Below are 57,671 nucleotides of genomic sequence, written 5' to 3' on the forward strand. Positions count from 1 at the left end.
ATACTGCGCCTCTTGTCTTGAACACTGAGGTCGCCCATGCCATCCGTTATTTCCACCGACGTTCTGATTGTCGGCGCCGGGGTTGCCGGCCTCTGGCTGAATGCGCGCCTGCGCCGCCAGGGGTTTTCCACGGTGTTGGTGGAAAGCGCCACCCTGGGCGGCGGGCAAAGCGTGAAGTCCCAAGGGATCATTCACGGCGGTGCCAAATACGCCCTGCACGGCGCCCTCACTGGCGCCTCCGAAGCCATTGCCGACATGCCGCGCCGCTGGCGTGAAGCGCTGGCGGGCAACGGTGAGCTGGACCTGACCGGCGTGCGCCTGCTGTCCGAAGCCCATTACCTGTGGTCGCCCGGCACGATTGCCGGCAACCTCACCAGCTTCTTCGCCAGCAAGGCCGTGCGCGGCCGTGTCGATCAGGTCAAGGGCGACGACCTGCCGCCAGCCCTGCAAGACCGTCGCTTCAAGGGCAAGGTCTATCGCCTGGCAGAGCTGGTTATCGACGTACCGAGCCTGATCAAGCGCCTGGCCCAGCTGGCCGGTGATGGTTTGCTCGCTGGGCAGCACATCGAACCCTTGCTGGAAGGCAACACACTCATCGGTTTGAAAGTAGACGGCCGCGAAATCCGCGCCCAGCGCATCGTGTTGAGTGCCGGCGCGGGCACGGCGGATCTGCTGACCGCGCTGGGGCTGAGCCAGCCGGCGATGCAAAAGCGCCCCCTGCACATGATCATCGCCAAAGGGCCTGGCCTGAAGCCGTTGTACGCCCACTGCCTGGGCGGCGGCACCAAGCCGCGCATCACCGTCACCACTCACCCGGCCGCCGATGGCAACTGGGTGTGGTACATGGGCGGCGACATTGCCGAAGCCGACGGCGTAGCGCGCACGCCGGAAGAGCAGATTGCCACCGCGCAGAAAGAACTGGCGCAATTGCTCCCGTGGATCGACATGAGCCAAACCCAGTGGGCTACCCTGCGGGTCGACCGTGCCGAGCCACTGCAATCGGGCCTGACCCGTCCCGACAACGCCTTCATCGCCGAGGAGGGCCGCCTGTTGGTGGGCTGGCCGACCAAACTGGCCCTGGCGCCGGACTTCGCCGATCGGGTGATCACCAGCCTGGAACGTGACGGCATCCGCCCAAGCGCCAGCGAGCCCCTGCCCGACCTGCCAAAACCCGCCATCGGCGTACCTGCCTGGGAGCAACTGTTGCCATGAGCCTGCCCACCCTGCACGACCTGCATCGCCCCCTGGGCAGCACCGGCCTGATGGTCTCGCCACTGGGCCTGGGCACCGTCAAGCTGGGCCGCGACCAAGGGGTGAAGTACCCCAGCGGCTTCCAGATTCCTGGTGACGACGAGGCGCGCATGCTATTGCGACAGGCGCGCGAACTGGGCATCAACCTGATCGACACCGCGCCGGCCTACGGCATGAGCGAGGAACGCCTGGGGCCACTGTTGCGCGGTCAACGCCAGGACTGGGTGATTGTCAGCAAGGTCGGTGAAGAGTTCGAAAATGGCCTGTCCAGTCACGACTTCAGCGCGGCCCACACCCGCCTGTCGATCGAGCGCAGTTTGAAACGACTTGAAACCGATTTTATCGACCTAGTGCTGGTGCACTCCGACGGTAACGACCTGCATATCCTCAACGACTGTGAGGTCTACCAGACCCTGGCCGAGCTGAAAAAGGCAGGCAAGATCCGTGGTTTCGGCTTCTCCGGCAAAACCGTCGAAGGCGGAGTGAAGGCTCTGGAACAGGGCGATTGCGCCATGGTCACCTACAATTTGAACGAACAGGCCGAGAAAGCCGTCATTGATTATGCGGCGACCCACGGCAAAGGCATCCTAGTGAAAAAGGCCTTGGCCAGTGGCCATGTTTGCCTGGAGCCTGGAATGGATCCAATTCGTGCGAGTTTCATGCTGTTGTTTGCGCAAACGGGCATCGCCAGTGCTATTGTCGGGACCATTAATCCGCTGCACCTGGCCCATAACGTGGCGACCGCTGCCCAGGTCATTCGTCAACTCTGATGCCGCCCACGCGGCCGACCCCGTCGCAAGAAGGAGCCGACATGCCGCGAACGCTCATAAGAAAAAACCCCAGCAACTTCAAGACACTGCCGCTGCACGTCGAAGCCACCCCCGAAGGCCTGAGTTACCAGAGCGTCGGCATGCCGCTCAACTTTGCCCAGACCCTGCAACGGCGCAAACCGGTGGAGGTGGCCGACCCAGAACGTTTCGCCCTGGAACTGGCCAACCTCGGCGTATCGGTTCGCCTGACCTTGCATTGGCAGAACCGCGATTACTGGGTGCTGGTGCGCCAACGCCGCCAGGACCGTGGCGATGTGGTGCTCAAGCTGATCTCCGGCTACGTGCCCGCCCATGAACTGAACCTGCCGCTGCACACTGCCATCCAGGAAATCGCCGAAGAGTGCCTGCTGGAGACGCCGGAAGGCTGGCTGGGCGGACGCTTCAACGACACCTGGCTACCGGCGCCCTATTCCGCAGCGCTGCATTACCGTGAAGCCCTGCCCTTTCGCCTCAGTCCGCTGTCCGGTGCCGCCCGGCCGGTACGCTGCGCCACCACCCAATTGATCGAGCGCCCACGCGCTTATGTGCACCTGCCCACCGCCTCCCTGCAACTGATCTATGACCTGCGTCTGGAAGTGCCCAAGGAAGCCAAGTCCCTGAGCCTGTTCCATGTAGACGAGCGCCTGGAAGGCGATCAACTGGTGGCACGCCTGGACCGCCAGCGTCCTGACCTGTACCTGATGCCATTGAAAGACGGCCAGCCCTTGGCCGAGTTGTACACCGTCAAGAAAGACCAGCTGTACCCGGCGAGTACACGGGGTTTGTACCTGGCGGAAAGCTTCGCCCAGCAGGAAGGCTGGCTGGTGCGTGAGGAGCGGATTCGCTGGAAGGATTGGCTACGCCAGCAGGGCTTGGCGGAGCCGGAGAAAGAGTCGAAATTGAAGCGCCTGGCACAGCGGGTACTGCGCAAGATTGTGCCCAAGAAAAAAGCCAAGGCCTGACGCCAACGCGATATGGGAACTGGCTATGGTGGGAGCTGGCCAGCCAGCTCCCACATTTGATTGCGTTCAGCCTTCGAGCAAGCGTTCCAACCCGACCTTCAACGGAGTGGGCTCGGGCAACTTGAAGCTCGCCAGCAAGCGCTGGTTATTCGCCCGCGAGTGGCGAATATCCCCGGAACGCGCCGGCCCGTAAGTCACCGTCGGCAACTTGCCGACAATTTCTTCCAACGCCTGCAGCACCTGCTTGAGGGTAGTCGTGCGGTTCCAGCCCACGTTGATCGCGCCCAACGGTGCGTCCGGCGCTTCGATGGCCTGCACCAACACGTCCACCAGGTCTTCCACGTACATGAAGTCACGGGTTTGCTCGCCATCGCCAAACACGGCAATCGGCACGCCCTGCTGCACGCGTTCGCTGAAGATGCTGATCACGCCGGAATACGGCGATGACGGGTCCTGGCGGGGCCCGAAGATATTGAAGAAGCGGAAGATCACCGGTTCCAGGCCATGCTGGCGACGATAGAAGTCGAAGTAGAACTCACTGGCCAGCTTGTCGGACGCATAGGGCGTCAATGGCGCCTTGGTAGTGTCTTCGTCAATCGAAGCGCCTTCGCCATTGTTGCCATAGACCGCCGCGCTGGAGGCATACACCACGCGTTTTACGCCAGCCTTGCGCATGGCTTCGCAGACATTCAAGGTGCCGACGAAATTGCTCTGGTGCGTGCTGACCGGATCATCCACCGAGGCCTGCACCGAGGCCACTGCCGCCAGGTGCACCACCGCCGTTGCGCCGACAGCGGCACGGGCCACCAGCTCGGCATCGGCCACATCACCTTCCAGCAGTTCGACGCGTGGATTGTCCAGCGGCAAATTGCTGCCCTTGCCGGTGGACAGGTTATCCAGCACTCGCACGCCATAGCCTTTGGCAAGCAGTGCATCGACCAGGTGCGAGCCGATAAAGCCGGCACCGCCGGTGATCAGGACCCACTTATCAGCGTTACTCATTGTTGCGGATCTTCTCGACAATGGCGGTGGTCGAGCTGTTCTCGACCAGGCCCAGCACTTTGACCTTGCCGCCGTAGGCGCTGACGATATCCGCCCCTACGACCTGGTCGACGGAGTAATCGCCACCCTTGACCAGAACGTCCGGCTTGACCTGGGCCAGCAGGTTTTCCGGGGTCGCTTCAGGGAAGCTGATCACCCAGTCCACCGCGCCCAGGCCAGCCAGCACCGCCATGCGACGGTCGACGCTGTTGATCGGACGGCCAGGGCCTTTCAGGCGACTCACCGAGGCGTCATCGTTGACCGCCACGATCAGGCGGTCGCCTTGGGCGCTCGCTTGCTCCAGGTAAGTCACATGACCAGCGTGCAGGATGTCGAAGCAGCCATTGGTGAACACAATGCTTTCGCCATGGGCACGGGCATCGTCAATCGCCAGCAGCAGTTGCTCGATGGTCAGCACACCGCGTTCCGAACCTTCGGAGCGCTGGATCGCACGACGCAATTCAGGCGCGCTGATGGCAGCAGTACCCAATTTGCCCACCACAATGCCCGCCGCCAGGTTGGCCAGGGCCACGGCGTGGGGCAGTTCTTCGCCCGCCGCAATCGAGGCGGCCAGGGTGGAGATCACGGTGTCGCCGGCGCCGGTAACGTCGAACACTTCACGGGCACGTGCCGGCAGGTGCATCGCCGGGTGGCCAGGACGCAGCAAGGTCATGCCGTGCTCGCCACGGGTTACCAGCAAGGCGCCCAGGTCGAGGTCGGCCATCAACGCCGCGCCCTTGGTCACCAAGTCGTGCTCATCGGTGCAACCGCCGACGATGGCTTCAAATTCGCTGAGATTGGGCGTGATCAGGCTGGCTCCGCGATAAATCGAGAAGTCCTTGCCCTTGGGATCGGCCAATACCGGAATGCCCTTGGCCTTGGCGGCCTGGATCAGTTCCTGGTGATTCTTCAAGGCGCCTTTGCCGTAGTCGGACAACACCAGCACCTTGATGCCTTCGAGCAACTGGTCGACCTGGCTACTGAGGGCGAGGGCGTCGGTGCTGAAGGGTTCTTCGAAATCGATACGCAGCAATTGCTGGTGCCGGCTCATGACCCGCAGCTTGACGATGGTCGGCTGGTGGGCAATGCGCTGGAACAGCGCGCGCACGCCAGCACCGCGCAGGCTATTGGCCAGGCTGTCGGCGGCTTCATCGTCGCCGGTCACACCCACCAGGGAGGCCGGGGCGCCGAGGGCGGCAATATTGAGGGCAACGTTGGCAGCGCCGCCTGGACGGTCTTCGATTTGCTCGACCTTGACTACCGGTACCGGCGCCTCAGGGGAAATCCGTGAGGTACCGCCATGCCAGTAACGGTCGAGCATGACATCGCCGACCACCAAGACAGGGGCTTGATCGAATCGCGGCATGGACAACTTCATGGAGCAACCCACATACAAAATGAACAGGGGCGCGATATTAGCACAGGGTTACAGGAGGATTGCGGGAGGGTTTTGCAATGCAGGAACCGGCAAGCCGGCTCCTACAAGGGAGGCTCAGGTGATGTCGGCGGAAACTGGCGCATCCAGCCCCATGGCATGCAGGCGGGCGTAGTAGCCGTTCTGGGCCAACAGTTCGCCGTGAGTGCCACGCTCGACAATCCGACCGTCGTCCATCACCAGGATCAGGTCAGCTTTCTCGATGGTGGACAAACGGTGCGCGATCACCAGCGTGGTGCGACCTTGCATGACCTTGTCCAGCGCCGCCTGAATGTGGCGCTCGGACTCGGTGTCGAGGGCCGAGGTGGCCTCGTCGAGAATCAGCAACGGCGCGTTCTTGAGCAAGGCACGGGCAATCGCCAGGCGCTGGCGTTGGCCGCCGGACAGCAACACGCCGTTTTCGCCGACCTGGGTGTCGAAGCCCTTGGGCAACTGGTCGATGAAGTCCTTGGCATTGGCATCCGCCGCGGCGGCTTCAACGTCCGCCCGAGGTGCACCCGCCAAGTCGCCATAGGCGATGTTGTTGGTCACAGTGTCGCTGAACAGCGTCACGTGCTGGGTCACCTGGGCGATGTGCTTGCGCAGGTTGAGCAGCTTGTAATTTTCGATCTCGACGCCGTCCAGCAGGATCTCGCCGCTTTCATGATGATAGAAACGCGGGATCAGGCTGGCCAGGGTCGATTTGCCACTGCCCGAACGCCCTACCAGGGCGATCATCTGCCCAGGCTCGGCGGTAAAGCTGATGTCCTTGAGCACATGGCGTTCGGTGCCTGGGTAGGTGAAATTGAGGTTGCGTACGTCAAGACGACCGCTGACTTTTTCACGCTCGATCGTGCCGCGGTCAACTTCGACCTCTTCGTCCAGCTGTTCAAAAATGCTTTCGGCGCCCGCCACACCCTTCTGAATCGTCGAGCTGACTTCCGAAAGCTGGCGAATCGGCTTGGGCAACAGGCCGGCCAAGGTGATATAGGCCACCATGTCACCCGCCGAAGCATCACCGCGAAGATAAAGGACCAGGAACATCAGCACCGCCATCGCGGTGTAGATCACCAGTTGCAGCGCCGGCGTGTAGATCGCCCCGGTACGGGTCATGCGCAGTTGCTTGTCGGTGTTGCTCTGGCTGGCCTTGAGGAAACGTTTTTCCTCGTAGACTTCGCCACCAAAGCTGCGCACGACGCGATAGCCCTGGATGGTTTCCGACGCGACGTGGGTCACGTCGCCCATGGCCACCTGGATCTTCTTGCTCTGCTTGCGAAATTTCTTGCTGGCCGTGCTCACCATCACTGCAATCAACGGCAGGATGGCGATCATCACCAGCGTCAGGCGCCAGTTCATGTACAGCAGCGAGGCGAACAGGAAGATCACCGTCATGCCTTCGCGAATCACCACTTTAATAGCATCAGTGGCCGCGCCCGTGACCATGGTCACGTTGAAGGTGATACGGGAAATCAGGTGCCCGGAGTTGTGGTTGTCGAAGTAGCGGTTCGGCAGTGTCAGCAGGTTGTTGAACAACTGCACCCGCAGGTCGTGCACCAGGCCCAGGGAAACCTTGGCCAGCAGGTAGTTGCCAAGGAACGAACCGAGGCCCTGCCAGGCGGCAATCAGGATGATCAGCAGCGGCACGGCCTGCAGCAATTGCAGGTCCCGCAGGAATGGCACGCTGGGGAACAGCACCGCTTCAGGATTGGAAAGGCCGTCGACGAAGTACTTGAGGATGTACCCCAGCATTGGCTGGGTCGACGCGAAAATCAGAAATCCGACGATGCTCAGCGCGAACAAGCCGGCGTAGGGCTTAACGTAACTGAGCAGGCGGAAGTATATTTTCAAGCTCGAAGGGCTTGCGCTCGGACTGGAGTCGGTCATATCACGCGGCGTTTTGAAAAAGGAGGCTGACTTTAGCACAGCTTCTCTGTTGTACTTGCACCCTGCATGACCCACAGCCTGGTCGGACCCGACCAGCGACATTACATAGCCACTACTTTAAGATGGTTGGCTTTCTCAAAATGGAATGGCTTTACTGTATGCACTCCAAGCGCCTGATCTATGGCTCAAATCGCGTTTTCGACTTCCTGGTCCTGTGGATTTTGCCCATTGGCTTGTTGTTATTGCTGAGTTCGCTGTTCTTCGTATCCAACCGCAACGTGCTGCATCGAATCGTCTACATCCTGTTCAGCGTACCGACCCTGTTCATGTTGTGCATGCGCCCGCGGGAGCTGAAAGAGTTACTGCGCGAGCCCCTGGCGCTCGCATTCCTGGTCTTCTCCGCCTGGGCCATGACCAGCCTGCTGTGGAGCCCCGAGCCCACCGCCGACACCGACCTGTTCAAGCGCCCGCTCAATACCTTCATGCTGTTTGGCGGCTGCGGTCTGCTGCTGCACTACCGCAACGAACTGTTCAAGCCGATCTTCTTCAGTGCAGCTGTAATTGCACTGGTGGTGAGCCTGTGCAACCTGGTGGCGTTCGTCAAAGGCTTCGAACCGGGCATGCGCATGATCGGTGGACGTGGCGCCCTCGACAACCCGCTGCTCAGCTCTCATCTATTCGGTTTCTTCTGCGTCTACTGGCTCTATGTCTGCATGACCACCCAGCGCCTGAAAGTGCTGTGGTTCAGCGTCCCGGCCCTGGCAGTCATGCTCGCGGCGGTTCTGGCCACAGGCTCGCGCACACCGCTGGTAGCCCTGACACTGACCATCCTGTGGATGACCTTCGTCAGCCGCAACCGCCGCTCAGCCTGGCTGATCGCAGGCATGATCCTGGGCGCCGCAGGGCTTCTGCTGCTCTACCCCGAGGTGATCACCAATCGCGGCAGCTCATTCCGCTTCGAATTGTGGGGCATGTCCCTGCAGCGCATTGCTGAACATCCATGGATCGGCCACAGCTATGACTCCGAGCTGTACCTGACCCTGGCCGACGGCAACGAGCTGCGCGAGCCGCACAGTTTTGCCCTGGGCGTGCTGTATTACGTCGGGATCATCGGTTTTATCCCATGGATCTTCATGCTCGGCTGGGGCCTGTACAAAGGCCTCAAGGAACGGGCACAACCCCTGTTTATCCTGGCCTCGTCGCTGCTTGCCTATGGCATCGGCGCCGGCTTGACCGAAGGCGGTGGCATTCTGTCACGGCCCAAGGAGCACTGGTTCCTGCTGTGGATCCCACTGGCCATCATCACCGGCCTGAGCATCGCCCAGCGCCGCCGCAGCCTGCTGCGCATACCGGTGCAAAACCTGCAGCCTGAAGACTTCGAGCAACTGTGCGCCGATGCCCACGTGATCGAAGCCGACGGCCTGGGCCCGAAGGTCCTGCGCCTGGCCAACGGTCGCTTCCTCAAAGTGTTCCGCCCGCGCCGATGGTATACCTCAGGCAGCTTCAACCCTTACTCCGAACGGTTTGCCAGCAACGCCGAGCAATTGCGCTCCCTGGGTATCCCCACGCCGCAGATTCTCGGTGTCTATCGACTGCGCGACGCCAGCAGTGCCGTCAGCTACACGCCACTGCCCGGCCTGACCCTGCGCCAGGCCCTGCAAAGCCTGGACAACAGCCTGCGTGAATCGCTGATCGAACGCTTTGGCCAGTTCATGGCCCAACTGCATGAGCGCGGCGTGTACTTCCGCTCGCTGCACTTGGGCAACGTACTGTTGATGGACGACGGTGAGTTCGGCCTGATCGATATCGCCGACCTGCGCATCTACCCGTCGCCGCTGCGCAACGCGTTGCGCCAGCGCAACCTTCGCCATATGCAGCGCTATCCGCAGGACCGCGCCTGGCTGTTCGAAACTCACTTCGAACAGTTGGCCAAAGGTTATGCGTCGGTCGCCAGCCCAGGCGCCACCGCGAAAATCCGCGAGCACGTACTGGCGTTGGCCAGCACCGCCGCCTGATAAAAAAGGCGACTATCACTGCTGATAGTCGCCTTTTTCATTTCGCCTGCCGCCTCACTTCCTCAGAGGCGCCAGATACAACCGCACCAAGCCACGCAAGGTCTTGCGCCCCCAGAACTTCAGCGGGATCTGCTTGAGGATTTCCCGCGCCAATGGCCGGTCACGGTCGGCTGTCTTGAGGAACATCGAGTTCAGGAAGTTGTAGCGCACGGCGTCATAAGCCGGGTGTTCGCTGAACTGGGCATACGTCTTGAGAATATTCTGGATCATGTAGCGGTGGTTCTTGTAGGTGTTGCTCGCGTGCTGCCGATACTGCGCCATTACCACGCCCAGGGCGTCGATCGTGTAGCCGGCAGCAGTGATCTTCAGCTGGATCAGCAGGTCTTCCAGGGGAATCAGCGGGTCGAAGCCGCCGACCTCCTCCAGCACGTCGCGGCGGATCAGCATGGTTGGTGCTGGCGGGAAAGGCTTGCGATCCATGAACATATCGTCGAAGTCGAGACTGCGAAACGGTACGTCGCGGCGCTGTTTTTTCTCCGGGTGCAGGTTGCCATCACCGTCGATCAGCTCGATATTGCCGGCGCACATGCCCACCTTGGGTTTGTCTGCCATATACGCCACCTGGGTGGCGATACGGTCCGGCAGCATGATGTCATCCGAGCCGAACGGAGCGATCAGGCTGCCCTTGGCGCGGGCGATGGCACCGTTGAGCGTGGCGGTCAGCCCCTGGTTCTGCTGCACCTGGAAATCAAAGCCGTGCTCGGCCTGCAAGCGTTGGATGCGCTCGACACTGTCATCCTTGGAGCCGTCATCCACCACCAGCAGTTCGATATTCGGGTACGTCTGGCCGAGCACGCTGAGGATGCTCTCTTCGATATACCGGCCGTGGTTATAGGACGCGATAATCACCGAGACCAGGGGTTGTTGCGCGGTCATGCTCTACCTACTTCTTTCAAACCGGTTTCGATGAGGTTCAGGTACTTCTGCTGGAATTCAGCCAGTGCGTGGTTTTCTTCCAGGTAACGGAACACCTGTTCACCCTTGGCGCGCAATTGCTCATCGCTCATGGCCAGGTAAGTGTCCAGGGCAGTAGTCAGTTGCTCGACATTGCCAGGCTCGTGGGACAAGCCGCCCGCCCCTTCAACCAGCGGCAGCATGGCCGGGCCGTTGGAGGCAATCACCGGCAAGCGTCCGCTCATGCCTTCCAGTAGCGCCAGGCCCAGGCCCTCAAGCAAGGAAGGCATGGTCCAGATATCGAAGGCACGCACATACTTGAGGCCATCCTCGCGAAAGCCCAGCAGGTGCGCACGGCCAGTGAGGCCGAGACGCTCTATGTCCCCACGCAAATCCGCCTCGGCACGGCCGGAACCGATGATGCCGACCTGGGCGTTGGGGTATTTGTCCTTGAGGCGCGCGAACGCCTGCAACAGATGCGTATGGCCCTTGATCGGCACCAGGCGTCCCAATGCGCCGATGATCCGCGCGTCGAGCGGCAGCCCGAGCGCCTGGCGCGCCTGCTCGCGTGGCAACTGCAAAGCTTCGGCCTGCGGAATATCGATGGCGTTGGTGACGAAGGTGGTGTTCTCGTGGGTAAAGCCGCATTTGAGGCCGACCAGGTAATCCCTGACCGCCGCCGACACCCCGACAAAACGCCAGGCCGGGCTGACCAAACGACGCGTCTGGCGCCGGCGATAGGCACGCTCGTACTCGCCGAAACCGTGGGAGATACCAATGCACAATGGAATCTTCAACCAGCGGTTGAGCGACAGCATCATGTTCACCGACTTGAAGCGATTACAGATGACCACGTCGAACTTCTGCTCGCGGCAGTACTTGTAGATCTCCCACATGGCGCCCAGGCGAATGCCCTTGAGCGCTTTTTCGGGAAACTCGAAATATTTGGAGTGATCCGCCACGCTCAACGGCTGTCCCGGCTGCGGTCGCCCACTGAGGAAGGCCGACGTCACCTCAAACCGCTCGGTCGGCAACGCCTTGACGATCTGCTCGCCAAGATCGGCGAAATCATTGAGTTTGACGTTGTAGTCAGGCTGCAATTGCAAAACCTTGAAACGAGGCTTCATATCACTCCATGAGGCAATCGGGCGGCTACACGCGGGCAGCCCGACGAAAAAATTCAATTTCAGTCCTGCTTCAGCACCCAAAGCAGCTCGTGACGGCGCACGGCCTTGCGGAAAAATTCATTCTCGCCGTAAGGCGATGGACCACGACGCGCAAGCCATTGCTGCAACAAGCGACGCACCCGACGCTTGAACGGTGCCCGGGGCTGCAGGTCATGCATCATGCCCAGCGCCATGGCCTTGTCCTGCTGCTGGCTCAGGCTCAGCACGCGGCAATAGGGCTCAAGTACCTGAGCGGCATCGAACTGCGGCGGCAAAGCAATGCCGGCGCCTGAATCACCCATGGGCCAACGGTCGTTATCATGCAGATGATTGGCGTAGCCAAGCAATGTGGTCGGTTGCCACTCAAGGCCCTGCAAGGCTCGCACTACGGCGGTGTGCGCGCAGATATGGTCCGGGTGCGGGTCGAGCACCGGTGTCGGCAACACAATCACCTCGGGGCGCGCCTTGAGCAGCACCGCGCGCAGGTCGGCAATCAGGTTGTTCCAGGTCGGCGCGCCGTCTACATCGCCCGGCAACGCCAAGGCATTGAACTGACGGAACAGCCGCGTATCGTCCAACTGCGCTTCGCGCGATGCCTGGGGCTGATCGGGGGCGTCACGCATGGCCGGCAGTTGCAGACAGAAGTACCCCAGTTGCACGCAGTGCGCCTCGGGCACACCGGCCCAGCGCGGTACGGCAATGCTGTCCCAGGCGCGCAGGCGCCCTTTGATCCGCGCCGCTTCAGCCTTGGCCATGCCCATCTGTTGATAGTGCTCGGCCTCGATTTCACCCGCCGTCAGGGTCACGATCCAGCTTTCATCCGCCTGACCGTACAGGCCGAAGGCAGCTAACTCGGCATCGTCGGCATGGGGCGCGATCACCATCACGCGCTGTCGGGCAGCGTCGGGCTGGCGAAATACCCACAAGACAGGCTGGCCGATCACGCGGCAAAAACGACCGCGCAGGCGCAGTTCACCGCCGGCCAATGCCGCCGCCGAGCCAGTGAGGTTCAGGTAACGCTTGCCGGCCACGCCGCGCTCGAATGCCTGGCGATCGTCCAGAAACTCAACCGCAGGATCAAATAAACGCCCCCACAGGTTGCTCTTGAGCTGTACTTCGACGATCAGCGTTTCATCGCCAGCCAGCTCAAGCGGCCTATCGGCCAGCAACCTGCTGCCTTCCAGACGCAACCCGACCTGTTGGCCACTCGGCGCAAAACGGTACTGGTAGTCATCCTTGGGCGAATAAAACAGGTGGTCAGCAAACCAGGCTTCGTGGGCCACCCACAACACGACCGCCAGGATCAGCGGCAGCCACCAGGCCACCAGCACACCGGCCGCGATCAACAGCAGCAGCCCGATCAGCAGCGCAATGCGTTTATTGCGCCGGTGGCGCTTGAGCAGTTGCTGTTTGCGACTCATACGCTGAACACCGGCACCGGGTTGCACCAGCGCTCCTTGTACTCACGGTCGGCACGCCCGAAGGAAAAGCGCAGCGGTTTATCCACGGCACGCGCCTGTTCCCAGGCGCTTTGCGTGTTGAGGAAGCTCAACACGCTACCGGGGCTGAACGCGCGGGTTTCAGGGTCGACCCCGCCGTTGACGTACTCAATGCTGGTCCACTCGGGCGCCTCGACGCGATACACCAATTGCACAGCAATTGGCGCATCGTTGAGAAACAGCACCGAGCCGATCAGGAACTCCTTGAGCAGCGCCAGCACCTCGGCCAGGCGCTCGGCGCCCGTGGCCGCAAAGCCCCAGCGGCGCTGGAACAGATCGCAATAGATCGCCGCCAGTTCCGTGCTCGAAAACTCGCTCACCGCCCGCACCACGCCGCCCGCCTCTTCCAGCAGACGCAGTTCGCGGCGCTGGTTGTAGCGAAACTTCTTCGACAAGTCTTCGGGGGTACGCGCCATGGCTAATTGCTCGGCCTGGGGCTTGAGGGTGCTGATACGACCCTCGTTCAGCGCTGAGAGGTAGCGCCCGCGATGGCGCACCGGCAACTGCGCATCGGCAGCGATCGGCAGGATGATCTCGGCATTGCCCAGGTCAAACAAACCTTTCTTGCCGCTGCGTTTGAGCACGTCCTTGGACAGGGCCAGGTCGCGCCCCCAGGTGGCAATCGCCCCCTTGAGTTCGCCGTCCTGTTCCCAGCCCAGGTAGCGCACAGGAATCTGCGCCAGGCCCGCCAACCGCTCGACAATCTGCGGATGGGTCGCCACGCTGCCGCCGAACCGCTGCCAGGCCTGGGCGTAAACCTCGGCCTCGACTGGCGCCCAGCCACGCTCACGCCAACCCTGGAAGCGGTTCAGCATTTAGACCACGGCGTCATAAGGGTCCACGCCGTCTTTGACGACCAGGATGTCTTCCATGATCAGGTATTGCAGGTCGGAGCCGAAGAACATGTCCAGCGCGTCTTTCGGCGAGCAGATCATCGCTTCGCCACGACGGTTGAGCGAGGTGTTCAGCGACACACCGTTACCGGTCAGCACTTCCAGCTCTTTCATCATGTCGTAGTAGCGCGGGTTGTACTCGCGCTTGAGCACCTGGGCGCGGGAGGTGCCATCTTCATGGACAACTTCCGGCACTCGGGTCTTCCACTCTTCCGCCACTTCAAAGGTGAAGGTCATGAACGGCGCCGGATGGTCGACCTTGATCATCTGTGGGGCGACAGTGTCGAGCATCGACGGGCAGAAAGGCCTCCAGCGCTCGCGGAACTTGATCTGGTGGTTGATGCGGTCAGCCACGCCGGTGGCGCTCGGGCAACCGATGATCGAACGACCGCCCAAGGCGCGCGGGCCAAACTCCATGCGGCCTTGGAACCAGGCCACCGGGTTGCCGTCGACCATGATCTTGGCGATGCGCTGCGGCATGTTGTCGATCTTGCGCCACACGGGCTTGCTTTCGTGCTTGGCGCACGCCGCAATCACCTCTTCGTTGCTGTAGGACGGGCCGAGGTAGACGTGCTCCATCTTCTCGACCGGTACACCACGGGCGTGGGACACGTAGGCCGCTGCACCGACAGCCGTGCCGGCATCGCCGGACGCTGGCTGCACGAACAGCTCCTTCACGTCGTCGCGGGCAATGATCTTCTGGTTCAGCTTGACGTTCAACGCGCAGCCGCCAGCAAAGGCCAGCTTGCCGGTGTCTTTCAGAATGTCGCCCAGGTAGTGGTCGATCATCTGCAGCGCCAGCTTCTCGAACAGCGCTTGCATGCTGGCGGCGTAGTGGATGTACGGCTCGTCGGCGATATCGCCTTCGCGCTTCGGACCCAGCCACTCGATCAGTTTTGGCGAGAAGTAGAACCCCTTGCCCTTTTCTTTGTAGCGGCGCAGGCCGATGACGTTGGCGTATTCGGTATTGATCACCAACTCGCCGTTTTCAAAGGAGGCCAGGCGCGAGAAGTCGTATTTGCTGGCGTCGCCGTACGGCGCCATGCCCATGACCTTGAACTCGCCGTCGAGCATCTCGAAACCGAGGAACTCAGTGATCGCGCCGTACAGGCCGCCGAGGGAGTCCGGGTCAAAGAATTCCTTGATCTTGTGGATCTTGCCGTTTTCGCCGTAGCCGAAGAACGTGGTGGCGTACTCACCTTTACCGTCGATGCCGAGGATCGCGGTTTTCTCCTGGAAGCCGGAGCAGTGGTAGGCGCTGGAAGCGTGGGCCAGGTGGTGTTCAACCGGCTCGATCTTGATTTTCTTTGGATCGAAGCCCAGTTGCTCCAGGCACCAGACGATCTTGTTGCGATAGCGCTTGTAGCGACGGTTGCCCATCAGGATCGCGTCAAGGGCGCGGTCCGGGGCGTACCAGTAACGCTTGGCGTAGTGCCAGCGCGCCTCGCCGAACAGGCTGATCGGGGCGAACGGAATCGCCACCACGTCAACGTCGGAAGGCTTGATGCCGGCTTGTTCCAGGCAGAACTTCGCCGATTCGTAGGGCATGCGGTTCTTTGCATGTTTGTCGCGTACGAAGCGCTCTTCTTCGGCGGCCGCGATCAGCTTGCCGTCGATGTACAAGGCTGCGGAAGGATCATGGCTAAGGGCGCCGGACAGGCCAAGAATCGTCAATGCCACAGGGGTCTAGCCTCTTTTAGTCTGCATGCAGGCGGGTTGCGCCTGAAAAAAGTGTGCCTCCTGCCCGGGCAGGAAACAGCTAAAGGGCGGGATTATAGCTTAAAAGCGAAGGGAAGCTGTTAGCGGCAAGCGTCAAGAGGGATCAGCGGAAGATCTCGATGCTGCCGTCCTGACTCTGGCGGTAAATGGTGTAGGGCAAGAAAAATGTATCCAGGACAGCAGATACGGGCACATCGAGAAAAGGCCATGGAACATCGTTCAAGGAGACCCCACTTCCAGAGTTCGGTGGCGCATGCAGCACGCACAAGTCATAAGCCACTCCGCTGTAAACGCGCGGAACCGACTGGCAATAGGTTTTTTTCGCTTTGAGCGACTGGACTGTAGCACTGTCTTCACGCAGCACCGTGGTCATGGTGCCGCAACCGGCCACCATCAAAGACACACCCAGCAATGCCAATAACCCTGCAACGTTAGACATCATAAATCTCTCCAATCTGTAGAGGGACCAAAAACCTACCACCGCACCCAGCTATTTACAGTCACCCGACAACGTAACGTTGCGTAGGAAACGTCCCATATGTCTGACGTGTCAGAAATTCGGTAAACGAGGGAGGCAGCCGTTAAACTCGCGTTTTTTTGCGCCTACGCTCCTTACCACGCGTCGCGCCACTGATCCGGCCTCTCCATGAACACAATTGCCTCCACTCGCCTTGCCCTATTACTGCTGGGCCTGAGCACTCCTGCGCTGGCCGATGATGCCGCGTTGATCCTCGACCCCAGCGTGGTCACCGGCTCACGCAGCGCCAGCCCGACCTTCGACCTGCCCTACTCGGTCGACGGCATCAGCCGTGAGCAGATCAGCGACGGCCAATTGGGCATCAATGCCTCCGAGGCGCTGGCCCGCGTGCCGGGTCTGGTGGTGCAGAACCGCCAGAACTACGCCCAAGACCTACAGATTTCTTCCCGCGGCTTCGGCGCCCGCTCCGCCTTCGGTGTGCGCGGCATCAAGCTGATCGCCGATGGCATTCCCGCCAGCACGCCGGATGGCCAGGGCCAGGCAGCCACGTTCAACCTCGACACCGCTGAACGCATCGAAGTGCTGCGCGGCCCTGCGGCCACCTTGTATGGCAGCAATGCTGGCGGCGTGATCCAGATGTTCTCCCGCGACGGCGAAGGCCCGCCGCGCATTGGCGCCGAAACCCTGGTGGGCAGCGACGGTTTGAACAAGAACCACCTGACCGCCGAGGGCGCAGCGAATGGCGCAGGCTTCGTGCTCGACGCCTCGCGCATGGACACCAACGGCTACCGCGACCACAGCAGCGCGCGCCGCGACCAGACCTTCGCCAAGTTGAACTTGCAGCCGGATGACGACAGCAAACTCGCATTGATCTACAGCAGCCTGGAACAAAACGGCACGCAGGATCCGTTGGGGCAGACCTGGGCGGCGTACAAGGCCGATCCGCGCTCGGTGAGTGCCAATGCACTCACCTACAACACGCGAAAAAGTATCGATCATCAGCAATTGGGGATGAATTACGAACGTTACATCGGTGATGCGACGTTGCAGGTGAATGCGTATACAGGGCGGCGGAGTGTGATTCAGTACCTGTCGATTCCTGACAAGTTCGCCAGTGGTGTGACCAACCCTGCCAATGCGCGCGGCGGCGTGGTGGCGTTCGACCGCAAGTTCTACGGCGGTTCCGTCCACTGGTTGCAACCTATCACCAGCGTTCCGGGCGACCTGACCCTGATCGCCGGCGTCGACTACGACCGCAGCCAGGACGATCGCCAAGGCTATTCCAACACCGTCAATGGCGTTCACGGCGTAAAAGGCGCTCTTGGCCGTGACGAAATCGACACCGCCACCAGCCTTGACCCATTCGTGCAAGCCAACTGGTTACTCGGTGACTGGACGCTGCAAGCAGGCCTACGCCACAGCACCATGGAAATGAAAGTAAACGACCACTTCCTCGGCGACGGCAACGACAGCGGCAGCAAGACTTACCAGAAGAACACACCGTCAGTCAGCGTCATGTACGCCTTCACACCTGACTTGCATGGCTACGTCAGCGCTGGCAAAGGCTTTGAAACCCCGACGCAAGCTGAATCGGCATATTCCGGCAACTCAAACGGCTTCAACTTCGCGCTCAAGCCTTCGGTCAGCACGCAGTATGAGGTGGGCCTGAAAGCACGCGTCGGCGAGGACACACGCATCAACGCCGCCGTATTCCAGATCACGACCGAAGACGAGTTGGTGGTGCAGCAATCCAGCGGCGGCCGTACGACTTACCAAAACGCCGGCCGTACCCTGCGCCGCGGCTTCGAACTGGGCATCGAAAGCCAGCTCAGCGAACACTGGAGCACCCACCTCGCCTACACCCGCCTGCAAGCCACCTACGACAGCGACTTCACCAGCGGTGGCAGCACCGCCGTCGACAAGGGCAACTACCTGCCCGGCGTGCCGCAAACCACGCTGTTCGCCGAACTCAACTGGAAGCCCCGCGACTGGGTCAGCACCGCCATCGAAGGCCTGTACCGCAGCAAGGTGTATGTCGAAGACACCAACAGCCAGCGTGCCGCGCCGGCCTACAGCGTCTTCAACTGGCGCGCACGTTTTGAGCAGAAAGTCGAACACTGGACCTTCCACCAGACCCTGCGCCTGGACAACTTGCTCGACCGCCAATACGTCGGCTCGGTGATCGTCGGCGATGGCAACAACCGTTACTACGAAGCCGCTCCTGGCCGCTCGTGGTACGCCGGTGCTGGTGCCGAGTACCAATTCTAAAACCACCACAAGGCTCATGTGGGAGCTGGCTTGCCTGCGAATGCGTTAGGTCAGCAACAAATGTACTAACTGACACACCCTGTTCGCGGGCAAGCCCGCTCCCACATTTTGACCGCGATCAAACCTGAGCTGGCAAGCGCTGATCGATGAGTTTGTACAACGCACTCTCCGATGGCCAGTTACGCATAAACCGCGCACGATCCTTGGCATACGCTGAGGCAAAGCTGGCGTCGGAGGTGTGTTGGCACATGGCATCAAGGTCGATCAGCGACCAGCGATCCGTGTCCCAAAACAGGTTGTGCCCCTTGAAATCACCATGGCTGATGCGCTCGCGGATCAGTTCAGCGAACAGGTAATCCAGCGCCTGCAGCTCGTTTTCCGGCGCATCGCCGTTTTCAACGTACGGCGCAAAGCGTTCGATGATGTCCTGGCCAGGCAGGTATTCGGTGATCAGGTACGCGCGGCTACGCAACCAGAAAAAGCGTTTTTCCAGTACCGCCAGCGGCTTGGGCGTGGCAATACCGAGGAACGCCAGGCGGTTGCCTTCACGCCAGGAATGCCAGGCGCGACTCGGACGCCAGAAGCGCTTGAGCCAATGGGCGAAACCCTTGATGTTGTAGCGTTTGATCACCAACTGACGCCCAGCCACTTCGACCTTGGCCACGCTGGCAGCACCACCGGTTTTATACAGATGGCCCTTATCCAGCAGCGAATCGGCCTGCTCCAGCACCGGCAGCATCGCCGCCTCTTCTTCGCGGCGAATGGCGCGCAAGGCAAAAGCGCCACGCACCACGCTGAACAAGGTGCACTCGCGCCCGACTTTGTTCAAAAAGTCCTTGAGGCGCCAGGCGCTGACCTTGCGCACCTGCTTCTCCAGGGCTTCCAACGGCAGGGCGTGCTCGCCATTGCTCAGCAGGTAGTACACCAGCAGTTCTTCGGTGAACGGTTCGAGATTCTTTGGCAACTGGGCGAAAAACACGCCGAGGTTTTCCAGGACGCGGTTGCGCGACAACGGCTTGCCCGCCTCTTCGACGCGGATCCCGGCGCCATCGATCAGGTACAGCTTGCCGTCTTGGCGCAGCAGGTTGTCCAGGTGCAGGTCTTCCTGCCACAGCCCCCGAGTGTGCATCTGCGCAATTGCGCCCAGCGCTTCGGCCAGCACCGCAGTTTGTTCGTCAGCCAATGGCGGCAACCCTTCGACGGCCTGCCAGGCATCGGCCAGGCTTTCGGCGCCCTCGATGAATTCGAACAGCAGCCAACCGCCCTCGCCTTCCTGCAAGCCATCGGCCAGCAACAACGGCGTGGTCAGGCCTTGCTCGGCCAGCAGGCGCACGCCGCTGAGCTCTCGCTGAAAGTGCCGTGCCGCCTTGCTGCCCACCAGTAACTTGGCCAACACCGGACGGCCACGCCACACGGCGGCGCCTACATAGCGTTCGCCCGGCAGCACGCGCAACAGGCTTAACAGTTGCAACTGACCTGGGCCCGCCGCATCGGCCAGCTCAAGTGTCAGGGGCAAGTCCGGGGAACGGCCGGCGGTTTTCAGCTCGGACAAACGCATCAACGGTTTTCCTTGTGGCTGCGGCGGACGGTCAATTTCTGTAGCCAAGTGGCGACCAGCGCGCCGTCCTCCGGCTGATCGAGGTAGGCAGCCAGCAGTTGACGCACCTGCTCGTGAGACCACTGCGGCGCACGACGCAACAGCGGCTCCAGGTCCTTGACCCGATCACGCCAGCCGAACAGCAGCGGGCGGGTTTTCTCCAGGTCGATCAACTGCGCGGCATAACCGTCGCCGGTGGCCTGTAGGAAAATATGCTTGGGATAGAAACAGCCATGCACCTGGCCGACACTGTGCAATTGACGCGCAAGCTGACCGCAGGCCAGCAGGATCGCGCAGTGCTGCGCATCGCTCAGTTGCGCCCACTGCTCCAGCAGCGAATCCAGGTCATTCCAGCCGTCCAGGGCGCGGGTCAGCAACATGGCGCGGTGTTCGCCGTTAACTTTACGCTCGCCGTAGAACGCCGCTTGCAAGGCGGGAATACCGAGCTTGCGATAACGGCTGATATTGCGGAATTCGCGGGAAAAACTCGGCTCGCCAAAAGGGCGGTGCAAGCTGCGCGTCAGGTAATTACTCTGGCGCTTGAGGTAGTAACCCTGACCGTCGAGTTCAAGGCGGAACACGCTGCTCCAGCCACCGCGACTGGTATTGGGTTCATCCACCGCGTCCAGTTGTTTGGCCCACAAGGCATCGAACGTCGCCAGGCCGTGCCGCTCCAACAGCGCACGGTCTTCAGCCGCCAGGAAATCACTCATTCGCGTCCCTCGAAAAACTTCACCACGTGGCGAATCCGCTCTTTATCCGATGCACTCAAGTGCCGGCACTGACGGTACTGCATGTAGAAGCGCAGGCGCTGGGTGGCGGACAGGTGATATTTGGCCACCTTGTCCAGGCAGGCCAAGTCTTTGGTGATGCGGTACTTGAGCCAAAACCCACGCCAGAAATCGCCATTGGGGCAATCGATCAGGTACAGGGTGGCCTGGTCATCGATCAGCAGGTTGCGCCACTTCAAATCATTATGGGTAAACCGATGGTCGTGCATCGTGCGCGTGTATTCGGCGAGTTGGCGGCTCACCGCATTGACCCACTTGGGGTCGCTCAGGCGCGCGTCGTTGCGCTCGGCCAGCACCGAGAGGTCTTCGGTCCTCGGCAGCTCGCGGGTGATCATCGCCCCACGGTTGTAGGCCAGGCCTTTGCGTTCCAGACCCCAGGCCACCACATCGGCGGTGGGAATGCCCCACTTGGCGAAGCGCTTGAGGTTCTGCCATTCGGACTTGACCCGCGGCTTGCCCAAGTAACGCCGCAGGCCCTTGCCGGCGCCGGTGTAGCGCTTGACGTAGTAATTGACCCCGCCGCGCTCCACGCGGATCACTTCCGACAGTGGGTCACGGGTCAGCCGCTCGCCTTGCAGGGCGAATACCGCTTCGAGGCTTCCAAAATCATCCGCCAGATTGGCGTAAGCAGGCTCCAGGTTCCAACCCGCCATCAGATTGCATCCCCGAGGCGCTGCTTGCGCGCGTAGAGCTTGTCGGCCTTGCGCTGCATCAGGTTCAACGACGCCGATTGCTCGGCCAGAATCTGGCGCAGCGGCTGGCGGAAGTAACCCTTGAGGAAGCGCAGTTTGTCGCGACGGGTCAGGCCAATCTCCAGCGCCGAGTAGTACAGCGCGGAGAGATCCTTGTCGCGCCAGCGCAACGGCAAGTGCGCGCGCAATTGGGCGCGGTGCAGGTCGATCACCGACAGCTTGATGCTCTTCGCATCGATGGGCTTGGCAGTGTCCAGCAGGAAATGGCACAGGTAGCAGTCGCGGTGGTTCACACCGCCACGGTGCATGTCGCCGACCATGCGCGCCAGTTCATGGGTGAGCGCATGACGCAACGCAGGCGCCGGAGGCTCGGCCACCCAGTTGATGGTCAGGTCTTCCAGGCTAAGGGTCGGCGCCAGCTCTTCAGTGATGATGAATGAGTGCTGGTCCGCCGGATTGCTGCCTTTTTCGCCGAAGGCCACGCCAGTCATGGTCGGAACGCCCAGTTCCTGCAAGCGGTGGATGGCATCCCACTCCAAGCCAGCGCCTAGCACCGGCAACTTGGCGGTGATCAGGTTCTTGAAGATTTCCGCCCAGCCAATGCCGCGATGAATTTTCACAAAATACGGACGGCCATCCACCACGGTACGCAGGGTGCGACGCGCCGCCAGCTCACGGAATACTTCGCCTTGCAGTTTCTCGACTTCGGCAAAGGCATCAAGCCCGGCCCATAACGTCTGGAACGGTTCGGCAAGAATCAATTTCATCGTTTTGGCTCCGCCAGGATCACATCCGCAGCGTGCTGCGGCATGCTGTAAAGGTCGGCCGTCTCAGCGAAGGCCAAACCATTGCGGCTCCAGGCCGCGCGCCGTGCAGTGTCAGTGAGCATATTCGTCAGGTACTGATTGAGCTGCGCTTGTTCGAACGGCTCATCCAGCACCAGGCCGCTGTCGGCTTCGCCAATGTAGTGGGCATAACCACACACGGCCGAGACCAGCACCGGCAGCCCGGCCACCAGGGCTTCAAGCAATACGGTGCCGGTGTTTTCGTTGTACGCCGGGTGGATCAACAGGTCGGCGCCCAGCAGGAAGCGCGGGATATCACTGCGGCCCTTGAGGAACTGCACGTTGTCCCCCAGGCCCAGCGTGGCGCTTTGCAGTTGGAATACTTTGGGGTCGTCCTGGCCGATTACAAACAGGCGCGTGCGTTTTTTCAGCTCAGACGGCAACGCGGCCACAGCCTTGAGGCTGCGGTCGACACCCTTGGTCTTGAAGCCCGAGCCGATCTGAACCAGCAGTAAATCGTCGTCGCCCAGGTTGAATTCCTTACGGAAACCCTCGCGAATTTCTGCGGCATTCGGCGGCGCGCGGCGGTCCTGGGCAATCCCCGGCGGCAGCAGATGGAAGCGCTCCAGCGGCGTGTCGTAGTGTTTGATGAACAGCGGCTGCTGCACTTCGGAGATCATCAAGACCTCGGTCTTGGCGTCCTTGGCGAACACCGCGCGCTCGTACTCGGCAAAGTGCTTGTAGCGGCCAAAATAGCGGTACAGCGAGTGGCGCAGGTTTTGCGCCTTGTCTTCAAAGCAGCCGTCGGCGGCGTAATACACATCCAGGCCAGGCATTTTATTGAAGCCGATCAGACGGTCCACCGGGCGCTTGGCCAGGTCGGCGGCCATCCAGGCGCTGAGTTTCTCATTGCGCCGATGGTTGAAGAACGCCTTGACCGGCGCCACCAGCACTTCGAAACCGGGCGGGATATCGCCTTCCCAGATCAGCGTGTAGACACGAATCTGGTGGCCGCGCTGCTGGCACTCCAGGGCGATGCGCATGAAGTCGCGCTGCAGGCCACCGAAGGGGAAATATTTGTACAAAACAAAAGCCAGTTGCATCAGTGCAGCTCCTCAGCCAATAACAACGTGCTCAGTCGGCTTGCCACACGCTCAGGGTTCAGGCGCGTGAAGCACAGGGGCGACTCGCGCTTGAGGTCGAACCGACGCAGGTCGTCGGCCGTCGGTTGATAGGTACAGTGTTTTTGCAGGCACGGCGCGCAAGGGAAGTCGCTGGCCAGGTGAATCTGGCCCTTGCCGTAGGCGCCGGTGAGGCCGGGGTTGGTCGGGCCGAACAGGGAAATGGTCGGCACATCCAGCGCGGCGGCCAAGTGACCGAGACCGGTGTCCACCGCCACACAGGCACGGGCGCCGGCCAGTACCCGGGCGACACCGGCCAGGTTCAACTTGGGCAGCACTTCGGCGTTTTGCAGGCCTTGGGCCAGGCGTTCGGCGCGGGCCTTTTCGGCGGCGTTGCCCCAAGGCAATTTCACATCCACGCCCAGACGCCCCATGCGCTCGGCCAGCTCGCGCCAGTAGGCTTCGGGCCAGTGCTTGGTGTCCCAGGTGGTGCCGTGCAGCAGCAGTACAAACGGCTTTTTCGGCGGCAAGCCCAGGAGCTTTTCAGTGCTCAGGCCGTAGTCGCCCAAGCCCTTGGGCAAGTCATAACCGAGGGCCACGGCGAACAGCTGACGCAAGCGCTCCACCGCGTGCTGCCCACGCGCCACGGCGAGGCGGCGGGAATAGAAACGTGCAGCCATCGGCTCACGGGCGGAATTTTTGTCGAAACCCGCGATGGGCGCACGCACGTAGCGGGTCAGCCAGGCGCTTTTCAGCAGTCCCTGGGCGTCGATCACCAGGTCATATTTGGTCGACTGGACTTGCTGCTTGAAGCGCCGCCATTCGCCACTCTTGATGGTCTGCCAGATGTTCTTGCGCCAGCGGCGGATCGCCACCGGGATCACCTTGTCGACCGCCGGGTGCCAGGTGGGAATCTCGGCGAAGCCTTCCTCCACCACCCAGTCGAATCGGATGCCGGGGATCGCCCGCGCCGCGTCGGTCAGGGCCGGCAAGGCATGAATCACATCGCCCAGGGATGAGGTCTTGATTACCAGTACGCGCAAACTATCGGACCTCGACCGCAGAGCCCTGCAACCGCTGCAAGGCTTCATTCACCGGCTGCGGCAGCAACTGGCGCATGCAGTTGTAGTGACCAAAACGGCAGGTGCGATCAAAACACGGGCTGCACTCCAGGCCCAGGCGCACCACTTCGACCTTGTCGGCCAACGGCGGCGTGAAGCCCGGTGATGTGGAGCCGTACACCGCCACCAACGGGCGGTTCAGCGCGGCGGCGACGTGCATCAGGCCGGAGTCGTTGGACACCACCGAATCGGCGCAGGACAGCAGGTCGATGGCTTCGGCGAGCGACGTGTCACCACTGAGGTTGACCGCCTCTTCACGCAGGCCGGGAATCAGGCGCTGGCGAATGTCTTCGCCTACCGGATGGTCCTTCTTCGACCCGAACAGCCACACCTGCCAGCCTTCACGGATCTTGGCCTCGGCAACCTTGGCGTAGTGCTCCGACGGCCAGCGCTTGGACTCGCCAAACTCGGCCCCCGGGCACAGCGCCAGGACCGGACGGTCGAGCTCCAGGCCGAACTTGGCCAGGGCGGCGTCACGGCTCACCGGGTCAATCTGCAAACTCGGACGCGGATACGGCGTGGGCAACTCGGCGCCCGGCTCGTAGGCCAGGGCCATGAAACGCTCGATCATCAACGGGTAGCGCGCTTTGTCCAGGGTACGCACGTCATTGAGCAGCACGTAACGGAACTCGCCACGCCAGCCGGTGCGTTTGGGGATGCCAGCAAAATAGGGCACCAACGCCGACTTGAGCGAATTGGGCAGCAGGATCGCCTGGTCGTATTCACCCGCCAGGGATTTACCGATACGACGGCGGGTCGCCAGCTCCAGAGCGCCATGGCCGAGCGGAAAGCTCAGGGCCTTGCGCACTTCGGGCATGCGTTCGAGGATCGGCCGGCTCCACTCAGGGGCAAGTACGTCGATCTGGCAGTCCGGGTAGCGCATACGCAGGCACTGGAACAGTGTCTGCGCCATCACCATGTCACCGACCCAACTGGGCCCAACGATCAGAATATTCATGTAGTTTCCACAAACGATGCGGGGAGGCTTATGCCTCCCCGCATCGAAATTTTCTGTAGGAGACGAACAATTGCAGGAGCTGGCTTGCCAGCGATAACGTCCGAAAGATCTCCATGGATTCCAAGGGCCTCATCGCCGGCAAGCCGGCTCCTACAGTTGACTCAACTTAACCCCAGTTCTTTCCAGATTCGCATCACCTGGCGCCGTTCGTCGGCGAACTGATCCCCGGCCACCGTGCCCGCCTCGTTTTGCAAGGCCTGGCGGTGCGCGGCGGAACGGTAGGCCTTATACACCTCGCGCAGCAGGTGGGCATCGGCGGCAGGCATCAAGCCCACCTGCTCCAGGCCTTCCAGAATGCGGATATTGTCGGTGTAGCGCAGCAACGATGGATGTTGCGCAGACCACGCCAAAGCCGCGTATTGCACCATAAATTCAATATCGACGATACCTCCGGCGTCCTGCTTGAGGTCGAACGCCGCCGTGGCCTCGAAGGCATTGGCGCCGGTGCCGGCCGCCGTGGTCTTGGTGCCCAGGTTGTCGCGCATCTTGGCACGCATCTCGCTGACCTCCTGGCGCAGCTTCGCCAGGTCGCGCTCCTGCCCCAACACTTTAGCCCGTACCTGCTCGAATGCCTGCCCCACATCCTGGCTGCCCACCAGCACCCGCGCGCGGATCAGCGCCTGATGCTCCCAGGTCCAGGCTTCATTTTGTTGATAGCGGTCAAACGCCCCCAGCGAACTCACCAGCAAACCGGACGCGCCGGAAGGCCGCAGGCGCATGTCGACTTCGTACAACTGGCCGGAGTTGGTCTGCGTGGTCAGCAAGTGAATGATGCGCTGGCCCAGGCGCGTAAAAAACTGCGCCCCGTCGATCGGCTTGGCGCCATCGGTTTCCGCCTGCGGATCGCCATCGTGGATAAACACCAGGTCCAGGTCCGAACCATGCCCCAGTTCGATCCCGCCGACTTTCCCATAACCGACAATGATGAACCCAGGATCGCACAGGGTGCCGTCCACGCGTTGCGGCGAGCCATGGCGCGCCACGGTCTGGCGCCAGGCCAAGGCCAATACTTGTTCGAGGATGGCCTCGGCAAGCCAGGTGAGGTAGTCGCTGACTTTCATCAGCGGCAGGCTGCCGGCGATTTCCGAAGCGGCCACGCGCAGGCGGTGGGCCAGCTTGAAGTGGCGCAGGGCTTCCATCTGTTGCTCGAGGTCGTCTTCGGGGATGCGCGTCAGGCGCTCGCGCAACTCGGCGGCCAACTCAGGCGCCAACGGAGGCTTGAACAGACGGCCTTCGTTGAGCAATTCGTCGAGCAGCAACGGGAAACGGGTGATCTGCTCGGCGATCCACGGGCTGGCGGCGCACAGGGTCAACAGGCGACGCAGAGCGTCGGGGTTTTCCGTGAGCAGCACCAGATAGGCGGAACGCCGCGCGACGGCTTCGACCAATGGCAGCACGCGCTCCAACACCAGGTCCGGATTGGCGTGCTCCACCGCTTGGGCAAGCAGGCGCGGAATAAATGCATCCAGCCGCTCACGCCCCAAACGCTGCATGGCGCGCAGTTGCGGGCTGTTGCGCAGACCGGACAACGCCTTGAGCGCCTTGGTCGCGTCGGTGAAGCCGCCTTCGGCCAATTGCCGGCAGGCGGCCTCTTCATCTTGGGATTCTTCCCACAGCGGCAACCACTCACCGCCCACCACCAACTCGCTTTCTTCGCCCTCTTCTTCGTCAGGATCGGCGATCACCTGGCGAAAATGCCAGTCCACCCGACCGCGCCAGTACATCAAGCGTTCGTGGAAGGCGGCCCAGTCGGCAAAGCCCAACATAAAGGCTATGCGCGCCTGGTCTTCCGGGCTGTCCGGAAGCATTTGCGTCTGCCGGTCGGCAATCGCCTGGATCGCGTGTTCGGTGTAACGCAGGAATTCGTAGCCATTGCGCAATTCGGCGATCACCGTCGGCGGCAGGTAGCCCTGGCCTTCCAGCGTACCGAGTACCTTGAGCAGCGGGCGCTGTTGCAGGCTCAGGTCACGACCGCCGTGGATCAGCTGGAAGGCCTGGGCGATGAATTCCACTTCGCGGATCCCGCCCGAGCCCAGCTTGATATTGTCGGCCATGCCCTTGCGCCGCACTTCCTGCTGGATCAGCTGCTTCATGGTGCGCAGCGCCTCGATGGCGGAAAAATCCAGATAACGGCGGTAGACGAACGGTCGGAGCATGTCGAGCAGTTGCGCACCGGCCACTTGGTCGCCGGCAACAACCCGCGCCTTGATCATGGCGTAGCGTTCCCAGTCGCGGCCCTGGTCCTGATAGTACTGCTCCAGCGCATTGAAGCTGAGCACCAGCGCGCCGGCCGAACCGTAGGGGCGCAGGCGCATGTCGACACGGAACACAAAGCCATCGACGGTCATTGGATCGAGGGCCTTGATCAGTTTTTGACCAAGACGAATAAAGAACTCCTGGTTGTCCAGAGAGCGTTTGACGCCAACGGTCTCGCCGCCCTCGGGGTAGGCGAAGATCAGGTCGATATCCGACGACAGGTTCAGCTCCACCGCGCCGAGCTTGCCCATGCCGAGGATGACCATGTGCTGCGGCTCCCCGCTGCGCCGGCCAGTGGGCGTGCCGAATTGCACGCAGTGGCGCTGGTACAGCCACTGATACGCCTGGTCGATGCTGGCGTCGGCCATATCGGAGAGGTCGCGACAGGTTTGCACCAGGTCGGCCTGGCGGGTCAGGTCACGCCAGATGATGCGCACTTGCTGACGCGTACGCTGACGACGCAGCACGCGGCCCAACTCATCTTCTGTTTCGGCTTGTTGCACGGCGCCAGCCATTTGCCCGCACAGCTCGCCAGGGGCGAAACCTCGGTCCAACTCGCCCCAGGCCACGAGTTCGAGCAACATCAAAGGGTCACGAACACTCTGTTCAATGACGAAATCACTCGCCGCGCACACGCGGGCGAAGTCGGCCCACCGTTGCGGCGTCCACGCGGAAAGTCCATGATCGTCGTCCAGCGCGGCCACTGCGTCACGAAATGACTGCTCGGCCCGCTGGGCTTTTGGCAAGAGAATGGCCGGGAGTTCGGCGAGTGTTGGAAGGCTCATGGTCTATCCTTGATCGGCGCGTAAATGGCCTGTTGCTGTGAACGCAAGAACCACGCTCTATGAAGGACTGTCGAACAAAGGTTAGAAATAGCTGAAATTAATTTCATTTTGGCAGCCAACATCAAACATTCACCTTTTCTTGTTCGCAAAAGATCAACAATAACGATTATGCTCACCAGCCAGACCGAGCCATACGCTCAGTCTTGTGTAGTTTTACTACTCGTATATACATTCGAAAGGCTGAAATGGCCGACGATTTGTAGTAAAACTACAGGACGCCGAAGCAACCTTCGGCCATCCAAGAATTTATGTCGTCTGCCCACAAGGCCAGTCGCAAACTTCAGGCAACCGATTCTGGTAGCCTTTCCGCCCTGGAGCAAGCCATGCAAGACCTCGATCCCGTCGAAACCCAGGAATGGCTGGACGCCCTGGAATCGGTTCTCGACAAAGAAGGCGAAGACCGTGCTCACTACCTGATGACCCGTATGGGCGAACTCGCGACCCGCAGCGGCTCGCAACTGCCTTACGCCATCACTACGCCATACCGCAACACCATCCCCGTTACCCACGAAGCACGCATGCCTGGCGACCTGTTCATGGAACGCCGCATTCGCTCGCTGGTACGTTGGAACGCCATGGCGATGGTAATGCGCACGAACTTGAAAGATTCGGACCTGGGCGGTCACATCTCCAGCTTCGCTTCCAGCGCAACCCTGTATGACATCGGCTTCAACTACTTCTTCCAGGCCCCGACCGACGAACACGGCGGCGACCTGATCTACTTCCAGGGCCACACTTCTCCAGGCGTTTACGCCCGTGCGTTCATGGAAGGCCGCATCACCGAAGAACACATGAACAACTTCCGCCAGGAAGTGGACGGTAACGGCCTGTCGTCGTACCCGCACCCTTGGCTGATGCCTGACTTCTGGCAGTTCCCGACCGTTTCCATGGGTCTGGGCCCAATCCAGGCGATCTACCAGGCACGCTTCATGAAGTACCTGGAAGCCCGTGGCTTCATCCCTGAAGGCAAGCAGAAAGTCTGGTGCTTCCTGGGCGACGGCGAGTGTGACGAGCCAGAATCCCTGGGCGCCATCTCCCTGGCCGGCCGCGAGAAGCTGGACAACCTGATCTTCGTCATCAACTGCAACCTGCAGCGCCTCGACGGCCCGGTTCGCGGCAACGGCAAGATCATCCAGGAACTCGAGGGCGTGTTCCGCGGTGCTCAGTGGAACGTGACCAAAGTCATCTGGGGCCGCTTCTGGGACCCACTGCTGGCCAAAGACGTCGACGGCATCCTGCAACGTCGCATGGACGAAGTCATCGACGGCGAGTACCAGAACTACAAAGCCAAAGACGGCGCGTTCGTACGTGAACACTTCTTCAACACGCCTGAACTCAAGGCAATGGTTGCAGACCTGTCCGACGACGAGATCTGGAAACTCAACCGTGGCGGCCACGACCCGTACAAGGTCTACGCGGCGTACCACGAAGCGGTCAACCACAAAGAACAACCGACCGTCATCCTGGCCAAGACCATCAAGGGTTATGGCACCGGTGCTGGCGAAGCGAAGAACACTGCGCACAACACCAAGAAAGTCGATGTCGACAGCCTGAAGTTGTTCCGCGACCGCTTCGACATCCCAGTCAAGGACGAAGAGCTGGAGAACCTGCCGTTCTTCAAGCCGGAGCCGAACAGCGCCGAAGCCCGTTACCTGGCCGAGCGCCGCGCCGCACTGGGTGGTTTCGTGCCGCAGCGTCGCGCCAACAGCTTCAGCGTACCGACGCCAGACCTGAGCACCCTCAAGGCTATCCTCGACGGCTCGGGCGACCGTGAAATTTCCACCACCATGGCTTTCGTGCGCATCCTGGCGCAGCTGGTCAAGGACAAGGACATCGGCCCGCGCATCGTCCCGATCATCCCGGACGAAGCCCGTACCTTCGGTATGGAAGGCATGTTCCGTCAGTTGGGCATCTACTCCTCCGTCGGCCAGCTCTACGAGCCAGTCGATAAAGACCAGGTGATGTTCTACAAGGAAGACAAGAAGGGCCAGATCCTCGAAGAAGGCATCAACGAAGCGGGCGCCATGAGCTCCTTCATCGCTGCCGGTACTTCGTACTCCAGCCACAACCAGCCGATGCTGCCGTTCTACATCTTCTACTCGATGTTCGGCTTCCAGCGCATTGGCGACCTGGCGTGGGCAGCAGGCGACAGCCGTACCCGTGGCTTCCTGATCGGCGGCACCGCCGGCCGCACCACGCTGAACGGCGAAGGCCTGCAACACGAAGACGGTCACAGCCACATCCTGGCTGCCACCATCCCGAACTGCCGCACCTTTGATCCAACCTACGGCTACGAGCTGGCGGTGATCATCCAGGACGGCATGAAGAAGATGACCGAAGAGCAGCAGGACGTTTTCTACTACATCACCGTGATGAACGAGTCCTACCAGCAGCCAGCCATGCCGGCCGGCGTCGAGGAAGGCATCATCAAGGGCATGTACCTGCTCGAAGAAGACACCAAGGAAGCGGCGCACCACGTACAGCTGATGGGCTCCGGCACCATCCTGCGCGAAGTGCGTGAAGCGGCGAAGATCCTGCGTGACGAGTTCAATGTTGGTGCTGACGTGTGGAGCGTGACCAGCTTCAACGAACTGCGTCGCGATGGCCTGGCCGTAGAGCGTCACAACCGTCTGCACCCTGGCCAGAAGCCACAGCGCACCTTCGTCGAAGAATGCCTGACTGGCCGTAAAGGCCCGGTGATCGCATCGACCGACTACATGAAACTGTTTGCTGAACAAATTCGCCAGTGGGTCCCGTCCAAGGAATTCAAAGTCCTGGGCACCGACGGTTTCGGTCGCAGTGACAGCCGCAAGAAGCTGCGTCACTTCTTCGAAGTTGACCGTCACTTCGTGGTGTTGGCAGCCCTGGAAGCCTTGGCTGACCGTGGTGAGATCGAACCTAAGGTGGTGGCAGACGCTATCGTCAAGTTCGGGATCAACCCGGAAAAACGCAACCCACTGGACTGCTGAGGAGATTTTTTGTGAGCGAACTCATTCGCGTACCTGACATCGGCAGCGGTGAAGGTGAAGTAATCGAGCTGTTTGTGAAGGTCGGCGACACCGTCGAAGCCGACCAGAGCATCCTGACCCTGGAATCGGACAAGGCGAGCATGGAAATCCCTGCTCCCAAGGCCGGCGTGGTCAAGAGCCTGAAAGTGAAGCTGGGCGACCGCCTGAAAGAAGGCGACGAACTGCTGGAACTGGAAATCGAAGGTGCCGCTGATGCGGCTCCTGCGGCTGCTCCTGCTCCTGCTGCCGCTGCTGCACCTGCCCCTGCTGCTGAAAAGCCTGCTGCTGCCGAGGCCGCTCCGGCCCCGGCTGCCGCACCTGCCGCCGCCAGCGTCCAGGACATTCATGTCCCGGACATCGGTTCGTCGGGCAAGGCCAAGATCATCGAGCTGCTGGTCAAAGTCGGCGACACCGTCGAAGCCGACCAGTCGCTGATCACCCTGGAGTCCGACAAGGCCTCCATGGAAATCCCTTCGCCGGCTGCCGGCGTGGTGGAAAGCATCGCGGTCAAGCTGGAAGACGAAGTCGGCACTGGCGACTTCATCCTCAAGCTGAAAGTACAAGGCGCTGCACCTGCTGCCGCGCCAGCCCCGGCCGCCGCTCCAGCCGCCAAGGCTGAAGCGGCACCGGCTGCCGCTGCGCCTGCACCTGCTGCAAAAGCCGAGGCCGCTGCGGCCCCTGCTGCTGCCGCTCCAGCGCCAAGCGGCGCCAAGGTGCACGCCGGCCCCGCCGTGCGTCAACTGGCCCGTGAGTTCGGCGTTGAGCTGAACGCTGTGTCGGCCACCGGCCCTCACGGTCGCGTGCTGAAGGAAGACGTGCAGGTCTACGTCAAGGCCATGATGCAGAAAGCCAAGGAAGCTCCGGCTGCCGGCGGCGCTACCGGTGGTTCGGGCATTCCGCCGATCCGTACCGTGGACTTCAGCCGCTTCGGTGAAATCGAAGAAGTGCCGATGACCCGCCTGATGCAAATCGGCGCGGCCGGTCTGCACGCCAGTTGGCTGAACATCCCGCACGTGACTCAGTTCGACCAGGCCGACATCACCGACCTGGAAGCTTTCCGCGTTGCGCAGAAAGCCGTGGCCGAAAAGGCCGGCGTGAAACTGACCGTGCTGCCGCTGCTGCTCAAGGCCTGCGCGCACCTGCTCAAGGAGCTGCCGGACTTCAACGCCTCGCTGGCGCCAAGCGGCAAGGCGATCATCCGCAAGAAGTACGTGCATATCGGTTTTGCGGTCGACACCCCGGACGGCCTGCTGGTACCGGTCATCAAGAACGTCGACCAGAAGAGCCTGCTGCAACTCGCTGCCGAAGCCGCCGCACTGGCTGCCAAGGCCCGCGACAAGAAGCTCACCCCGGACGACATGCAGGGCGCGTGCTTCACCATCTCCAGCCTCGGTCACATTGGCGGCACTGGCTTCACGCCAATCGTCAACGCGCCGGAAGTGGCGATCCTGGGCGTGTCCAAGGCAACCATCCAGCCTGTGTGGGACGGTAAAGCGTTCCAGCCGAAGCTGATGCTGCCACTGTCGCTGTCCTACGATCACCGTGTGATCAACGGCGCTGCTGCTGCTCGCTTCACCCAGCGTCTGAGCCAACTGCTGAACGACATCCGTACCATCCTGCTATAAGCAGGAACAGGCCTCCCGTTCACCCGGGAGGCCTGGTTGCACCGATTTTCGAGCGCCACGCTCGTACCTCAACCCCGCCACTTGGCGGGGCTTTTTTTGCCGGTTTGTTGAACAATAAAAACAGGCTTGTACACCTTCCATCACCCCGATTGCAGAAATCCCTTTCACGGCCGATAACCCCCTTATAGCACTTAGCCTTCATCCTCTCTTGTCAGCCCGCGCCGCATGATGCAACCTTGCCGCAGGCAACAGAAAAGAGGGCGTGAGCCCGGCGCCGTGCGCGTAATTTCAAGTGAGTTTCCCCCATGAAAAGCCAGCCCGATGTCGCCCGTATGGCGGCCGAGGTAGTGACGCAGTTACCGGTGCCTTCGCGCCTCGGTATGCTGCGTTTCGAGCGGCTGAATGAGGCAAGCTGGGCCCTCCTTTACCTCGACCCCAATTGCGAACGCCAATTCGGCCTGACGGCGGTCGAGCTGTGTGCCTTGATCGGCACGCCCTACGCCAGCCTGATGGAGCCCCAGGCGCGCTATCAACTGCACGACACCATCCAGCAGCAACTGACCCAGAGCCCGCATTACCTGGTGCGCTACACATTGCACACCAGCGACGGGCCGCTGAGCCTGCTGGAGATGGGCGAAGCCTACAAACAACACAATCGCCACCTGCTGCGCGGTTACTTGATGGTGGTCGACGGCCTGTTCAGCGAAATTCCCACCGCTGCCCCGACGGCAGACCTGGAGAACCAGAACAGCCGCCTGCAGATCGCCCTGGAGCTCAACCAGCGCGCCCAACTTGAACAATTGCAGCATTTGGAGCGGGTGCGCGCCCAGCAGGAACTGATCCTGTTGCTGGCCCGCCAGCGCTACACCACCCACAATTCGCTGCAAGAAGCCGCCGAACTGATCACCCGCAGTGCCTGTGATATCTACCAGATTGACTGCGCCAGCATCTGGAACCTCGAAGGCCAGCGCCTGGTGCCGATCTCCGCCTACCACCGCGCCGACGAGCAACACCACCTGCCCGAATCCATTGATGCAAGCTGCTTCCCGGACTACCTGGAAGCCTTGCACAGCAGCCGGGCGATCGACGCCACCAACGCGCTGCGCGACCCTCGCACCCGGGAAATGGCCGACAGCCTGCGCGATAAAGACATCCACGCCATGCTCGACGCGAGCATTCGCGTCGACGGCCATGTGGTGGGCGTGCTGTGCCTGGAGCAAAGCGGCAGCACCCGCGCCTGGCAGGCCGATGAAATTGCTTTTGCCGGCGAGCTGGCCGATCAGTTCGCGCAGGTCATCAACAACCACAACCGCCGTACGGCGACCAGCGCTCTGCACCTGTTCCAGCGCGCCGTGGAGCAAAGCGCCAATGCCTTTCTGCTGGTCAATTGCGACGGCGTGGTCGAGTACGTCAACCCGAGCTTTACCGCGATCACTCAGTACAGCGCCGAAGAGGTCCACGGCCACCGCCTGGCCCAGTTGCCGGCGCTGGAAAACCTCAGTGAATTGCTGTTCGACGCACCATCAGCCCTGGCCAAGAGCAACAGCTGGCAGGGTGAATTCAAGAGCCGCCGCAAAAATCTCGAACCCTACTGGGGCCAGCTGTCGATTTCCAAGGTGTATGGCGACAACCGCGAGTTGACCCACTACATCGGCATCTACGAAGACATCACCCAGACCAAGCTGGCCCAGCAGCGCATCGAGCGCCTGGCCTACACCGACAACCTGACCAACCTGGGCAACCGCCCGGCGTTCATCCGCAACCTCGACGAACGCTTTGCCCGCGACAGCGACAGCCCGATCAGCCTATTGCTGGTGGACATCGACAACTTCAAGCGCATCAACGACAGCCTCGGCCACCAGACCGGCGACAAGCTGCTGATTAGCCTCGCACGGCGTTTGCGTAACAGCCTGAGTGCCGGCGGCAGCCTGGCACGTTTTGCGAGTAACGAGTTCGCGGTGCTGCTCGACGACACCGACCTGGAGAGCGGCCAGCAGGTTGCCAGCCAGTTGCTGGCAACCCTCGACAAACCGATGTTCGTTGACAACCAGTTGATCAGCGTCACCGGCTCCGTGGGCCTGGCGTGCGCGCCACTGCACGGTCGCGATCCGCAAACACTGATGCGCAACGCCGGCCTGGCCTTGCACAAGGCCAAGGCCAACGGCAAGCATCAGGTCCAAGTGTTTACCGAAGCGCTGAACGCCGAGGCCAGCTACAAGCTGTTCGTCGAGAACAACCTGCGCCGCGCCCTCACCCAGAACGAGCTGGACGTGTTCTACCAGCCCAAGCTGTGCCTGCGCAGCGGCCGCCTGCTGGGCATGGAAGCGTTGCTGCGCTGGAACCACCCGGAAAAGGGCATGATCCGCCCGGATCAATTCATCAGCGTGGCGGAAGAGACCGGCCTGATCATCCCAATCGGTAAATGGATCGCCCGCCAGGCTTGCCGCATGAGCAAGCAACTGAGCGCCGGCGGCATGGGCAACTTGCAAGTGGCAATCAACCTGTCGCCCAAGCAGTTCTCCGACCCGGACCTGGTGGCCTCGATTGCCGCGATCCTCAAGGAAGAACAGTTGCCGGCCAACCTGCTGGAGCTGGAACTGACCGAAGGCCTGCTGCTGGAAGCCACCGAAGACACGCGCCTGCAGCTTGATCAACTGAAAAGCTTTGGCCTGACCCTGGCCATGGACGACTTCGGCACCGGCTACTCGTCGCTGAGTTACCTGAAAAAATTCCCCATCGACATCATCAAAATCGATCGCAGCTTTATCCACGAAATCCCGGACAACCAGGACGACATGGAAATCACCTCCGCGGTGATCGCCATGGCCCACAACCTCAAGCTCAAGGTGGTCGCCGAAGGCATCGAGACCGCCGAGCAACTGGCGTTCCTGCGTCGCCACCGTTGTGATGTGGGCCAGGGTTACCTGTTTGACCGGCCAATCCCCGGTGCAGAGCTGCTGGCGATGCTCAAACGCTACCCGCGCGGGCCAATCGCCTGACAGCGCCGTAACACTCGGGCACACTGGTTGTCTGAATCTTTACTGCTAACTCAACCTGACGAGAGGACTGATCATGGTCTTGCGCTCGGAAATTCTGGTGAACAAAAACGTGCTGCCTACCCAAGAACAAGCTCTACCTGGCCGTGAAACCCCGATGAACCTGCCGGAGACGCATTTCGTCAACGGCAACCCGCTGCTGGGTCCATTCCTGGACGACGTCGGCTTTGCGATCTTCGGTCTGGGCTGCTTCTGGGGGGCCGAGCGCCGGTTCTGGCAGCGCGATGGCGTGGTCAGCACCGTGGTCGGTTACGCCGGCGGCTACACGCCGAACCCGACCTACGAAGAAGTCTGCTCCGGCCTGACCGGCCACAGCGAAGTGGTACTGGTGGTGTATGACCAGGCCAAGGTGAAATACGAAGATTTGCTGAAGATGTTCTGGGAACTGCACAACCCGACCCAGGGCATGCGCCAGGGCAACGACATCGGCAGCCAGTACCGCTCGGTGATCTATGCGACCACGCCGGAGCAATTGGCGGCAGCGCAGGCGAGTGCCGAGGCTTATCAAGCTGAGCTGACCAAAGCCGGACTGGGTGCGATCACCACGGAAATCGAAGAAGCGCCGACGGTGTATTTTGCCGAGGCGTATCACCAGCAATACCTGGCAAAGAATCCGCAGGGCTATTGCGGGATTGGCGGCACGGGCGTGACCTGCCCGATCTGAAGCCATTTTGTGGTTACACCGATTCCCTGTGGTGAGCGAGCTTGCTCGCGCTGGGGCGCGAAGCGGCCCCAACAAGGCCGCTACGGTTTTTCTGATAGACCGTGGTGACTGGTTTTGGGGCTGCTACGCAGCCCAGCGCGAGCAAGCTCGCTCACCACAACAGCCCGCCCCCCCGCAAATTGATCAGCGTTGCTGACTACTCAGCGATGAGCCAATCCATCTGCCACCCACCCTGGGTCTGGCCCAGCTTCTTGGACAGCCACGGCAGCAGCTCACGCAACTCCTCTTCCAAACCCCACGGCGGGTTGGCGATCGCCAGGCCCGAACCGGTCAGGGTGTTGGGTGTGTCCAACGGATGCACCAGCAACTCCACGCGCAGCAACTTCGGCGCACCGGTGCCGGCCAAGTCTTGGTAGAAACGACGCAACATGCGTTGGTCTTTCACCGGGTACCAGATGGCCGCGACGGTCTGGCGCATGCGGCTCACGGCTTCCTTGAGGGAAGCGGCGCAGCGTTGCATCTCGTCGAGTTTCTCGAACGGTGGATCGATAAGCATCAGCGCACGCTTTTCCGGCACCGGCAGCAGGGCACGCGGTACATGCCAGCCTTCGCCCAAATGCACCTTCACGCGGCGATCACCCTTCATATTGTCCTTGAGCAGCACACCGTCTTCCGGGTGTTTTTCATTGAGCAGCACACGGTCCTGGGGACGAGTGAGGCGTCGCGCCAACTCCGGCGAACCTGGGTAGTAACGCAACTCGCCATCCGGGTTCATCTCATGCAGCACGCGCATGTAATCGGCTGTCAACGGCGGCAGGTCGCTTTCGCCCCACAGGCGCGCGATGCCTTCCAGATATTCACCGGTCCGGTTGGCCTGGTCGCCCTGCAGATCGTACAGGCCGATCCCGGCGTGGGTGTCGAGGTAGGCGAACGGCTGCTCCTTGCGCGACATCAGGGCGATGAGGCGGGTCAGGGTCAGGTGTTTGAAGACATCGGCGTGGTTGCCGGCGTGAAAGGCGTGACGATAATTCATGGTTGCTCCTGCGCAGGAGGCGAAGTTTACCTTTTACGTGGGCGTTGGTGCAGTGCGGCGTGCCGGGCGGTGCTTATGTCGAAAAGGCAGGTGTGCACCTGAAAAAAGTCTAAATGTTGGTGAGGGTGCGGATTTATTGTGGCGATCCACACGCCAGGGAGGTCCACCACCATCATGAAAGACGCCACCATCGCATTGCACCACGGCTTCAAGTCGGACCCGACCACCAAGGCCGTCGCCGTGCCGATCTACCAGAACGTCGCGTTCGAGTTCGATAACGCCCAGCACGGCGCCGATCTGTTCAACCTGGACGTGCCCGGCAATATCTACACACGGATCATGAACCCCACCAATGACGCGCTGGAACAGCGCATCGCCGCGCTGGAAGGCGGTATCGCGGCCCTGGCGGTATCGGCCGGCAGCGCAGCGATTCACTATGCGATCCAGACCCTTACGCGAGCGGGCGACAATATCGTCACCACCCCGCAGCTCTACGGCGGCACCTACACCTTGTTCGCGCACTTGCTGCCCAGCTTTGGCGTCGATGTGCGTTTCGCCCGTGACGACTCGGCCGAAGCTATCGCCGAACTGATCGACGGCAACACCAAATTGGTCTACTGCGAAAGTATCGGCAACCCGGCGGGCAATATCGTCGACCTGGAAGCCCTGGCCAAGGTCGCCCACGCGCGTGGCGTGCCGCTGATGGTGGACAACACCGTGGCCACGCCGATCCTGTGCAAGCCGATCCACTTCGGCGCCGATATCGTGGTGCACTCGGTGACCAAATACATCGGCGGCCACGGCAATTCCCTGGGGGGCGTAATCGTCGACAGCGGCACTTTCCCCTGGGCCGACTACCCGGAGAAATTTCCCGGTCTCAACAACCCAGAGCCGGCCTATCACGGTGTGGTCTACACCGAAAAGTTCGGTCCCGCCGCCTTCATCGCCCGCGCGCGTACCGTGCCGTTGCGCAACACGGGCGCGGCGTTGGCACCGATGAATGCCTTCCTGCTGCTACAAGGCTTGGAAACCCTGGCCCTGCGCATGGAACGTCATACTGAAAATGCCTTGAAAGTTGCGCAGTTCCTCCAAGGTCATGCCGAGGTGGAATGGGTCAGCTACGCCGGCTTGCCGGATCATCCACACCACGAACTGGCGCAGAAATACCTGCAGGGCAAACCCTCGGCGATTCTCTCGTTCGGCCTCAAAGGCGGTTATGCCGCCGGTGTGCGCTTCTACGATGCGCTGCAAATCTTCAAGCGCCTGGTGAACATCGGCGACGCCAAGTCCCTGGCGTGTCATCCGGCGTCCACCACCCACCGGCAAATGAACGAGCAGGAACAAGCCAAAGCCGGCGTGAAGCCGGAAATGATTCGCCTGTCAGTAGGCATCGAGGCGATTGAAGACCTGATCGAAGATCTGCGGCAGGCGCTGGGTTCAACTCAACTCTGAAGCCAGGTAGTCCGCCAAACCCTGGTGGCTGACATCCCGGCGGCGCGTGAAATAGGCGACCTTGTGCCGCAAGGTCGTCGGCACGAATGCGGTGTAAAGGTCGGGCCGCTGCTCTTCGAGCCCCTGCAGGAGGTTATCGATCAGGGTTTGGGGCGATTGCTCGGCCAGATGTTGCAGTAAAGGCGCAGGCACTCGCCACCACGGGCTCGCCTTGGCGGCTGTGACTGGGCCAGAAGTGACGGTCAGCGACTGGCCATTGATCACGTAGCGCTGGAACACCGGCAATAGCTCATCGCCCGACTGCTGAAGGATCGGCAGGAATTGAGCACCATCCCAGAACCGTAAGAACACATCCTGACCATCGGGCAGGTAGACCTTGGTCAGTCCTTGCAGATGTGCAATCACGGTTTCCAGCGGGTGGGTCGATATGGCCAGCCACCCCCAATCCGTGGCATCAGTGCAGGCGGCCCATTCCAGGAAAGGACTGCCCGGCTCGACGATGCCTACATAGGGCATAACCTCGTCCCATGTCGCATAGGCCGTGCCGGCCCATACGGGTTGCGGCGGGGCCCCGACGGCGAGCGCCCGCCAAGCGTCAAGGGGTTTGGCGTCGCTGGCAGCGCTCAGCACTGCAAACATTTGTTCGCCAGGCAGCAAAGGTTGATGCATCTTCGTAAATCCCTTTAAAAGTCAGATGGGGCCGCACTGGCCGTTTTTGCAACGCTCGCACTCTTCGCAAAACGGCGCGCTGCGCTTGAGGCTGGCCACCTGCACGCGGCTCAGCGGAGCAGGAATCACCGCCAGCAGTGTTTCCTTCAGTCCAGGCGTTAACGGCGCTGCAGTAACAGCGGGCGCACTGCCAAGCTGGATCGGCACACTGCTGAAAATCCCGCCCGCAGACAGCGTGATCGACTGCCCGCCTGCCTGAATCGTGACAGTTGCGCCACCATCGATCACAACGCTTTGCCCCGCGCCTATCAGAATGGCCTGCCCTGCCCTTACCTGCCGAGAGCCGCCAACCATCAAGTGGTCGTCTCGCTTCAGGTCAGTCAGGCGGTTGCCATGGGTAATGCGCAGCTCCTCGCCCTGCAGTTCGTGATGCGACTCACCGTCCACTTTTACCCGAAGGTCATGCAGCACGTGTTGGGTCCAGTCCCGCTGGGCACGCAGGTAGATTTCCTCGGCCCCCTTGCGGTCCTCGATGCGCAACTCGTTGTAGCCACCACCACCGGGGCTGCTCTGGCTGCGGAAGATGCTGCGGGTCTTGTCCGCAGGCAGATCGAGGGGCACCTGGGCGGCCGCATTGGGTAGGCAGCCCATGACCAGCGGCATATCCATGTCGCCATTAACGAAGCCTACCAACACTTCCATACCGACCCGAGGGATCAATACCGCCCCATATCGATCATGCGCCCAGCCGCTGGCAACCCGCAGCCAGCAGCTGGAATGGTCGTTATGTTCCCCATCGCGATCCCACGCCAACTGCACCTTGACCCGGCCGTATTCGTCGCAATGGATTTCGCTGCCGGCGGGACCGGTCACCACTGCGTTCTGGTAACCCGATATTTGAGGCCGGGACATAATCTGAGGTGTTCGAAACGCTACGTCCCAAGGCGTTACAACAAATTCATTGCTGTAGCCTTGAGGCGACTCATCGCCAACAGACTCCTCAAGCACTTGAGGTTGGTGCCCTACATGGTGCAACTGGGTAATCAGCCACAAATCATTCCATTCCTGACGAGGATGCCCAGTCATCTTCAAGAACTGCCCAGTGACCAACGCCGGCTGGTCGCTAGCGCCGCTGGCCTGACGGTAATCGCTGCGATGACGCTCCAGCAGGCGTTGCGCCAGGTACTTACCACGCTCACGATCCGTGAAGTGCCCAGGGTAGCGCTGGTCGTCCAGGGTGGGCCGCAGCCGACTGGACACTTCGCTTTCCAACGTCAGGCTAGGCTTTTTGAAATCGTAATCCCGCAGGCTCACACCGGTGGTACGAGTCTTCAGCCGCAGAATAAAGCGCTTGATCGCTGTCTCGTCGGCAACCATCCCGGTACCAGGCGAATACGGTGTGGATTGATCAGGCCGCGCAAAAACACTTTGATCGTCGCCAAACACCAACAGGTGACGCTCAGGGTTGTGCTGGAAGTGATAGTGAATGCCCGATTCAGCACATAGACGCTGAATGAACTCCAGATCGGTTTCGCCGAACTGAACACAGTATTCACACTCGGGATACTTGCCGCTCAGTTGAAACGCGAAGGCATCACTTTGGATAGCCTGAGCTTGCAATACCTGCGCAATGATCTCGGGTATGGTTTTTTTCTGGAAAATCCGCTGGTGAGTGCTGTGTTCCAGATAAGCCAGCTGCGGCACCAGGGTGATCTGGTAACGGGTAAGGCGCCTGCCCGAATCGCCTTGCGCCACCCGATACACCAAGCCATGAATACCATGGCCATGAGCGTCAAACCCCAGGAACGCTTGACGATGTAGCAGGCTCTCAAGGTCTTGATCGGACTGTTCGCTGACCAACTCAAGGTCAAAGCGAAAAGGCAGGCTGATGAACTCATCCCCCACGAACCCGTGGACCTGGAATTCACTGGGCTCCCCGTCGAGGGTCAGGGTAAAGGCGCTTTGGTTGGCAGGAGCGAACATCCGGTGTTTCTCTGCGGGGGGTGGGCTGCCGATTTTGCATCACCCTTGCGACCTGCTGAGCACTCGCCAGGAAAATCAGTAAAACCCTACGTGCGCACGTCCGAATTTTCTTAGGACCGACATAAATCACACGTAAAAAAAAGGCCCGCAATCCGTAGGACGCGGGCCTTTCTTTCAACTCACTTGGCGCTAAACACCCAGCGAATTACTTATTGAGGTTGTAGTCTTTTTCCGCAGCATCAAAACGCTCGACCATACCGGCAGTCGGTGCGCCCATCTTGCTCACGAAGTAGATCGCCAGGCTGGCGAAGATAAAGCCTGGGATGATTTCGTACAGGCCCAGCAATTCGAAGTGTTTCCACACAATCACAGTGATCGCGCCGACCAGGATACCGGCCAGTGCGCCGTTGCGGGTCATGCCTTTCCAGATCACCGAGATCAGCACCACAGGGCCGAATGCGGCGCCGAAACCGGCCCAGGCGTAGCTCACTAGGCCCAGTACGCGGTTTTCCGGGTTGGCAGCCATGGCGATAGCGATCAGTGCAACCAGCAGCACCATCAGGCGACCGACCCATACCAACTCAACCTGGGACGCGTTTTTGCGCAAGAAGGTCTTGTAGAAGTCCTCGGTCAAAGCGCTGGAGCACACCAACAGTTGGCAGCTCAAAGTGCTCATCACCGCCGCCAGGATGGCCGACAGCAGCACGCCGGCAATCCATGGGTTGAACAGCAGCTTGGCCAGCTCAATGAATACGCGTTCGTGGTTTTCGGTCACAGGACCTGCCACTTCCGGATGCGCCGAGAAGTAGGCAATACCGAAGAAGCCCACCGCCACGGTGCCGCCCAGGCACAGGATCATCCAGGTCATGGAAATGCGACGAGCCTTGGCAATCGACTTCACCGAATCCGCCGCCATGAAACGCGCCAGGATGTGCGGCTGGCCGAAGTAACCCAGGCCCCAGCCCATCAGCGAGATGATGCCGATGAAGGTTGTGTTTTTCAGCATGTTGAAGTTGTCAGGGTTCTGGGCTTCGATCGCTAGGAACGTGGTGTCGACGCCACCGGTGGCCAGCAGCACGATGATCGGCGTGAGAATCAGCGCAAAAATCATCAGCGTGGCTTGTACGGTATCTGTCCAGCTCACGGCCAGGAAACCACCGACGAAGGTGTAGGCAATGGTCGCTGCAGCACCGGCCCACAAAGCAGTCTCGTAGGACATGCCGAAGGTGCTTTCAAACAGGCGGGCGCCGGCGACGATGCCGGAGGCGCAGTAAATGGTGAAGAACACCAGGATCACCACAGCGGAGATGATCCGCAGCAGGCCGCTTTTATCTTCGAAACGGCTGGAGAAGTAATCCGGCAGGGTCAGGGCGTCACCGTTGTGCTCGGTCTGGACCCGCAGGCGACCGGCGACGAACAGCCAGTTGAGGTAGGCACCGACGATCAGGCCGATGGCGATCCAGCTTTCCGACAGGCCAGACATGTAGATCGCGCCCGGCAGGCCCATCAACAACCAGCCGCTCATGTCGGAAGCGCCGGCCGACAAGGCAGTCACCACGCTACCGAGGCTGCGACCGCCCAGGATGTAGTCGGAAAGGTTGTTGGTGGAGCGATAGGCCATGAAGCCGATCAGCACCATTGCTGCGATGTAGATCACGAACGTGATCAGGGTTGGATTACTAACGCTCATAAGAGTGACGCCCTGGCTTTGTTTTTATGTAGCAACGGTCTGTCAGACGGCCACCCACTGGAAGTAGGTAGACGTAGCTGCGTGCCGCGCATTTATGACTGACGTTTCCCCAGGAAAGCCGTCAGCCGATGAACCGAACTTTCAAAGTGGTTGCACCTTGGGCGCGAATGCTATTCAACAAAGCAAATAAGGTGCAACCAGTTTCGTGAGAATAAGTTGCACCTTGATATGTTTTGTGGAAAACGCCCTGTTTTTGCTCCTTTTCGGAGCAAGAACAGCCGATCTCAGAAGCAAACGCACCAAGGCAGAGCGGAATCCGTCGGCGGTGTCTTTTTTTCCCGATCACGATCGAAAATTTCCTGAATAAAAAGGGTTGCACCCGGTTGCACCTCTGCATGCGCAAAGCTAATCTTGCCGCCAGCTAATGCCACTCGGTAGTGGCACCCATGAGGATAAGAAAATGGCTACGACCACCCTTGGGGTCAAACTCGACGACCCGACCCGCGAGCGCCTGAAGGCTGCCGCGACCTCCATTGATCGCACGCCGCACTGGCTGATCAAGCAGGCGATTTTCAATTACCTGGAGAAACTGGAGGGTGGTGCAACCCTGTCCGAACTCAATGGTTTGAGCAGCAAGGACGCCGACGATGCAGGCGAGGTCCAGACCGACCACGCCCACCAGTGCTTCCTTGAGTTCGCCGAGAGCATCCTGCCGCAATCCGTATTGCGCGCCTCGATCACCGCCGCTTACCGCCGCCCCGAGCCGGAAGTGGTGCCGATGCTGATCGAACAGGCTCGTCTGCCGGCCCCGATGGCCGAAGCCACCAACAAGCTGGCCGCGTCAATCGCCGAAAAACTGCGTAACCAGAAAAGTGCTGGCGGCCGTGCCGGTATTGTTCAGGGCCTGCTGCAGGAGTTTTCCCTGTCGTCCCAGGAAGGCGTGGCACTGATGTGCCTGGCCGAAGCGCTGCTGCGCATCCCGGACAAGGGCACTCGCGACGCACTGATCCGCGACAAGATCAGCACCGGCAACTGGCAGCCGCACTTGGGCAACAGCCCGTCGCTGTTCGTCAACGCTGCTACGTGGGGCCTGCTGCTGACCGGCAAACTGGTCGCCACCCACAACGAAGCAGGCCTGACCTCGTCCCTGAGCCGCATCATCGGCAAGAGCGGCGAGCCGATGATCCGCAAGGGCGTCGACATGGCGATGCGCCTGATGGGCGAGCAGTTCGTCACCGGCGAAACCATCGCCGAAGCCCTGGCCAACGCGAGCAAGTTCGAAGCCAAGGGTTTTCGCTATTCCTACGACATGCTTGGTGAAGCCGCGCTGACTGAACACGACGCGCAGAAGTACCTGGCCTCGTACGAACAAGCCATCCATTCGATCGGCAAAGCCTCCCACGGCCGTGGGATTTATGAAGGTCCGGGTATCTCCATCAAGCTATCGGCCCTGCACCCGCGCTACAGCCGTGCGCAGTACGAGCGCGTGATGGACGAGCTGTACCCGCGCCTGCTGTCCCTGACCTTGCTGGCCAAGCAATACGACATCGGCCTGAACATCGACGCCGAAGAAGCCGACCGTCTGGAGCTGTCCCTGGACCTGCTGGAGCGCCTGTGCTTCGAGCCACAACTGACCGGCTGGAACGGCATCGGTTTCGTGATCCAGGCCTACCAGAAGCGTTGCCCGTATGTGATCGACTACGTCATCGACCTGGCGCGCCGCAGCCGCCATCGCCTGATGATCCGCCTGGTAAAAGGCGCGTACTGGGACAGCGAGATCAAGCGCGCCCAAGTTGAAGGCCTGGAAGGCTACCCGGTCTACACCCGCAAGGTGTACACCGACGTTTCCTACATTGCTTGCGCACGCAAACTGCTGTCGGTGCCGGAAGTCATCTACCCGCAGTTCGCCACGCACAACGCTCACACGCTGTCGGCCATCTACCATATCGCCGGTCAGAACTATTACCCCGGCCAGTACGAGTTCCAATGCCTGCACGGCATGGGCGAACCGCTGTACGAGCAGGTTGTAGGCAAGGTTGCCGATGGCAAGCTGAACCGTCCGTGCCGTGTGTACGCTCCAGTCGGCACCCACGAGACACTGCTGGCTTACTTGGTCCGTCGCCTGTTGGAAAACGGCGCGAACACCTCGTTCGTCAACCGCATTGCCGACCAATCCATCTCCATTCAGGAGCTGGTGGCCGATCCAGTGGCCAGCATCGAGCAAATGGCCACGCTGGAAGGCGGCTTCGGCCTGCCGCACCCGCGCATTCCATTGCCGCGTGACCTGTACGGCAGCGACCGCGCCAATTCGGCCGGTATCGACCTGGCCAACGAACACCGCCTGGCGTCGTTGTCCTGCGCCTTGCTGGCCACCGCTCACAACAACTGGAAAGCTGCGCCGATGCTCGGTTGCGCCTCCAGCGAGCAAGCGGCGGCGCCGGTACTGAACCCGTCCGACCTGCGTGACGTGGTCGGTCATGTGCAAGAAGCCACCGTCGAAGACGTCGACAACGCTATCCAGTGCGCCATCAGCGCCGGTCCGATCTGGCAGGCCACCCCGCCCGCCGAGCGCGCCGCCATCCTGGAACGTGCCGCCGACCTGATGGAAGGCGAGATTCAGCCACTGATGGGCCTGCTGGCCCGTGAAGCCGGCAAGACCTTCGCCAACGCCATCGCCGAAGTGCGTGAAGCCGTAGACTTCCTGCGCTATTACGCGGTGCAGGCACGCAACGATTTCACCAACGATGCCCACCGCCCACTGGGCCCGGTGGTGTGCATCAGCCCGTGGAACTTCCCGCTGGCCATCTTCAGCGGCCAAGTCGCCGCCGCATTGGCCGCCGGCAACCCGGTACTGGCCAAGCCGGCCGAACAAACTCCGCTGGTCGCCGCGCAAGCCGTGCGCATCCTGTTGGAAGCCGGTATTCCGGAAGGCGTGCTGCAACTGCTGCCGGGCCAGGGCGAAACCGTGGGTGCCCGCCTGGTGGGTGATGATCGCGTCAAAGGCGTGATGTTCACTGGCTCTACCGAAGTGGCGCGTCTGCTGCAACGTAATGTCGCCGGCCGCCTGGACGCCCAGGGCCGTCCGATCCCGCTGATCGCCGAAACCGGTGGCCAGAACGCGATGATCGTCGACTCCTCCGCGCTGACCGAACAAGTGGTTATCGACGTGGTGTCCTCGGCCTTCGACAGTGCCGGCCAACGCTGCTCGGCCCTGCGTGTACTGTGCCTGCAGGAAGATTCGGCAGACCGTGTCATCGAAATGCTCAAGGGCGCCATGGCGGAATGCCGTCTGGGCAACCCTGAGCGCCTGTCCGTCGACATCGGCCCGGTGATCGACGCCGAAGCCAAGGCCGGCATCGAGAAACACATCCAGGCCATGCGCGACAAAGGCCGCAATGTGTATCAAGTGGCGATTGCCGACGGTGAAGAGATCAAGCGTGGCACCTTCGTGATGCCGACCCTGATCGAACTGGAAAGCTTCGACGAGCTGCAACGGGAGATCTTCGGCCCGGTGCTGCACGTGGTGCGCTACAAGCGCAAAGAGATCGACCAGCTCATCGGCCAGATCAACGCTTCCGGCTACGGCCTGACCCTGGGCGTGCACACCCGTATCGACGAGACCATCGCCAAGGTGATCGACAACGTCAATGCCGGTAACGTCTATGTGAACCGCAACATCGTCGGTGCCGTGGTTGGCGTGCAACCGTTCGGCGGCGAAGGCCTGTCGGGCACTGGCCCGAAAGCCGGTGGCCCGCTGTACCTGTACCGTCTGCTGTCGACGCGCCCTACGGATGCCATCGAGCAATCCTTCGTACGCGGCGACGCATTGGCCGCGCCGGACGTGCGCCTGCGCGATGCCATGAGCCAGCCGCTGACCGCGCTGAAATCGTGGGCCGACAGCAATCAGTTCAGCGACCTGAGCGCCCTGTGCAGCCAGTTCGCCGCGCAATCGCAAAGCGGTATCACTCGCCAACTGGCCGGCCCGACCGGCGAACGCAACAGCTACGCCATCCTGCCCCGCGAGCACGTACTGTGCCTGGCGGAAGTGGAAGGCGATCTGCTGACGCAACTGGCGGCGGTACTGGCCGTGGGCGGTTCGGCGGTATGGCCGGAATCTGACCTGACCAAGGCCTTGTTCCCACGCCTGCCGAAGGAGATTCAGGCGAAGATCAAGCGCGTGGCCGACTGGAGCAAGGACGACGTAGTGTTCGACGCGGTCTTGCATCACGGTGATTCCGATCAATTGCGTGCGGTGTGCCAGCAAGTTGCGCAGCGTGGCGGGGCGATTGTCGGGGTGCATGGTTTGTCGCAAGGCGAGACCGCGATTGCACTGGAACGCCTGGTGATTGAGCGGGCGTTGAGTGTTAACACCGCTGCAGCAGGCGGTAACGCCAGCCTGATGACCATCGGCTAACTGCCTGACGAAATGCGGTAAAAAATGTGGGAGGGGGCTTGCCCCCGATAGCGGTGGATCAGCCAATGCACTTGGTGACTGACACATCGCCATCGGGGGCAAGCCCCCTCCCACATTTGCCTGTGCATCACCCAAATCAATCTTGCTATCCAGCTTCTATTCGCACACTTAGACTCAGGCCAATTCCTCCAAAGGTAAGCCGCCATGTCCGAGACGCTGCTCAGTTCCCGCAATCTGGCTTTCGAGCTGTACGAAGTCCTCGATGCCGAGGGCCTGACCCAGCGCGAGCGGTTTGCCGAACACAATCGCGAAACCTTCGATGCGGCCATCAGCACCGCGCGTAACATCGCGGAAAAGTACTTCGCCCCTCACAATCGCAAGAACGACGAAAACGAACCGCGCTACGAAGACGGCAAGGCCATCCTGATTCCGGAAGTGAAGCCGGCGGTGGATGCGTTCCTGGAAGCCGGCTTCCTCAACGCAGCCCGCAGCTTTGAAGCGGGTGGCATGCAACTGCCGACCCTGCTGTCGCAAGCCTGTTTCGCGCACTTCCAGTCGGCCAACGCGGCATCTACTTCCTATCCGTTCCTGACCATGGGCGCCGCCAACCTGATCGAAAGCTTCGGCACTGAGGACCAGAAACAACGCTTTCTGCAACCGATGATCGACGGCCGTTTCTTTGGCACCATGGCGCTCACCGAACCTCACGCCGGCTCATCCCTGTCAGATATTCGTACACGCGCAGAGCCAGCGGCTGACGGTACTTACCGACTCAAGGGGAATAAGATCTTCATTTCCGGCGGTGACCACCCGCTGTCGGAAAACATCGTGCACATGGTGCTGGCCAAACTTCCGGACGCGCCGGCCGGGGTGAAGGGCATTTCGTTGTTTATCGTGCCCAAGTTCCTGGTCAACGACGACGGCAGCCTGGGCGAGCGCAACGATGTGTTGCTGGCCGGGCTGTTCCACAAGATGGGTTGGCGCGGCACCACGTCCACTGCGCTGAACTTCGGCGATAACGGCAATTGCGTCGGCTATCTGGTGGGCAAGCCGCACCAGGGTTTGAGCTGCATGTTCCAGATGATGAACGAGGCGCGGATTGGCGTCGGTATGGGCGCCGTCATGCTCGGTTACGCCGGCTACCTCTACTCCCTGGAATACGCCCGCGAACGCCCACAAGGTCGCCTGCCCGATAGTAAAGATCCCACGACCGCGCCGGTCTCGATCATTCAGCACGCGGACATCAAGCGCATGCTGCTCACCCAAAAATCCTACGTAGAAGGCGCCTTCGACCTCGGCCTCTACGCCGCGCGGCTGTTCGACGACACCACCACCCTGGCCACCGAAACCGAACGCAAACAAGCTCACGAACTGCTGGACCTGCTCACGCCCATCGTCAAATCCTGGCCGTCGGAGTTCTGCCTCAAAGCCAACGAACTGGCGATCCAGATTCTCGGCGGCCATGGCTACACCCGCGAATACCCTGTGGAGCAGTATTACCGTGACAACCGCCTGAACCCGATCCATGAAGGCACCCACGGCATCCAGTCCCTGGATTTGCTCGGGCGCAAACTGGCGCAGAACGGCGGAGCGGGCTTGAAGCAACTCATCAGACTGATCGCCGAAACCGGCGCCCGTGCGCAGGAATACCCGAGCCTTACCGTGCTGAGGGAACCCTTGGAACAACTGGTCAACCGCCTGCAAACCGTCACCATTGGCCTGCTGACGGATCTCGCCCACGGCAAGGTCAACAGCAGCCTGGCGAATTCAGCGCTGTACCTGAAGGTATTCGGGCATACGGTAATTGGCTGGCGCTGGCTGGAACAGGCGATTCGCGCCGAAGCAGGCTTGGCCAAGGGTGATGCGGCGGATGTGGCCTTCTATAGAGGCAAGCTCCAGGCTGCCCGGTACTTCCTGACCTGGGAAGTGCCGAGCTGCCATCATGAACTGGCAATCTTGGAGGCCCGCGATGACACGTGCCTCGGCATGCAAGATGAGTGGTTCTAAGGCGTTCCGATCGCCTTGGAAATCACATCGACCGTGGCGCTGACTTGCTCTTGGTAACGGTCGAGTTCCTGCTGGTGCGCCTGCTGCATTTCGATCTGCTCGGCGCACAGGTTCAGCGCCGCCAGCACCAGTAGCTTGTCACCGATCAGGGTCGGGTACTTCTTCTTGGTGGTGGCCAGGGACGCCTTGAGCAGGGTCACGGCGTGCATCAGGGTTTTCTCTTCCCCGGCCGGTGCCTTGATCGAGTAATCCTCTCCGAGAATCGAAACGACCTTTATCCCTTCACTCATGCGCCGACGGGCCCTGCGCTCACACGCTCAACCAGCGCCTGGATACGCGCAGCGGTGGCACCGTGCTTTTCTTCCTGTTCCATCAGGCTCAGTTGCAGGCTGTCGTTCTCGTCCTTGGCGCGGGCCAGTTCGGCCTTGAGGGATTCGTTGGTGCCCAGCAGATCCTGGTTCTGCTGTACCAGGTCGCTGACCAGTTGTTCCAATTGGCTGAGGGATGCTTCTAACATTTTGATTTCTCGGGCTTTTTAAAAGGGCGGTGACGATAAAGAAAATTCACCTCGGATGCCAGGGTTATCCCCGGCGCGCAGCCCGATTTTTAAGGGCCGGGCCGCACTTTCGAGCCTTAGTGACTGCATTTACCGGATCTGGTTCCTGAATCGATCAAACCCCTCGTCAGATGCGACAAAACCGCACACGCCCCTTTAGACTTTAGTCGTACGACCGATAAAGAGGGACACCCCGTCTGATGGCCGCACGGATCGCGCATCTCCCCCAGGATTCCCGCATGTCGCTTCGTAATATGAATATCGCTCCGAGGGCCTTCCTCGGCTTCGCGTTTATTGGCGCGTTGATGTTGTTTCTCGGTGTGTTCGCCCTGAATCAAATGAGCAAGATACGCGCCGCCACGGAAGACATCACCCTGTCCAGCGTGCCAAGCATTCGTGCCCTCGATGAGTTCACCCAACTGACTCTGCGCCTGCGGGTGCTGTCGTACCGCCTGCTGACCAACCGCGAGCCGGAGGTCCAGCAAAAAACCCTGGAAGCCTTTGAGCTGCGCAATCAGCAGATTCGCACGGCCCAGGGCATCTACGAAAAACTCATCGAGAGCAGCGAAGAGCGCTCGACCTACGACGAATACGTACGCCTGCTGGGCCAGTACCATCAGATTGAAGAGCGCATGAAGAGCCTGTCGCGCGCCAATCAAGTGGAAGAGCTGCGCACCCTGCTCAACACCGAACTGCTGAGCAACTCCGAGCAGGTCAACGCCGTGCTCACCCGCCTGCTGGACATCAACAATAAGATGGCCCTGGCTACCAATAAAGACGCCGAAGACCAATACAACATGGCCTTCAACATGGTGGTGAGCCTTCTGGTGATCGCCACCCTGCTGACACTGCTGTTTGCGTGGCTGCTGACCCGCAGCATCACCCTGCCCATCTCCCAGGCCTTGGAAGCAGCCGAAGAAGTGGCCGAAGGCAACCTGACGCGCCCGATCAAAGTCGACGGCAACGACGAAGCCGGGCGCCTGTTGGCGGCCATGGCCAAGATGCAGGACAAACTGCGCGACACCCTGCAACGCATTGCCGGGTCCGCGACCCAGCTGGCGTCGGCTGCCGAGGAACTGAACGCCGTCACCGACGAAAGCGCCCGTGGCCTGACCCAGCAAAACAACGAAATCGAACAAGCCGCCACGGCGGTGAACGAGATGACCAGTGCCGTCGAAGAAGTTGCCCGCAATGCGGTGAGCACCTCCGAGGCATCGCGCAACGCCACCACTTCTGCCGGCGATGGCCGTGACCTGGTGCAGGAAACCGTCAGCGCCATCGAACGCATGAGCGGCGATGTGCAAGCCACCGCCACCTTGATTGGCGACCTGGCCAATGAGTCACGCGACATCGGCAAGGTGCTCGACGTGATTCGCGGCCTGGCTGACCAGACCAACCTGCTGGCCCTGAACGCGGCGATTGAAGCGGCACGTGCTGGCGAAGCCGGTCGCGGTTTTGCGGTGGTCGCCGATGAAGTGCGCGCCCTGGCTCATCGCACGCAGCAATCGACCAGCGAGATCGAGCGGATGATCGGCAGTATCCAGGCCGGCACCGAACACGCGGTGGATTCGATGCGCAACAGCACCGAACGCGCCGAATCGACGCTGAATATCGCCAAAGGCGCCGGGATGTCGCTGGATACCATCAATACCGCGATCGTCGAGATCAACGAACGCAACCTGGTCATCGCCAGCGCAGCGGAAGAACAGGCCCAGGTGGCGCGGGAAGTGGATCGCAACCTGGTGAATATCCGCGACTTGTCCGTGCAATCGGCGACTGGTGCCAGCCAGACCAGTGCGGCGAGCAGCGAGCTGTCGCGCCTGGCGGTGGACTTGAATGGGATGGTCGGGCGCTTCCGCCTCTAACTGAAACAACTGGGTCAAAATTGTGGGAGGGGGCTTGCGCCCGATGGCGGTGTGTCAGCCAGCTTATCGATAGCTGGACCACCGCAATCGGGGGTAAGCCCCCTACCACATTCAGATCTACGCCTGCCTTTAAAAGCTTTTTGACAGCGCAGCAATTCAACAGGTTAGAATCGCTGGCACGCAGACTGCATGGTCAGTTTGCGCCCCGTCTTGTTTGCTCATGGAGTACTGCCTTTGAATGCGACGACCATCAACAGCCTGTTCTTGATCGGCGCGTTGCTGGTGAGTGCGAGCATTCTGGTGAGTTCTCTTTCGTCCCGCCTGGGTATCCCGATATTGGTGATCATCCTGGCCGTGGGCATGGTCGCCGGCGTCGATGGCGGCGGCATCATCTTCGATAACTACCCAACCGCCTACCTGGTGGGCAACCTCGCCCTGGCCGTGATCCTGCTCGATGGCGGTTTACGCACACGGGTGGCGAGTTTCCGCGTGGCACTCTGGCCGGCGTTGTCGCTGGCCACGGTGGGGGTGTTGATTACCACCGGCCTCACCGGCATGGCCGCGGCCTGGCTGTTTGACCTCAATATCATCCAAGGCTTGTTGATTGGCGCGATTGTCGGCTCCACGGACGCTGCGGCAGTGTTCTCGCTGCTCGGCGGCAAGGGCCTCAACGAACGGGTCACCGCCAGCCTGGAAATCGAATCCGGCAGCAACGACCCCATGGCGGTGTTCCTCACTGTCACCTTGATCGACATGCTCGCCAGCGGCCAGACCGGCCTGCACTGGAGCCTGCTGACTCACTTGGTGCGCGAGTTCGGCATCGGCGGCGTGGTTGGCCTGGGCGGCGGCTGGCTGATGCTGCAAATGGTCAACCGCATCAACCTGGCCACCGGCCTGTACCCGATCCTGGTGATCGCTGGCGGCCTGTTCGTGTTCGCCGTGACCAACGCCCTGCACGGCAGCGGCTTCCTCGCCGTGTACCTGTGCGGCCTGGTGATCGGCAACCGCCCGGTGCGCAGCCGTCATGGCATTTTGCATATGCTCGACGGTATGGCCTGGCTGGCGCAGATCGGCATGTTCCTGGTACTGGGCCTGCTGGTCACGCCCCATGACTTGCTGCCCATCGCGTTGCCGGCCCTGGGCCTGGCGCTGTGGATGATTCTGTTTGCGCGGCCATTGTCGGTAATGGTCGGCCTGCTGCCTTTCAAAGCGTTCCACGGTCGGGAAAAGGCCTTTATCGCCTGGGTGGGCCTGCGCGGCGCGGTGCCGATCATTCTGGCGGTGTTCCCGCTGATGGCCGGGCTGCCCCATGCGCAGCTGTACTTCAACCTCGCGTTCTTTATCGTGCTGGTGTCGCTGCTGGTGCAGGGCACAAGCCTGCCGTGGGTGGCCAAGCTGCTCAAAGTCACCGTACCGCCGGACCCGGCGCCGATTTCCCGTGCCGCGCTGGAAGTGCACGTCACCAGCGAGTGGGAGCTGTTCGTCTACCGCCTGGGCGCGGAAAAATGGTGCATCGGCGCAGCCCTGCGTGAGCTGAAAATGCCCGAAGGCACGCGGATCGCCGCGCTGTTCCGTGGCCAGCAACTGCTCCATCCGTCGGGTAGTACCGTGCTGGAAGTCGGCGACCTGCTCTGCGTGATCGGCCACGAACACAACCTGCCGGCCCTGGGCAAACTGTTCAGCCAAGCCCCGCAACGCGGTCTGGACCTGCGTTTCTTCGGCGACTTCGTGCTGGAAGGCGATGCCCAACTGGGCGCGGTTTCCGCGCTGTACGGCCTGAAGTTGGAAGGCATCGACCCGGATATGCCGCTGAGCAGTTTCATCACCCAGAAAGTCGGCGGCGCGCCCATCGTCGGCGACCAGGTGGAGTGGAACAACACCATCTGGACCGTCGCGGTCATGGACGGGAACAAGATTGGCAAAGTGGGCGTCAGATTCCCCGAAGGAAGTCGCCCGGGCCCCGGACTCTTCCTCTAAACTGCGGGGCGACGACGCCCCCGATTCTTCACCTTGCAAGACCGGTCTCTATGCCTACCCTGCGCACGTTCCTCGCCACTGCCCTGCTGGGCCTGACCCTTTGTGTCGGCACCGTTCACGCGGCCGACCCGCCCAGCGCCGACGCCATCCAGCAAACCCTGGACAAGCTGCCCGACCGCAAGCTGCCCGACGCCGACATGAAGGCCCTGCAGGGCATCCTGCAGCAGACCTTGACGTACCTGGGCAACAAGCAGGATTACGAGCAGCGCCTGGTCGACCTCAAGCGCCAGCTGGAAGACGCGCCGCGCGAGACCGCCGACAACCAGCGCGAACTGACCCGGCTCAAGGCCACCAAAATCATCCCGGTCGCCCAGCGCTACGCCACCCTGCCGGTGCCGCAGCTTGAGCAACTGCTGGTGCAGCGCACCACCCAGCAAGGCGACCTGCAAAAAGAACTGGCTGACGCCAACAGCCTGTCCATCGCCGCCCAAACCCGCCCCGAGCGCGCCCAGACCGAAATCAGCAGCAGCCAGACGCGCATCCTGCAGATCAACTCGATCCTCAAGGCCGGCAAGGACAACGGCAAGACCCTCAGCGGCGACCAGCGCAACCAGCTCAATGCCGAACTGGCCGCCCTCAACGCACTGATCCCGCTGCGCCGCCAGGAACTGGCCGGCAACAGCCAACTGCAAGACCTGGGCAACAGCCAACACGACCTGGTGATGGAAAAAACCGCGCGCCTGGAACAAGAGATCCAGGACCTGCAAACCCTGATCAACCAGAAACGCCTGGCCCAGTCCCAACAAACGGTGACCCAGCAGTCCATCGAAGCGCAAAAAGCCGGCGGCAGCAGCCTGCTGGCCACCGAAAGCGCGGCCAACCTGAAGTTGTCCGACTACCTGCTCAAAAGCACCGACCGCCTCAACGATCTGACCCAGAAGAACCTGAAAACCAAGCAGCAACTCGACACGGTGACCCAGAGCGACTCGGCCCTGGACGAGCAGATCAACGTGCTCAAGGGCAGCCTGTTGCTGTCCAAGATCCTCTACAAACAGAAACAAGCCTTGCCACGCCTGACCGTGGACCGCGACCTGGCGGACGACATCGCCAACATTCGCCTGTACCAGTTTGAGGTCAACCAGCAACGCGAACTGATCAGTTCGCCAAGTGCCTATGTGGATAACTTGCTGGCCAATCAAGCGCCGGAAGACGTCCCCCCCCAACTGCGCCGCACCCTGCTGGAACTGGCGATCACCCGCAGCGACCTGCTGGAGCGCCTGAGCCGTGAGCTGAGCGCGCTGCTCAATGAATCCATCACCCTGCAACTGAACCAGAAACAACTGCTCAGCACCGCCACCACCCTGCGCGCGACGCTTGATGAGCAAATGTTCTGGATCCCCAGCAACAAGCCGCTGGACACCGAATGGCTGGAAACGGTGCCGGCGCACCTGAGCAAGCAAGTCGCCACCCTGCCCTGGGCCTCCAGCGTCAGCGAACTGTACGACGGCCTGACCCAACGCCCGCTGCTGTTCCTGCCGCTGCTGCTGTTGATTGGCGCGCTGCTATGGCGCCGTAAAAACCTGTACCAGCGCCTGAACAAGGTGCATCTGGATATTGGCCACTTCAAGCGCGACAGCCAGTGGCACACGCCCCAGGCCATCCTGATCAATATCCTGCTGGCGATGCCGGTTTCCCTGGGCTTGGCGCTGTGCGGCTACGCGCTGCAGATCGACGCCCGTGGGCAGAACGCCAACCTCGGTTCGGCCCTGCTGCAGATCGCCCAGGCCTGGCTGGTGTTCTATACCGCTTATCGCATCCTGGCGCCGGGTGGCGTGGCGGAACTGCACTTCCGTTGGGAAAAGCCCCAGGTCGAATTCCTGCAAGGTTGGGTGCGCAAACTCGGTCTGGTGGTACTCGCGCTGGTGGCCGTGGTGGCCATCGCTGAACACCAACCGGCGGCGCTGGCCGACGACGTGCTGGGCATCGGCGTGGTACTCACCTGCTACGCGCTGATGGCCTGGCTGCTCGGCCGCCTGTTGCTCAACAGCCCGACCCATGAAAAGGCCTCACTGTTCCGCAAGGCCGTGGGCCTGATGTTTACCGCGCTGCCGGTCGCGCTGTTTATCGCCGTGTGCTTTGGCTACTACTACACCGCGCTCAAGCTCAGCGACCGTCTGATCAACACCCTGTACCTGCTGATGTTCTGGCTGGTGATCGAAGCCACCTTCGTCCGCGGCCTGGGCGTTGCCGCCCGGCGACTGGCCTATGCGCGTGCCCTGGCCAAACGCCAGGCCGCCAAGGAAGCCGGCGACGGCGAAGCAGTGATCGAAGAACCGACCCTGGACATCGAGCAGGTCAACGAACAGTCCATGCGACTGATCCGCCTGGCCTTGCTCGGCGGCTTTATTGCCGCGCTGTACTGGGTATGGTCTGACCTGATCTCGGTGTTTTCGTATTTGGATAACGTCACGTTGTACGAATACACCAGCGGTACGGGTGCCAATATCAGCATGGTGCCGATCAGCATCGGCGACTTGCTCGGCGCGCTGATCATCATCGGCATCACCTTCGCCCTGGCGCGCAACCTGCCCGGCCTGCTCGAGGTGCTGGTGCTGTCCAAGCTGGACCTGGCCCAGGGCAGCGCCTATGCGACCACCACGTTGCTGTCGTACGTGATTGCCGGCGTCGGCTTCGTCTCCACCCTGTCCACCCTCGGCGTGAGCTGGGACAAGTTGCAATGGCTGGTGGCGGCGCTGTCGGTGGGGTTGGGCTTTGGTATGCAGGAGATCTTCGCGAACTTCATCTCCGGCATCATGATCCTGTTCGAACGCCCGGTGCGCATCGGCGACACCATCACCATCGGCAACCTGTCGGGCACGGTGAGCAAGATCCGCATCCGCGCCACCACGATCACCGACTTTGATCGCAAGGACATCATTGTCCCGAACAAAACCTTCATCACTGGGCAACTGATCAACTGGTCGCTGACCGACACCATCACCCGCGTCACCCTCAAACTCGGCGTGGACTACGGCTCGGATCTGGACCTGGTGAAGGAACTGTTACTCAAGGCTGCCAGGGAAAACCCACGGG

Annotated in this window: 37 protein-coding genes and 2 pseudogenes (1 of these 39 running past the window's edge); 16 read left to right on the forward strand and 23 right to left on the reverse strand. The window is 61.2% G+C overall.

The window, feature by feature from the left end; all coding sequences use genetic code 11:
- Positions 1–36: 36 nt before the first annotated feature.
- Genes WH299_RS06125 through WH299_RS06135 form a run of 3 tightly spaced genes read left to right on the forward strand, consistent with a single transcriptional unit; the run spans position 37 to position 3,022 of the window.
- Entirely contained in the window at positions 37–1,212 is a 1,176-nt protein-coding gene (locus tag WH299_RS06125; protein WP_323623122.1) for an NAD(P)/FAD-dependent oxidoreductase, read from the forward strand.
- Positions 1,209–2,021, forward strand: coding sequence for an aldo/keto reductase (locus tag WH299_RS06130; protein WP_339549865.1), 813 nt, complete (start codon positions 1,209–1,211; stop codon positions 2,019–2,021). Before WH299_RS06125 ends, WH299_RS06130 begins: the two co-directional genes overlap by 4 nt.
- A 41-nt stretch (positions 2,022–2,062) precedes the next feature.
- Positions 2,063–3,022: a hypothetical protein gene (locus tag WH299_RS06135; RefSeq protein ID WP_028615485.1), complete on the forward strand. Its 960-nt coding sequence runs from the start codon at positions 2,063–2,065 to the stop codon at positions 3,020–3,022.
- 66 nt (positions 3,023–3,088) lie between these two features.
- On the opposite strand, the gene WH299_RS06140 is transcribed toward WH299_RS06135, so the two are convergent.
- From WH299_RS06140 to msbA, 3 genes are all read right to left on the reverse strand, one after another.
- Positions 3,089–4,024, reverse strand: a complete 936-nt coding sequence (locus WH299_RS06140) for an NAD-dependent epimerase/dehydratase family protein (RefSeq protein WP_122730547.1) — start codon at positions 4,022–4,024, stop codon at positions 3,089–3,091.
- Positions 4,017–5,441, reverse strand: coding sequence for a bifunctional D-glycero-beta-D-manno-heptose-7-phosphate kinase/D-glycero-beta-D-manno-heptose 1-phosphate adenylyltransferase HldE (gene hldE, locus WH299_RS06145; RefSeq protein ID WP_016975611.1), 1,425 nt, complete (start codon positions 5,439–5,441; stop codon positions 4,017–4,019). Before hldE ends, WH299_RS06140 begins: the two co-directional genes overlap by 8 nt.
- Before the next feature lie 114 nt (positions 5,442–5,555).
- Positions 5,556–7,361, reverse strand: coding sequence for a lipid A export permease/ATP-binding protein MsbA (msbA, locus tag WH299_RS06150; protein ID WP_028615483.1), 1,806 nt, complete (start codon positions 7,359–7,361; stop codon positions 5,556–5,558).
- A 158-nt stretch (positions 7,362–7,519) separates the two neighbouring features.
- Between msbA and WH299_RS06155 the strand changes: the two genes are divergently transcribed.
- On the forward strand, positions 7,520–9,376 hold the full coding sequence (locus WH299_RS06155; protein WP_126569644.1) for an O-antigen ligase family protein: 1,857 nt from the start codon (positions 7,520–7,522) through the stop codon (positions 9,374–9,376).
- A 54-nt stretch (positions 9,377–9,430) separates the two neighbouring features.
- Here WH299_RS06155 and WH299_RS06160 read toward each other — a convergent pair whose 3' ends face one another.
- The 6 genes from WH299_RS06160 to WH299_RS06185 all read right to left on the reverse strand — a co-directional run bounded on the left by WH299_RS06160 (position 9,431) and on the right by WH299_RS06185 (position 16,049).
- On the reverse strand, positions 9,431–10,312 hold the full coding sequence (locus WH299_RS06160) for a glycosyltransferase (protein WP_339549866.1): 882 nt from the start codon (positions 10,310–10,312) through the stop codon (positions 9,431–9,433).
- On the reverse strand, positions 10,309–11,457 hold the full coding sequence (locus WH299_RS06165; RefSeq protein WP_323623125.1) for a glycosyltransferase: 1,149 nt from the start codon (positions 11,455–11,457) through the stop codon (positions 10,309–10,311). Before WH299_RS06165 ends, WH299_RS06160 begins: the two co-directional genes overlap by 4 nt.
- A gap of 59 nt (positions 11,458–11,516) precedes the next feature.
- Positions 11,517–12,917, reverse strand: a complete 1,401-nt coding sequence (locus WH299_RS06170) for a PIG-L deacetylase family protein (protein WP_305383443.1) — start codon at positions 12,915–12,917, stop codon at positions 11,517–11,519.
- The gene (locus WH299_RS06175; RefSeq protein WP_339496556.1) at positions 12,914–13,810 is read right to left on the reverse strand and encodes an antimicrobial resistance protein Mig-14; all 897 of its coding nucleotides are present in this window, start codon (positions 13,808–13,810) and stop codon (positions 12,914–12,916) included. Before WH299_RS06175 ends, WH299_RS06170 begins: the two co-directional genes overlap by 4 nt.
- Entirely contained in the window at positions 13,811–15,568 is a 1,758-nt protein-coding gene (locus tag WH299_RS06180) for a carbamoyltransferase family protein (protein WP_028615477.1), read from the reverse strand.
- 142 nt (positions 15,569–15,710) lie between these two features.
- Entirely contained in the window at positions 15,711–16,049 is a 339-nt protein-coding gene (locus WH299_RS06185; protein WP_126569647.1) for a YceK/YidQ family lipoprotein, read from the reverse strand.
- 204 nt (positions 16,050–16,253) lie between these two features.
- On the opposite strand from WH299_RS06185, the gene WH299_RS06190 reads away from it, so the two are divergent.
- On the forward strand, positions 16,254–18,353 hold the full coding sequence (locus tag WH299_RS06190; RefSeq protein WP_339549868.1) for a TonB-dependent receptor family protein: 2,100 nt from the start codon (positions 16,254–16,256) through the stop codon (positions 18,351–18,353).
- Between the two features lie 118 nt (positions 18,354–18,471).
- On the opposite strand, the gene WH299_RS06195 is transcribed toward WH299_RS06190, so the two are convergent.
- From WH299_RS06195 to glnE, 8 genes are all read right to left on the reverse strand, one after another.
- The gene (locus WH299_RS06195) at positions 18,472–19,911 is read right to left on the reverse strand and encodes a lipopolysaccharide kinase InaA family protein (protein ID WP_339549870.1); all 1,440 of its coding nucleotides are present in this window, start codon (positions 19,909–19,911) and stop codon (positions 18,472–18,474) included.
- Positions 19,911–20,663: a lipopolysaccharide kinase InaA family protein gene (locus WH299_RS06200; protein ID WP_122730536.1), complete on the reverse strand. Its 753-nt coding sequence runs from the start codon at positions 20,661–20,663 to the stop codon at positions 19,911–19,913. The genes WH299_RS06195 and WH299_RS06200 overlap by 1 nt, the downstream gene beginning before the upstream one ends.
- Entirely contained in the window at positions 20,660–21,394 is a 735-nt protein-coding gene (locus WH299_RS06205) for a lipopolysaccharide kinase InaA family protein (RefSeq protein ID WP_122730535.1), read from the reverse strand. The genes WH299_RS06200 and WH299_RS06205 overlap by 4 nt, the downstream gene beginning before the upstream one ends.
- Positions 21,394–22,200 (reverse strand): lipopolysaccharide core heptose(I) kinase RfaP, encoded by an 807-nt coding sequence (gene rfaP / locus WH299_RS06210; protein ID WP_122730534.1) that lies wholly within the window; start codon positions 22,198–22,200, stop codon positions 21,394–21,396. Before rfaP ends, WH299_RS06205 begins: the two co-directional genes overlap by 1 nt.
- On the reverse strand, positions 22,197–23,321 hold the full coding sequence (locus WH299_RS06215; RefSeq protein WP_323623133.1) for a glycosyltransferase family 4 protein: 1,125 nt from the start codon (positions 23,319–23,321) through the stop codon (positions 22,197–22,199). Before WH299_RS06215 ends, rfaP begins: the two co-directional genes overlap by 4 nt.
- Positions 23,321–24,382: a lipopolysaccharide heptosyltransferase I gene (gene waaC, locus WH299_RS06220; protein WP_122730532.1), complete on the reverse strand. Its 1,062-nt coding sequence runs from the start codon at positions 24,380–24,382 to the stop codon at positions 23,321–23,323. The genes WH299_RS06215 and waaC overlap by 1 nt, the downstream gene beginning before the upstream one ends.
- Position 24,383: 1 nt before the next feature.
- On the reverse strand, positions 24,384–25,418 hold the full coding sequence (gene waaF, locus WH299_RS06225) for a lipopolysaccharide heptosyltransferase II (RefSeq protein ID WP_028615468.1): 1,035 nt from the start codon (positions 25,416–25,418) through the stop codon (positions 24,384–24,386).
- A gap of 161 nt (positions 25,419–25,579) precedes the next feature.
- Positions 25,580–28,519 carry a bifunctional [glutamate--ammonia ligase]-adenylyl-L-tyrosine phosphorylase/[glutamate--ammonia-ligase] adenylyltransferase gene (gene glnE / locus WH299_RS06230; RefSeq protein WP_339549873.1) on the reverse strand — a complete coding sequence of 980 codons (2,940 nt, stop codon included), beginning with the start codon at positions 28,517–28,519 and terminating at the stop codon, positions 25,580–25,582.
- Positions 28,520–28,902: 383 nt separating this feature from the next.
- Here glnE and aceE point away from each other — a divergent pair, with 383 nt between their 5' ends.
- The 4 genes from aceE to msrA all read left to right on the forward strand — a co-directional run bounded on the left by aceE (position 28,903) and on the right by msrA (position 36,932).
- Complete coding sequence (gene aceE / locus WH299_RS06235) at positions 28,903–31,548, forward strand: pyruvate dehydrogenase (acetyl-transferring), homodimeric type (RefSeq protein WP_078046549.1); 2,646 nt, start codon at positions 28,903–28,905, stop codon at positions 31,546–31,548.
- A gap of 11 nt (positions 31,549–31,559) precedes the next feature.
- Entirely contained in the window at positions 31,560–33,212 is a 1,653-nt protein-coding gene (gene aceF / locus WH299_RS06240) for a dihydrolipoyllysine-residue acetyltransferase (protein ID WP_339549875.1), read from the forward strand.
- 305 nt (positions 33,213–33,517) lie between these two features.
- Positions 33,518–36,211 (forward strand): putative bifunctional diguanylate cyclase/phosphodiesterase, encoded by a 2,694-nt coding sequence (locus tag WH299_RS06245; RefSeq protein WP_126569652.1) that lies wholly within the window; start codon positions 33,518–33,520, stop codon positions 36,209–36,211.
- 73 nt (positions 36,212–36,284) lie between these two features.
- The gene (msrA, locus tag WH299_RS06250; RefSeq protein ID WP_126569653.1) at positions 36,285–36,932 is read left to right on the forward strand and encodes a peptide-methionine (S)-S-oxide reductase MsrA; all 648 of its coding nucleotides are present in this window, start codon (positions 36,285–36,287) and stop codon (positions 36,930–36,932) included.
- A 196-nt stretch (positions 36,933–37,128) separates the two neighbouring features.
- Here msrA and WH299_RS06255 read toward each other — a convergent pair whose 3' ends face one another.
- On the reverse strand, positions 37,129–37,965 hold the full coding sequence (locus WH299_RS06255) for a 23S rRNA (adenine(2030)-N(6))-methyltransferase RlmJ (protein ID WP_028615462.1): 837 nt from the start codon (positions 37,963–37,965) through the stop codon (positions 37,129–37,131).
- A gap of 174 nt (positions 37,966–38,139) precedes the next feature.
- Between WH299_RS06255 and WH299_RS06260 the strand changes: the two genes are divergently transcribed.
- Positions 38,140–39,417 carry an O-acetylhomoserine aminocarboxypropyltransferase/cysteine synthase family protein gene (locus WH299_RS06260; protein ID WP_339549878.1) on the forward strand — a complete coding sequence of 426 codons (1,278 nt, stop codon included), beginning with the start codon at positions 38,140–38,142 and terminating at the stop codon, positions 39,415–39,417.
- On the opposite strand, the gene WH299_RS06265 is transcribed toward WH299_RS06260, so the two are convergent.
- The 3 genes from WH299_RS06265 to putP form a co-directional block, all read right to left on the reverse strand.
- Positions 39,403–40,086, reverse strand: a complete 684-nt coding sequence (locus tag WH299_RS06265) for a DUF4123 domain-containing protein (protein WP_339496564.1) — start codon at positions 40,084–40,086, stop codon at positions 39,403–39,405. The genes WH299_RS06260 and WH299_RS06265 overlap by 15 nt on opposite strands.
- Before the next feature lie 21 nt (positions 40,087–40,107).
- Positions 40,108–42,069, reverse strand: a complete 1,962-nt coding sequence (locus WH299_RS06270; RefSeq protein WP_126569656.1) for a type VI secretion system Vgr family protein — start codon at positions 42,067–42,069, stop codon at positions 40,108–40,110.
- 205 nt (positions 42,070–42,274) lie between these two features.
- Positions 42,275–43,759, reverse strand: coding sequence for a sodium/proline symporter PutP (gene putP, locus WH299_RS06275; protein WP_028615458.1), 1,485 nt, complete (start codon positions 43,757–43,759; stop codon positions 42,275–42,277).
- Positions 43,760–44,219: 460 nt separating this feature from the next.
- Between putP and putA the strand changes: the two genes are divergently transcribed.
- Together putA and WH299_RS06285 are read left to right on the forward strand one after the other, a co-directional pair.
- Positions 44,220–48,173: a trifunctional transcriptional regulator/proline dehydrogenase/L-glutamate gamma-semialdehyde dehydrogenase gene (gene putA, locus WH299_RS06280; RefSeq protein ID WP_339549880.1), complete on the forward strand. Its 3,954-nt coding sequence runs from the start codon at positions 44,220–44,222 to the stop codon at positions 48,171–48,173.
- A gap of 204 nt (positions 48,174–48,377) precedes the next feature.
- Positions 48,378–50,180, forward strand: a complete 1,803-nt coding sequence (locus tag WH299_RS06285) for an acyl-CoA dehydrogenase (protein WP_123475152.1) — start codon at positions 48,378–48,380, stop codon at positions 50,178–50,180.
- On the opposite strand, the gene WH299_RS06290 is transcribed toward WH299_RS06285, so the two are convergent.
- Positions 50,177–50,470: a cell division protein ZapA gene (locus WH299_RS06290; protein WP_016977202.1), complete on the reverse strand. Its 294-nt coding sequence runs from the start codon at positions 50,468–50,470 to the stop codon at positions 50,177–50,179. The two genes, WH299_RS06285 and WH299_RS06290, sit on opposite strands and share 4 nt — an antisense overlap.
- Positions 50,467–50,697: a hypothetical protein gene (locus WH299_RS06295; protein ID WP_122730516.1), complete on the reverse strand. Its 231-nt coding sequence runs from the start codon at positions 50,695–50,697 to the stop codon at positions 50,467–50,469. Before WH299_RS06295 ends, WH299_RS06290 begins: the two co-directional genes overlap by 4 nt.
- Positions 50,698–51,041: 344 nt before the next feature.
- Between WH299_RS06295 and WH299_RS29605 the strand changes: the two are divergent.
- The 4 genes and pseudogenes from WH299_RS29605 to mscK all read left to right on the forward strand — a co-directional run.
- Positions 51,042–51,698 (forward strand): annotated as a pseudogene (locus WH299_RS29605) (MCP four helix bundle domain-containing protein); the annotation flags it as partial.
- Positions 51,699–52,001: 303 nt separating this feature from the next.
- Positions 52,002–52,601 (forward strand): annotated as a pseudogene (locus WH299_RS29610) (methyl-accepting chemotaxis protein); the annotation flags it as partial.
- Positions 52,602–52,835: 234 nt separating this feature from the next.
- Positions 52,836–54,578: a potassium/proton antiporter gene (locus WH299_RS06305; RefSeq protein ID WP_016977199.1), complete on the forward strand. Its 1,743-nt coding sequence runs from the start codon at positions 52,836–52,838 to the stop codon at positions 54,576–54,578.
- 50 nt (positions 54,579–54,628) lie between these two features.
- Positions 54,629–57,671, forward strand: partial view of a mechanosensitive channel MscK gene (gene mscK / locus WH299_RS06310; RefSeq protein ID WP_339549882.1) — the 5' portion only. It continues 341 nt past the right edge of the window; the window shows 3,043 of its 3,384 coding nt (coding positions 1–3,043); its start codon is at positions 54,629–54,631; the stop codon falls past the right edge of the window.

Source organism: Pseudomonas sp. MYb541, from assembly GCF_037479595.1.
Taxonomy (GTDB): Bacteria; Pseudomonadota; Gammaproteobacteria; order Pseudomonadales; family Pseudomonadaceae; genus Aquipseudomonas; species Aquipseudomonas canadensis.

Coding starts and splice junctions, on each gene's coding strand:
- WH299_RS06125 (WP_323623122.1), top strand. CDS start 37: ATGCCATCCGTTATTTCCACCGACGTTCTGATTGTCGGCGCCGGGGTT.
- WH299_RS06130 (WP_339549865.1), top strand. CDS start 1,209: ATGAGCCTGCCCACCCTGCACGACCTGCATCGCCCCCTGGGCAGCACC.
- WH299_RS06135 (WP_028615485.1), top strand. CDS start 2,063: ATGCCGCGAACGCTCATAAGAAAAAACCCCAGCAACTTCAAGACACTG.
- WH299_RS06140 (WP_122730547.1), bottom strand. CDS start 4,024: ATGAGTAACGCTGATAAGTGGGTCCTGATCACCGGCGGTGCCGGCTTT.
- hldE (WP_016975611.1), bottom strand. CDS start 5,441: ATGAAGTTGTCCATGCCGCGATTCGATCAAGCCCCTGTCTTGGTGGTC.
- msbA (WP_028615483.1), bottom strand. CDS start 7,361: ATGACCGACTCCAGTCCGAGCGCAAGCCCTTCGAGCTTGAAAATATAC.
- WH299_RS06155 (WP_126569644.1), top strand. CDS start 7,520: ATGCACTCCAAGCGCCTGATCTATGGCTCAAATCGCGTTTTCGACTTC.
- WH299_RS06160 (WP_339549866.1), bottom strand. CDS start 10,312: ATGACCGCGCAACAACCCCTGGTCTCGGTGATTATCGCGTCCTATAAC.
- WH299_RS06165 (WP_323623125.1), bottom strand. CDS start 11,457: ATGAAGCCTCGTTTCAAGGTTTTGCAATTGCAGCCTGACTACAACGTC.
- WH299_RS06170 (WP_305383443.1), bottom strand. CDS start 12,917: ATGAGTCGCAAACAGCAACTGCTCAAGCGCCACCGGCGCAATAAACGC.
- WH299_RS06175 (WP_339496556.1), bottom strand. CDS start 13,810: ATGCTGAACCGCTTCCAGGGTTGGCGTGAGCGTGGCTGGGCGCCAGTC.
- WH299_RS06185 (WP_126569647.1), bottom strand. CDS start 16,049: ATGATGTCTAACGTTGCAGGGTTATTGGCATTGCTGGGTGTGTCTTTG.
- WH299_RS06190 (WP_339549868.1), top strand. CDS start 16,254: ATGAACACAATTGCCTCCACTCGCCTTGCCCTATTACTGCTGGGCCTG.
- WH299_RS06195 (WP_339549870.1), bottom strand. CDS start 19,911: ATGCGTTTGTCCGAGCTGAAAACCGCCGGCCGTTCCCCGGACTTGCCC.
- WH299_RS06200 (WP_122730536.1), bottom strand. CDS start 20,663: ATGAGTGATTTCCTGGCGGCTGAAGACCGTGCGCTGTTGGAGCGGCAC.
- WH299_RS06205 (WP_122730535.1), bottom strand. CDS start 21,394: ATGGCGGGTTGGAACCTGGAGCCTGCTTACGCCAATCTGGCGGATGAT.
- rfaP (WP_122730534.1), bottom strand. CDS start 22,200: ATGAAATTGATTCTTGCCGAACCGTTCCAGACGTTATGGGCCGGGCTT.
- WH299_RS06215 (WP_323623133.1), bottom strand. CDS start 23,321: ATGCAACTGGCTTTTGTTTTGTACAAATATTTCCCCTTCGGTGGCCTG.
- waaF (WP_028615468.1), bottom strand. CDS start 25,418: ATGAATATTCTGATCGTTGGGCCCAGTTGGGTCGGTGACATGGTGATG.
- glnE (WP_339549873.1), bottom strand. CDS start 28,519: ATGAGCCTTCCAACACTCGCCGAACTCCCGGCCATTCTCTTGCCAAAA.
- aceE (WP_078046549.1), top strand. CDS start 28,903: ATGCAAGACCTCGATCCCGTCGAAACCCAGGAATGGCTGGACGCCCTG.
- WH299_RS06245 (WP_126569652.1), top strand. CDS start 33,518: ATGAAAAGCCAGCCCGATGTCGCCCGTATGGCGGCCGAGGTAGTGACG.
- msrA (WP_126569653.1), top strand. CDS start 36,285: ATGGTCTTGCGCTCGGAAATTCTGGTGAACAAAAACGTGCTGCCTACC.
- WH299_RS06255 (WP_028615462.1), bottom strand. CDS start 37,965: ATGAATTATCGTCACGCCTTTCACGCCGGCAACCACGCCGATGTCTTC.
- WH299_RS06260 (WP_339549878.1), top strand. CDS start 38,140: ATGAAAGACGCCACCATCGCATTGCACCACGGCTTCAAGTCGGACCCG.
- WH299_RS06265 (WP_339496564.1), bottom strand. CDS start 40,086: ATGCATCAACCTTTGCTGCCTGGCGAACAAATGTTTGCAGTGCTGAGC.
- WH299_RS06270 (WP_126569656.1), bottom strand. CDS start 42,069: ATGTTCGCTCCTGCCAACCAAAGCGCCTTTACCCTGACCCTCGACGGG.
- putP (WP_028615458.1), bottom strand. CDS start 43,759: ATGAGCGTTAGTAATCCAACCCTGATCACGTTCGTGATCTACATCGCA.
- putA (WP_339549880.1), top strand. CDS start 44,220: ATGGCTACGACCACCCTTGGGGTCAAACTCGACGACCCGACCCGCGAG.
- WH299_RS06285 (WP_123475152.1), top strand. CDS start 48,378: ATGTCCGAGACGCTGCTCAGTTCCCGCAATCTGGCTTTCGAGCTGTAC.
- WH299_RS06290 (WP_016977202.1), bottom strand. CDS start 50,470: ATGAGTGAAGGGATAAAGGTCGTTTCGATTCTCGGAGAGGATTACTCG.
- WH299_RS06295 (WP_122730516.1), bottom strand. CDS start 50,697: ATGTTAGAAGCATCCCTCAGCCAATTGGAACAACTGGTCAGCGACCTG.